Source organism: Frigoribacterium sp. CFBP9029, assembly GCF_034045305.1.
Taxonomy (GTDB): domain Bacteria; phylum Actinomycetota; class Actinomycetes; order Actinomycetales; family Microbacteriaceae; genus Frigoribacterium.
On sequence record NZ_JAXCWB010000005.1, the window covers coordinates 56,534 to 111,959 of the forward strand.

The 55,426-nt window shown below is 70.2% G+C and carries 58 protein-coding genes (1 of these 58 only partly in view); 38 read left to right on the plus strand and 20 right to left on the minus strand.

The annotated features are described in order from the left end of the window. The 8 genes from SOM11_RS08325 to SOM11_RS08360 form a co-directional block, all read left to right on the plus strand. A protein-coding gene (locus tag SOM11_RS08325) for an MFS transporter (RefSeq protein ID WP_320477747.1) crosses the window boundary here: on the plus strand, nucleotides 1-806 show its 3' portion. Its footprint begins 544 nt before the window's first position; the window shows 806 of its 1,350 coding nt (coding positions 545-1,350); its start codon lies beyond the left edge, outside the window; it ends in the stop codon at nucleotides 804-806. A gap of 106 nt (nucleotides 807-912) precedes the next feature. Next, a complete protein-coding gene (locus SOM11_RS08330) occupies nucleotides 913-2,295 on the plus strand; it encodes an NtaA/DmoA family FMN-dependent monooxygenase (protein WP_243213936.1) in 1,383 nt (460 codons plus the stop codon). 501 nt (nucleotides 2,296-2,796) lie between these two features. Beyond that, entirely contained in the window at nucleotides 2,797-2,961 is a 165-nt protein-coding gene (locus SOM11_RS08335) for a hypothetical protein (RefSeq protein WP_320477748.1), read from the plus strand. 7 nt (nucleotides 2,962-2,968) lie between these two features. Next, the gene (locus tag SOM11_RS08340; RefSeq protein ID WP_320477749.1) at nucleotides 2,969-3,166 is read left to right on the plus strand and encodes a hypothetical protein; all 198 of its coding nucleotides are present in this window, start codon (nucleotides 2,969-2,971) and stop codon (nucleotides 3,164-3,166) included. Nucleotides 3,167-3,245: 79 nt separating this feature from the next. Next, complete coding sequence (locus tag SOM11_RS08345; protein WP_320477750.1) at nucleotides 3,246-3,494, plus strand: hypothetical protein; 249 nt, start codon at nucleotides 3,246-3,248, stop codon at nucleotides 3,492-3,494. Nucleotides 3,495-3,595: 101 nt separating this feature from the next. Continuing rightward, the gene (locus tag SOM11_RS08350; RefSeq protein WP_192059043.1) at nucleotides 3,596-4,144 is read left to right on the plus strand and encodes a hypothetical protein; all 549 of its coding nucleotides are present in this window, start codon (nucleotides 3,596-3,598) and stop codon (nucleotides 4,142-4,144) included. 100 nt (nucleotides 4,145-4,244) lie between these two features. After that, nucleotides 4,245-4,751 carry a GNAT family N-acetyltransferase gene (locus SOM11_RS08355; protein ID WP_320477751.1) on the plus strand — a complete coding sequence of 169 codons (507 nt, stop codon included), beginning with the start codon at nucleotides 4,245-4,247 and terminating at the stop codon, nucleotides 4,749-4,751. Between the two features lie 1,883 nt (nucleotides 4,752-6,634). Next, nucleotides 6,635-6,907: a hypothetical protein gene (locus SOM11_RS08360; RefSeq protein WP_243213945.1), complete on the plus strand. Its 273-nt coding sequence runs from the start codon at nucleotides 6,635-6,637 to the stop codon at nucleotides 6,905-6,907. A 369-nt stretch (nucleotides 6,908-7,276) separates the two neighbouring features. Here SOM11_RS08360 and SOM11_RS08365 read toward each other — a convergent pair whose 3' ends face one another. Next, nucleotides 7,277-8,152, minus strand: coding sequence for a cyclase family protein (locus SOM11_RS08365; RefSeq protein ID WP_192059037.1), 876 nt, complete (start codon nucleotides 8,150-8,152; stop codon nucleotides 7,277-7,279). Between SOM11_RS08365 and SOM11_RS08370 the strand changes: the two genes are divergently transcribed. Beyond that, a complete protein-coding gene (locus SOM11_RS08370) occupies nucleotides 8,151-8,756 on the plus strand; it encodes a MarR family winged helix-turn-helix transcriptional regulator (protein ID WP_320477752.1) in 606 nt (201 codons plus the stop codon). The genes SOM11_RS08365 and SOM11_RS08370 overlap by 2 nt on opposite strands. On the opposite strand, the gene SOM11_RS08375 is transcribed toward SOM11_RS08370, so the two are convergent. Continuing rightward, nucleotides 8,750-9,454: a DUF2625 family protein gene (locus tag SOM11_RS08375; protein ID WP_320477753.1), complete on the minus strand. Its 705-nt coding sequence runs from the start codon at nucleotides 9,452-9,454 to the stop codon at nucleotides 8,750-8,752. The genes SOM11_RS08370 and SOM11_RS08375 overlap by 7 nt on opposite strands. Nucleotides 9,455-9,554: 100 nt before the next feature. Here SOM11_RS08375 and SOM11_RS08380 point away from each other — a divergent pair, with 100 nt between their 5' ends. Beyond that, on the plus strand, nucleotides 9,555-10,127 hold the full coding sequence (locus SOM11_RS08380; RefSeq protein WP_320477754.1) for a phosphoglycerate transporter: 573 nt from the start codon (nucleotides 9,555-9,557) through the stop codon (nucleotides 10,125-10,127). A 530-nt stretch (nucleotides 10,128-10,657) separates the two neighbouring features. Here the strand turns inward: SOM11_RS08380 and SOM11_RS08385 are convergent. Then, nucleotides 10,658-11,107, minus strand: a complete 450-nt coding sequence (locus SOM11_RS08385) for a hypothetical protein (protein ID WP_320477755.1) — start codon at nucleotides 11,105-11,107, stop codon at nucleotides 10,658-10,660. Between the two features lie 161 nt (nucleotides 11,108-11,268). Between SOM11_RS08385 and SOM11_RS08390 the strand changes: the two genes are divergently transcribed. Then, on the plus strand, nucleotides 11,269-11,676 hold the full coding sequence (locus SOM11_RS08390; protein ID WP_320477756.1) for an SRPBCC domain-containing protein: 408 nt from the start codon (nucleotides 11,269-11,271) through the stop codon (nucleotides 11,674-11,676). A gap of 330 nt (nucleotides 11,677-12,006) precedes the next feature. Next, nucleotides 12,007-12,240 carry a hypothetical protein gene (locus SOM11_RS08395; RefSeq protein WP_320477757.1) on the plus strand — a complete coding sequence of 78 codons (234 nt, stop codon included), beginning with the start codon at nucleotides 12,007-12,009 and terminating at the stop codon, nucleotides 12,238-12,240. A gap of 24 nt (nucleotides 12,241-12,264) precedes the next feature. Here SOM11_RS08395 and SOM11_RS08400 read toward each other — a convergent pair whose 3' ends face one another. Beyond that, on the minus strand, nucleotides 12,265-12,543 hold the full coding sequence (locus SOM11_RS08400; protein ID WP_320477758.1) for a DUF4190 domain-containing protein: 279 nt from the start codon (nucleotides 12,541-12,543) through the stop codon (nucleotides 12,265-12,267). 193 nt (nucleotides 12,544-12,736) lie between these two features. Between SOM11_RS08400 and SOM11_RS08405 the strand changes: the two genes are divergently transcribed. Then, nucleotides 12,737-13,405 carry a hypothetical protein gene (locus SOM11_RS08405; RefSeq protein WP_320477759.1) on the plus strand — a complete coding sequence of 223 codons (669 nt, stop codon included), beginning with the start codon at nucleotides 12,737-12,739 and terminating at the stop codon, nucleotides 13,403-13,405. A 140-nt stretch (nucleotides 13,406-13,545) separates the two neighbouring features. Here SOM11_RS08405 and SOM11_RS08410 read toward each other — a convergent pair whose 3' ends face one another. From SOM11_RS08410 to SOM11_RS08420, 3 genes are all read right to left on the minus strand, one after another. Further along, nucleotides 13,546-14,217: a DUF4166 domain-containing protein gene (locus SOM11_RS08410; protein ID WP_320477760.1), complete on the minus strand. Its 672-nt coding sequence runs from the start codon at nucleotides 14,215-14,217 to the stop codon at nucleotides 13,546-13,548. Next, a complete protein-coding gene (locus SOM11_RS08415) occupies nucleotides 14,214-14,915 on the minus strand; it encodes an SRPBCC family protein (RefSeq protein ID WP_244636785.1) in 702 nt (233 codons plus the stop codon). Before SOM11_RS08415 ends, SOM11_RS08410 begins: the two co-directional genes overlap by 4 nt. A gap of 76 nt (nucleotides 14,916-14,991) precedes the next feature. Beyond that, nucleotides 14,992-15,639, minus strand: a complete 648-nt coding sequence (locus SOM11_RS08420) for a LysE family translocator (protein WP_243213954.1) — start codon at nucleotides 15,637-15,639, stop codon at nucleotides 14,992-14,994. A 170-nt stretch (nucleotides 15,640-15,809) separates the two neighbouring features. Between SOM11_RS08420 and SOM11_RS08425 the strand changes: the two genes are divergently transcribed. The 3 genes from SOM11_RS08425 (at nucleotide 15,810) to SOM11_RS08435 (ending at nucleotide 17,641) form a co-directional block, all read left to right on the plus strand. Further along, nucleotides 15,810-16,469 carry a hypothetical protein gene (locus SOM11_RS08425; RefSeq protein ID WP_320477761.1) on the plus strand — a complete coding sequence of 220 codons (660 nt, stop codon included), beginning with the start codon at nucleotides 15,810-15,812 and terminating at the stop codon, nucleotides 16,467-16,469. After that, nucleotides 16,466-16,969, plus strand: coding sequence for an RNA polymerase sigma factor (locus SOM11_RS08430; RefSeq protein ID WP_192059012.1), 504 nt, complete (start codon nucleotides 16,466-16,468; stop codon nucleotides 16,967-16,969). Before SOM11_RS08425 ends, SOM11_RS08430 begins: the two co-directional genes overlap by 4 nt. A 378-nt stretch (nucleotides 16,970-17,347) precedes the next feature. Then, nucleotides 17,348-17,641: a hypothetical protein gene (locus SOM11_RS08435; RefSeq protein WP_320477762.1), complete on the plus strand. Its 294-nt coding sequence runs from the start codon at nucleotides 17,348-17,350 to the stop codon at nucleotides 17,639-17,641. Nucleotides 17,642-17,755: 114 nt separating this feature from the next. Here SOM11_RS08435 and SOM11_RS08440 read toward each other — a convergent pair whose 3' ends face one another. The 3 genes from SOM11_RS08440 to SOM11_RS08450 form a co-directional block, all read right to left on the minus strand. Further along, nucleotides 17,756-18,601, minus strand: coding sequence for a hypothetical protein (locus SOM11_RS08440; protein ID WP_320477763.1), 846 nt, complete (start codon nucleotides 18,599-18,601; stop codon nucleotides 17,756-17,758). Nucleotides 18,602-18,603: 2 nt separating this feature from the next. Further along, on the minus strand, nucleotides 18,604-19,161 hold the full coding sequence (locus SOM11_RS08445; RefSeq protein WP_243213963.1) for an RNA polymerase sigma factor: 558 nt from the start codon (nucleotides 19,159-19,161) through the stop codon (nucleotides 18,604-18,606). A gap of 125 nt (nucleotides 19,162-19,286) precedes the next feature. Continuing rightward, on the minus strand, nucleotides 19,287-19,916 hold the full coding sequence (locus SOM11_RS08450) for a helix-turn-helix domain-containing protein (protein WP_320477764.1): 630 nt from the start codon (nucleotides 19,914-19,916) through the stop codon (nucleotides 19,287-19,289). Nucleotides 19,917-19,970: 54 nt separating this feature from the next. Between SOM11_RS08450 and SOM11_RS08455 the strand changes: the two genes are divergently transcribed. Continuing rightward, nucleotides 19,971-20,636, plus strand: coding sequence for an SDR family NAD(P)-dependent oxidoreductase (locus SOM11_RS08455; protein WP_320477765.1), 666 nt, complete (start codon nucleotides 19,971-19,973; stop codon nucleotides 20,634-20,636). A gap of 63 nt (nucleotides 20,637-20,699) precedes the next feature. Here SOM11_RS08455 and SOM11_RS08460 read toward each other — a convergent pair whose 3' ends face one another. After that, the gene (locus SOM11_RS08460) at nucleotides 20,700-21,128 is read right to left on the minus strand and encodes a hypothetical protein (protein ID WP_320477766.1); all 429 of its coding nucleotides are present in this window, start codon (nucleotides 21,126-21,128) and stop codon (nucleotides 20,700-20,702) included. Between the two features lie 250 nt (nucleotides 21,129-21,378). On the opposite strand from SOM11_RS08460, the gene SOM11_RS08465 reads away from it, so the two are divergent. From SOM11_RS08465 to SOM11_RS08475, 3 genes are all read left to right on the plus strand, one after another. Beyond that, the gene (locus SOM11_RS08465) at nucleotides 21,379-22,635 is read left to right on the plus strand and encodes an FAD-binding protein (RefSeq protein WP_320477767.1); all 1,257 of its coding nucleotides are present in this window, start codon (nucleotides 21,379-21,381) and stop codon (nucleotides 22,633-22,635) included. After that, nucleotides 22,628-23,599, plus strand: a complete 972-nt coding sequence (locus SOM11_RS08470) for an aldose 1-epimerase family protein (RefSeq protein ID WP_320477768.1) — start codon at nucleotides 22,628-22,630, stop codon at nucleotides 23,597-23,599. Before SOM11_RS08465 ends, SOM11_RS08470 begins: the two co-directional genes overlap by 8 nt. A 63-nt stretch (nucleotides 23,600-23,662) precedes the next feature. Beyond that, nucleotides 23,663-25,210, plus strand: coding sequence for an LCP family protein (locus SOM11_RS08475; protein WP_320477769.1), 1,548 nt, complete (start codon nucleotides 23,663-23,665; stop codon nucleotides 25,208-25,210). Nucleotides 25,211-25,228: 18 nt separating this feature from the next. Here SOM11_RS08475 and SOM11_RS08480 read toward each other — a convergent pair whose 3' ends face one another. Continuing rightward, the gene (locus SOM11_RS08480) at nucleotides 25,229-25,540 is read right to left on the minus strand and encodes a hypothetical protein (RefSeq protein WP_192058996.1); all 312 of its coding nucleotides are present in this window, start codon (nucleotides 25,538-25,540) and stop codon (nucleotides 25,229-25,231) included. 483 nt (nucleotides 25,541-26,023) lie between these two features. Here SOM11_RS08480 and chvE point away from each other — a divergent pair, with 483 nt between their 5' ends. The 8 genes from chvE to SOM11_RS08520 all read left to right on the plus strand — a co-directional run bounded on the left by chvE (nucleotide 26,024) and on the right by SOM11_RS08520 (nucleotide 37,561). Next, nucleotides 26,024-27,151, plus strand: a complete 1,128-nt coding sequence (gene chvE, locus SOM11_RS08485) for a multiple monosaccharide ABC transporter substrate-binding protein (RefSeq protein ID WP_192058994.1) — start codon at nucleotides 26,024-26,026, stop codon at nucleotides 27,149-27,151. A gap of 115 nt (nucleotides 27,152-27,266) precedes the next feature. Then, a complete protein-coding gene (mmsA, locus tag SOM11_RS08490; protein ID WP_197981772.1) occupies nucleotides 27,267-28,796 on the plus strand; it encodes a multiple monosaccharide ABC transporter ATP-binding protein in 1,530 nt (509 codons plus the stop codon). Continuing rightward, the gene (gene mmsB, locus SOM11_RS08495; RefSeq protein ID WP_192058989.1) at nucleotides 28,783-30,051 is read left to right on the plus strand and encodes a multiple monosaccharide ABC transporter permease; all 1,269 of its coding nucleotides are present in this window, start codon (nucleotides 28,783-28,785) and stop codon (nucleotides 30,049-30,051) included. The genes mmsA and mmsB overlap by 14 nt, the downstream gene beginning before the upstream one ends. Nucleotides 30,052-30,156: 105 nt before the next feature. Continuing rightward, nucleotides 30,157-31,194 (plus strand): LacI family DNA-binding transcriptional regulator, encoded by a 1,038-nt coding sequence (locus tag SOM11_RS08500; protein WP_320477770.1) that lies wholly within the window; start codon nucleotides 30,157-30,159, stop codon nucleotides 31,192-31,194. After that, nucleotides 31,191-32,201 carry an LLM class flavin-dependent oxidoreductase gene (locus SOM11_RS08505; RefSeq protein WP_192058985.1) on the plus strand — a complete coding sequence of 337 codons (1,011 nt, stop codon included), beginning with the start codon at nucleotides 31,191-31,193 and terminating at the stop codon, nucleotides 32,199-32,201. Before SOM11_RS08500 ends, SOM11_RS08505 begins: the two co-directional genes overlap by 4 nt. Nucleotides 32,202-32,279: 78 nt before the next feature. After that, nucleotides 32,280-33,359 (plus strand): helix-turn-helix transcriptional regulator, encoded by a 1,080-nt coding sequence (locus SOM11_RS08510; RefSeq protein ID WP_192058983.1) that lies wholly within the window; start codon nucleotides 32,280-32,282, stop codon nucleotides 33,357-33,359. Between the two features lie 176 nt (nucleotides 33,360-33,535). Next, nucleotides 33,536-36,700 carry a S8 family serine peptidase gene (locus SOM11_RS08515; RefSeq protein ID WP_320477771.1) on the plus strand — a complete coding sequence of 1,055 codons (3,165 nt, stop codon included), beginning with the start codon at nucleotides 33,536-33,538 and terminating at the stop codon, nucleotides 36,698-36,700. A gap of 159 nt (nucleotides 36,701-36,859) precedes the next feature. Further along, entirely contained in the window at nucleotides 36,860-37,561 is a 702-nt protein-coding gene (locus SOM11_RS08520; protein ID WP_308196247.1) for an endonuclease/exonuclease/phosphatase family protein, read from the plus strand. 161 nt (nucleotides 37,562-37,722) lie between these two features. On the opposite strand, the gene SOM11_RS08525 is transcribed toward SOM11_RS08520, so the two are convergent. Continuing rightward, nucleotides 37,723-38,004, minus strand: coding sequence for a hypothetical protein (locus tag SOM11_RS08525; protein WP_192058979.1), 282 nt, complete (start codon nucleotides 38,002-38,004; stop codon nucleotides 37,723-37,725). 315 nt (nucleotides 38,005-38,319) lie between these two features. Here SOM11_RS08525 and SOM11_RS08530 point away from each other — a divergent pair, with 315 nt between their 5' ends. Both SOM11_RS08530 and SOM11_RS08535 read left to right on the plus strand, forming a co-directional pair. Continuing rightward, nucleotides 38,320-39,156 (plus strand): aldo/keto reductase, encoded by an 837-nt coding sequence (locus tag SOM11_RS08530; protein ID WP_192058977.1) that lies wholly within the window; start codon nucleotides 38,320-38,322, stop codon nucleotides 39,154-39,156. A gap of 85 nt (nucleotides 39,157-39,241) precedes the next feature. Further along, complete coding sequence (locus SOM11_RS08535) at nucleotides 39,242-40,081, plus strand: Pr6Pr family membrane protein (RefSeq protein ID WP_320477772.1); 840 nt, start codon at nucleotides 39,242-39,244, stop codon at nucleotides 40,079-40,081. Here SOM11_RS08535 and SOM11_RS08540 read toward each other — a convergent pair. Next, on the minus strand, nucleotides 39,970-41,601 hold the full coding sequence (locus SOM11_RS08540; protein ID WP_320477773.1) for a flavin monoamine oxidase family protein: 1,632 nt from the start codon (nucleotides 41,599-41,601) through the stop codon (nucleotides 39,970-39,972). The genes SOM11_RS08535 and SOM11_RS08540 overlap by 112 nt on opposite strands. 138 nt (nucleotides 41,602-41,739) lie before the next feature. Then, the gene (locus SOM11_RS08545; RefSeq protein WP_320477774.1) at nucleotides 41,740-42,537 is read right to left on the minus strand and encodes an alpha/beta hydrolase; all 798 of its coding nucleotides are present in this window, start codon (nucleotides 42,535-42,537) and stop codon (nucleotides 41,740-41,742) included. Nucleotides 42,538-42,623: 86 nt separating this feature from the next. Here SOM11_RS08545 and SOM11_RS08550 point away from each other — a divergent pair, with 86 nt between their 5' ends. Together SOM11_RS08550 and SOM11_RS08555 are read left to right on the plus strand one after the other, a co-directional pair. Further along, the gene (locus SOM11_RS08550) at nucleotides 42,624-43,385 is read left to right on the plus strand and encodes an NAD(P)H-hydrate epimerase (protein ID WP_320477775.1); all 762 of its coding nucleotides are present in this window, start codon (nucleotides 42,624-42,626) and stop codon (nucleotides 43,383-43,385) included. Between the two features lie 883 nt (nucleotides 43,386-44,268). Then, nucleotides 44,269-44,811, plus strand: coding sequence for a hypothetical protein (locus SOM11_RS08555; RefSeq protein WP_192058965.1), 543 nt, complete (start codon nucleotides 44,269-44,271; stop codon nucleotides 44,809-44,811). A gap of 271 nt (nucleotides 44,812-45,082) precedes the next feature. On the opposite strand, the gene SOM11_RS08560 is transcribed toward SOM11_RS08555, so the two are convergent. The 3 genes from SOM11_RS08560 to SOM11_RS08570 all read right to left on the minus strand — a co-directional run bounded on the left by SOM11_RS08560 (nucleotide 45,083) and on the right by SOM11_RS08570 (nucleotide 48,501). Beyond that, nucleotides 45,083-46,546, minus strand: a complete 1,464-nt coding sequence (locus tag SOM11_RS08560; RefSeq protein ID WP_192058963.1) for a DHA2 family efflux MFS transporter permease subunit — start codon at nucleotides 46,544-46,546, stop codon at nucleotides 45,083-45,085. 132 nt (nucleotides 46,547-46,678) lie between these two features. Further along, nucleotides 46,679-47,554 carry an ABC transporter permease subunit gene (locus tag SOM11_RS08565; RefSeq protein WP_243215812.1) on the minus strand — a complete coding sequence of 292 codons (876 nt, stop codon included), beginning with the start codon at nucleotides 47,552-47,554 and terminating at the stop codon, nucleotides 46,679-46,681. Further along, nucleotides 47,551-48,501, minus strand: a complete 951-nt coding sequence (locus tag SOM11_RS08570) for an ABC transporter ATP-binding protein (protein ID WP_192058959.1) — start codon at nucleotides 48,499-48,501, stop codon at nucleotides 47,551-47,553. Before SOM11_RS08570 ends, SOM11_RS08565 begins: the two co-directional genes overlap by 4 nt. Before the next feature lie 183 nt (nucleotides 48,502-48,684). On the opposite strand from SOM11_RS08570, the gene SOM11_RS08575 reads away from it, so the two are divergent. Continuing rightward, nucleotides 48,685-49,389 (plus strand): DedA family protein, encoded by a 705-nt coding sequence (locus SOM11_RS08575; RefSeq protein WP_320477776.1) that lies wholly within the window; start codon nucleotides 48,685-48,687, stop codon nucleotides 49,387-49,389. A 33-nt stretch (nucleotides 49,390-49,422) separates the two neighbouring features. Beyond that, nucleotides 49,423-50,076: a histidine phosphatase family protein gene (locus tag SOM11_RS08580; RefSeq protein ID WP_320477777.1), complete on the plus strand. Its 654-nt coding sequence runs from the start codon at nucleotides 49,423-49,425 to the stop codon at nucleotides 50,074-50,076. Here the strand turns inward: SOM11_RS08580 and SOM11_RS08585 are convergent. Then, nucleotides 50,073-51,317, minus strand: coding sequence for an FAD-binding protein (locus SOM11_RS08585; protein ID WP_320477778.1), 1,245 nt, complete (start codon nucleotides 51,315-51,317; stop codon nucleotides 50,073-50,075). The two genes, SOM11_RS08580 and SOM11_RS08585, sit on opposite strands and share 4 nt — an antisense overlap. 55 nt (nucleotides 51,318-51,372) lie before the next feature. Between SOM11_RS08585 and SOM11_RS08590 the strand changes: the two genes are divergently transcribed. From SOM11_RS08590 to SOM11_RS08605, 4 genes are all read left to right on the plus strand, one after another. Then, complete coding sequence (locus tag SOM11_RS08590) at nucleotides 51,373-51,831, plus strand: MarR family winged helix-turn-helix transcriptional regulator (RefSeq protein ID WP_192058953.1); 459 nt, start codon at nucleotides 51,373-51,375, stop codon at nucleotides 51,829-51,831. 258 nt (nucleotides 51,832-52,089) lie between these two features. Further along, nucleotides 52,090-53,496, plus strand: a complete 1,407-nt coding sequence (locus SOM11_RS08595) for a peptidoglycan DD-metalloendopeptidase family protein (protein WP_320477779.1) — start codon at nucleotides 52,090-52,092, stop codon at nucleotides 53,494-53,496. A gap of 95 nt (nucleotides 53,497-53,591) precedes the next feature. Continuing rightward, on the plus strand, nucleotides 53,592-54,110 hold the full coding sequence (locus SOM11_RS08600; RefSeq protein ID WP_243215817.1) for a GNAT family N-acetyltransferase: 519 nt from the start codon (nucleotides 53,592-53,594) through the stop codon (nucleotides 54,108-54,110). A gap of 57 nt (nucleotides 54,111-54,167) precedes the next feature. Further along, nucleotides 54,168-54,527, plus strand: coding sequence for a hypothetical protein (locus SOM11_RS08605; protein ID WP_192058949.1), 360 nt, complete (start codon nucleotides 54,168-54,170; stop codon nucleotides 54,525-54,527). A gap of 47 nt (nucleotides 54,528-54,574) precedes the next feature. Here the strand turns inward: SOM11_RS08605 and SOM11_RS08610 are convergent, their stop codons facing one another. Further along, nucleotides 54,575-55,411 (minus strand): hypothetical protein, encoded by an 837-nt coding sequence (locus SOM11_RS08610; protein WP_320477780.1) that lies wholly within the window; start codon nucleotides 55,409-55,411, stop codon nucleotides 54,575-54,577. Between the last annotated feature and the right edge of the window lie 15 nt (nucleotides 55,412-55,426).

Genomic DNA, 55,426 nt, shown 5'->3' on the forward strand with positions numbered 1-55,426 from the left:
TCGCCGTCACCGGCGTGGCGGTGGCCTCGGCGCTGCTGGCCGTCGTCGCCCTGATCTTCCTGCCGTCGGTGCGCGGCGAGTCGTACCCGCACATCGGTTCGGTCGCGTCGTGGGCGCGCAGCGGTCTGCTGGCCGTCGTCGTCGCCGACCTGCTGCTCTTCGCGGGTCACTACGTGGTCTACACGTACATCGGGCCCTACCTGGTCGACGCGGGGCTCGGCACGGGCTCGACGGGCACGGCGCTGCTCGTGCTCGGGGCGACCGGCGTCGTCGGCCTGCTCGTCGCCGGGGCGTTCGTCGACCGGGCGCCGCGGCAGACGCTGCTCGTCGCGGTCGGGGTCATGACGCTCGCCCTCGGCGCGTTGCCGTTCGTGCACGGCTCGCTGATCGGCACCTTCGTCGTCGCGGGCGTCTGGGTGGCGGCGAACGGCACGACGGGCACCCTGTTCATGGCCGCGGCGATCCGCACCGGCGGCGTGAGCCCCGACATCGCGGGGGCGCTGATCAACGCGGGGTCGAACGTCGGCATCGCGGCCGGAGCGGCGCTCGGGGCCCGGGCCTTCGAGATGACCGGGCTCGCGGCGCTGCCCTACACAGCGGCCGTCATCGTCGGCGGGAGCTTGGTCGTCGTGCTGCTGGCCCGGCGCGGGTTCCCGACGATCGGGCACGCGCAGGTGTCGCTGTCGACGTCGAACCTGCGCACGATCACGTCGTCGGTCGCGGTGGTCACGGGCTCGGTGCGGACCATCCCGTCGCGCACCGGCTCCGTCCCGACGCTCGGCGGTCACTCCCGCCCCGACGCCTGACCCGCGCGTCACCCGAGGAGGCGCGGCGCGGCCTCGACCCGGCCGCCGCGTGTCACCCGAGGTCATCGCGCAGCGCCGCCACCGTCCGATCGGGCAGGATCGACGCATGACCGAGTCCTCCGCGCCGAAGCAGCTCATCCTCAACCTGTTCGAGATGAACTGCGTCGGGCACATCACGCACGGTCTCTGGCGTCTGCCGCACAACCACCGCAGCGAGTACAAGGACATGGCCTACTGGCTCGAGCTGGCGCGGCTGGCCGAGAGCGGGGGCTTCGACGCGATCTTCATCGCCGACGTGCTGGGCGCCTACGACGTCTACGGCGACAGCCCCGCGCCTGCCCTGCTCGAGGGCATCCAGGCTCCGAACAACGATCCGATGCTCGTCGTCCCGGCGATGGCGGCGGTGACCGAGCATCTCGGCTTCGGCATCACGTTCTCGACCAGCTACGAGCCGCCGTTCGCGTTCGCGCGGCGCATGTCGACGCTCGACCACCTGACGAAGGGTCGGGTGGGGTGGAACGTCGTCACGTCGTATCTGCCGAACGCCGCCCGCAACTTCGGCCTCGACGCCGAGATCCCGAAGGCCGAGCGCTACGCCCGGGCGGCCGAGTACCTCGATGTGCTCTACAAGCTGTGGGAGGGGTCGTGGGAGGACGATGCGGTGGTCGCCGACCCCGGAGCCGACGGCCTCGAGCCCGGTTCGGGCGTCTACACCGACCCCGCCAAGGTGCATGCCATCGATCACGAGGGTGAGCACTTCCGGGTGGCCGGGCCGCATCTGAGCGAGCCGTCGCCGCAGCGGACCCCGGTGCTCTTCCTCGCCACAGCGTCGCCGAACGGCGTCGAGCAGGCGGCCCGCAACGCGGAGGTCGTCTTCACGGGCGGCCCCGCGGTCAAGGCGGTGGGTGCGGCCACGCGGGCGGCGGCCGTCGAGGCGGGCCGTGCGGCCGACGACGTGCGGTTCATCGTGCAGGCGGGTGTCATCACGGGGCGCACCGACGCCGAGGTCGCCGAGAAGCTCGCTCTCTACCGGTCGTCCGCCAGCGCGCAGGGGCGGCTCGTGCACCGCAGCGTCCCGTTCGACGCGCTGTCCCACCCGAGCGATCGGACGGTGCGCGAGGCCCTCGAGATCGAAGGTCGTCTCGATCACCCGGGTGCCGCCTCCCTGCCGCTCGACATCACCGTCGGTCAGCTGATCGACGGGGTCGACGAGGCGTGGGGCGGCACCTTCTTCGTGGCCGGCACGCCGACCGTCGTGGTCGACGAGATCGAGCGCTGGCTCGACGAGGAGGGCATCGACGGCATCAACCTCCGCCAGTACCACTCGTTCGACACGCTGCGCGACTTCGTCGAGCTGATCGTGCCCGAGCTCCGCCGCCGCGGGCGCGTCCGCGAGGCGTACGTGCCGGGGGAGACCCTGCGCGAGCGGCTCACGGGAGGCGGCCCGCGCCTCCCCGAGTCCCACCCCGCGGCCGCCTACCGGCGCTGAGGGGGCCCGGAGGAGATGGACATCCGCTGGTTTGAGGCCGCGCCGTTCCGTGATGCTCAGGGGGGCGGTCTCGAGTGAGACGGCTGCGTCGGCGAGTGAGGGTGTCGAGTGCGGCCAGGGCTACGAGAACCGAGGAGCATTCGCGAGTGAGGAAACCCACGTGGGCCGTCGTCGCTTTCTCCGGTGGGATCGACCTCTTGATCGGAGGTCCGATCTACGGCTTCATAGGGCAGCTCGTGGGCTACCCGCAGATGTGGCCGATCGGCCTGGGGGTCGCAGTGTTGGGGGCAGTGTTCATGGCCGTCGGCGGGTTCGGGCTGTGGGGGCGTCGAAAAGGCCCTGGCCGATCGCCTCAGCGGGGAATCGAGTCGGCCGAATAGGCGCGTCGCGCGCACGACGACGGAGAGGCCGAGCCTCTAGGTCCTGGGCGTCTTCGAGGAGACCCCGAAGGCAGATCGGCCGTTCCACATAGCGATGCCCACTACGAAAACCGTGAACACGATGGAGAAGATCAGACTCGGCTGCAAGACCAGCCACACAAAGGCGAGCATCCCAACGCTCACCAGGAGGCTGATGCCGTACATGATGCGGCCGAACCGAGAGTCGAGATTCACTCTTGATGTCTACCCCATGAAAGTGCTCGACGCGCTCGTGGTGACTGCTTAGGTTAGTTATGGATTCCCTCGCCATCGTCCTTGCCGCAATCGGCTTCGCATCGTTCGGCGCGGCCGTCATCTACGAGTTCATCAACCATCAGCGGTACGGAGGGCCGGTCTTTGAGGGCCGCAAGGCCGTTGTCTTCCCTTGGATACTCGCTTCGTTCGCACTGTTCATGGTTGGGTTCGTCATCCTCGCGTCGAGCCGCTGGTGACGCTTCTGCAGCCTGCCTGGTAGACGAGCCATCAGCGGTCGCCGCGCCTACAGTGAGTCGACCCGAACGAGGAGACATAATGAACGTGCTTGAGGACATTAAGGTCTGGGGAATGTTGCCCCGCGAGATGGCCTACGTCTGCTTCAGCTCGGTCGTCGCCCTCACTGGCCTGGTGACCGTCGCCGGTCTCGTCCTCGGCTTCTGGTGGATGTTCATCGGATCGGCTCTTGGAGCGGCTGCAGCAGCAACCTTGTTGAAGCTCTCACTTCATCTGAAGGAGGTCGCATACCTGCAGTTCGAAGAGAGCCGATCAGAAGTCTCGGGCTGAGTATTGGCCGAGCCGGACCAAGAATCTCGAAAGTGTCCCAATAGACGATCCTCGGGAGGAACGGGCCTGAGGGTCGTTCGGCGGGGAGGTATGTTCTCGGCATGACCGAGCGTTCACAGGACGGCCGTTTGATCGTGCGGGTCTTTCCCGACTACGCCGGGACCGTTCTCTGGTCCGGCGGGGCGGTCGACTACGCAGAGGCCCACCTGTCGCAGGAACTTGAGGACGATCTACACGCGTGGGAGTCGTTCCACCGATCGCGCCTCGATCCAGACCGCGCGACCCACGCGTCGCAAGACGAGTACGACTTCGCCGTCACCGGTCGCGCCCTCGCTGGGCGGCTGTCCGACGAGCTCGGGCGCGGCGTCGAAGTCCACCTCATCGTCGAGGGACGTCAGGTCTTCCGGTCAGCGGAGGCGCCCATCAACCCCCGGGCAGCCAAGGCCTTCCACGCCCGGGCTGAGCGGCAGGTTGCGCAGGCTCGCGCCCTCATCGAGAAGGTCGGTGGCGGCCGTTGGTATGCCTACAACCCCGCTTCGGGGAGCCGCTTCTACCCCGCTCCAACGTGTTCAGACGACAACGCCCTGGGCCCGCTGGCGGTGGACAGCCCTGCTACTCGCGAGGGTCCATTTCTCGGCGGTGACACATGACCCCACCAAGAGGCTCATAGTGCTCCTTGGCGTGTGTGAGCAGCCCATCGGTGAGCGAACAGTCAGAGCACTGAGGGGCACCCCCCACGACACTGGATAGGTGACACACATCGTTCAGGCCAAGATTGTCGACGCAGAAGCGATCGGCCTGTTTCAGACCCGATGCTGGGAGCAGACATACAGAGGCATCGCCCCTGACGAGTTCCTCGACGCGACGACCCATCAGACTCGTGCCACTCGCTGGGTAGAACGGATCGCTAACGGTTCTCGTCGGGTGTTAATGGCCCTGTCTGACGATGGCGTCCTGCTCGGCGTTGCCAGCACCACACGTTGGGACCGGGCCGTGGATGGCCTGCCGGCGCTGGAACTGTCGACTATCTATGTCGATGAGCGAGCTCACGGCACTGGTGTTGCTGCCCGATTGCTTCGGGCGGCGCTTGGAGATGAGGATGCGCACCTGCTCGTGTTCTCGTTCAATGAGCGAGCTCAGAGTTTCTACTCGAAGCACGGGTTTCACCCCGCCGGGGACAGTCAGACCGACCTCGGAACGGGACTCGAGGAACAACGATGGGTCCGCCAAGCGCTTCCGCGAACTTCGTCCCGATAGACGATGGGCCTCCGAGACGCTCTGCTACTCCCCTCGCGACTCCCGCACGCTGTGCACCCGATAGCTGGCGCCGTAGATGAGCGCCAGAGCGCCGATCAAGACGGGTGCCGCGATCAGGTCGACTTGACCCCACCACGTAACGTTCCCGCGCGCGAGCACGATCACAGCAAGCAAGAGTGTGAACACGGCCAGGACTCCCCAGAGAAGCGCCGCTCTGGCGCATCGGCTCGCGGGTCCGGGCTGCAGCCAGAGACTCTCAGTGTTCCGTATTGATTGATGGTTGCGCGCCAAGGCGCTCTCGTGCCCGATATCCGATCCTCAGGCGGGCGAGGTGCGGGGATTCGGCCCCAGTTGCGCAGTGACGAGGAGCGGCCCGCTATTGAAGGCCATGCCGGTAAGCGCTGTCCGAGCGGGCGGAGCTGCCGGCCCTTGGCTTGTGACGGACGTCCCAGCCCACCGCCTTTGGGAGGACATGCTTCGCACCGCTGCACAGCAACTGCGCCCATACAACGAAAGAGATGCACCGCGTCAGGCCGACAGCAGCCGCGACAAGAGCGACCCGTAGGATCTGGTGCATGGTGCGCAACGGCAGCCCAGGCTGGGTCGAATCGTTCTTTCGTGCACATCCATGGGTGGCAGCCGTTGTCAGTGCCGGGTTCCTCGTGCTCATCGTTTGGGGCGGGGGGTCCGTCGGGTGGGACCCGTGGGCTCCGTTGGGTCGGGGTCTGAAGCGTTGGCCGCTGTGGCTGTTGGTCTTGGTCGGGGTGCCCTTCTTTACATCGGGCGTCATCGTCGGGGTTGTTCTCCAGTGGCGTCTGCTGAGGCAAGAGTTTGAGGTCCCTTCCGAACCGAGTCTCCAGCTCAAGCAGCTTCGACGCGACGGCCCGGGTTGGCTCAGTCGCCCCTCGGACATCGACGATCCGTCATCAGTCGCGGCGCCGAGACAAGCGGGCGACGACGCACCATCGCCATGATGTTGACCTGTCGATGGTCCCGATAGCCGATCGGCTACTCAAACACTGCGTTCACCTCTCTGACCAGCTGATCGAAAGTGCGCTCGTAGATGAGGTGATGTTGATAGGTACGGACGAGGTACCGGCCCTCGTTGCTGCGCATGTGGAGAGAGACGTTGCTCTCACTTCCGCTTCCGCTCACACGCCAAGTCAGTCGCATCGGAAGCCTGGCCTGGCCCCGTCTGCTAGCGCCCCACATTCGATAAGCAAATCGCGAGCCCAGGTCCAGGGCGCCTTCTGCGCTTGCCTCTCGTGGTGCCCGGCTTTTCTCGGCAAGCCACCCAGCCAGAACTTGGCTCGCTTCGTCGACGGTTTTGGGTGTATCGAGTTCAAGCGAACGAGTTTCGGCTAGATCAATCACTTGACCGTTCTACAGCGTCGTTTGTTCTGGCGTTGCTTGCCAGACCGCGATTCGTGGCGGCCTCGAGCGCTAAATCTAGAACTTGGGGGGGGCGCTTTAGCGCCCGATAGGGGATCGGCTAGCGGACCGCCTCGTCGCCTGGAGAGCCCAAGGTCGTAGCGGTGTTCGCGGTCGCGTCATCTGTCCTCCCTCGACCTGCACGGGCCTGCCGACGCTCTCTCGCCTCAGCATCCTGGCGCTTCTGGGTAGGACTCGTTCTGGCAGTCCCGAGGATGGCCATCCCGAGCAGGGCCAGCACGATGATGAGGGCCACTGGGGCGATGACGATCGAGAGCACGACGCCTCCGAGAAGTAGTGATGTTTGAAGTTAGCGAACTTCGACCGCGTGGTCGAGGCCGAAGGGCGGGGTCCGATGGGGGATCGACCACCGGCCACATCCATCAGCCTGTTGGACGGCGGGCAACTCTCGGGGCATCCTGGTGCGCGAAATGGCGCGCTATGGTCCAGGCATGACGCGTCGTACCGGCCTGATCTCCCGCCTCGTTCTGGTTGCCGGTTTGGCCGCATTGGTTGTGGGCGTCGTCGTCCTTGCCATCGCCTCGGCGCAGCCAATGTCCTTCGGGTGGTTCGCCTATGCGCCCCTGTCAGACACGACGTTCACCGCCGAGGGCGTGCACTTGTTCTCGACCGCGAGCCTCGTGGGCGCGGTCATTGTCATCGTCAGCTTGCTCGTGCTGGCAGCGTGGCTCGGCTACCGACAGGGTGTGCGCCGCAAGCCTTGACGAGCCGTCCCGATAGGGGATCCGATCCCTGACGGGGAACCTGGGCGAACCCAGGAACCCCGCCATTCACAGCGGGGTCTGAGCTGCCCTCGCAACGTAGCCGTGTGTCGGCCCAGCGCCTAGTGCCCGGTGAAGGATCGGGCTACGGACGATCGTCTGCGTCTTTGATGCCTGCTGCCACGGCACGTCGAATCACCCAGTAGACCGCGTAAAGAATCGCGCTCGTGACTGCAACGAAGAGGGCGACGCTAGACAACGGGTCCGTGACCTAACCGTACGAGGCGTCGTGGGCCGTAGTTCGGGAGTTGATCTCACGAGCTGTTCCGATAGACGATCGGTCATTGCGGCGCGCACGGCCGTGGTGTTGGTCTAGAAGATGGCTTGGGGGTTCACCGGCACGCCGGTGAGGCCGTGGAGGCGGGGCGGGGCGATGCTGAGCAGGAAAGCGTGTCGGCCGAGCTCGGCGCAGGTCGCGGCGAGGTCGTCCGTGGCGACGCTGTCGACCAGGGGCATGCCCAGCCGGGCCAGCCCGACCATGTGCATCGGCATGGGCATCTCCGGGTCGCTCGGCGGGAACGAGTCGCTGACGTCGCCGGCGTAGAGCGAGACGCCACGGTGGTTCACCCACGCCACCGCGTCGACGGTCATGCCCGGTGCCTGGGTCTCGGCGTCCCAGCTGAAGCCCCAGCCGCTGCGGACCACCACGGCGTCACCGGGCAGCACCTTGACCCCCGCCCGTGCTTCGGCTGCATCGAGGTCCGCCGAGGTGATGGGGTGCGCGGACGGCAGCCGCCCCTCCGGTGCCAGGTCGAGCAGGACTCCCCGCGTCGTGATCCCGGCGGCGAAGGCGGTCGTGGAGCCGTGCACGACGCCTCCGGCCGTGACGGCTTCTTCGAGTGGCCGGCCCGGGTACACGGTGCCGTCGACGGGCATGTGGGCGAAAGCGTCGATGTGCGTCATCGCCGGGTGGTGCGGCGTCACGACGAGGACCTCGGACATCCCCATGGGCGGCGTGCCCGTGTAGAGCAGCGCCTGCTGCACGGGGTGCGACGGCGGTGCGGGGGTAGCGAACGGCCCGCCGAGCATCGAGGCGGGTTCGACCGGGTACGCGAGCGACACGCTCCGGCCGATCCGCACCTCCTCAGCGGCGCGGGCCCTGGCGGCGTCGTCGATCAAGTTCAGCGTGCCGAGCTCGTCATAGGCGCCCCAGCGGCCTCGGTCGTCGGGGAGTGCGGGTGTCGTCATGGTGCCTGTCCTGTCGTGTCGGTTCGGTGTGGCGCGGGTGGGTGGTGCACACTGCGAGGAGGTCCTGAGAAGCAGGTTCCTGCACCGTAGCGCAAAAGCAGGTTCCTGTTTTTCGGAGATCGTCGACGAGGAGGCACGCATGGGTGACGATGGAGGTCGCGGGCTCGAGTCCGTGCTGGGCTGGAACGCGGTAAAGGTCGCGCGCATCATCGGCTCCCAGATCACCGCGGGGATGGCGGAGCACGACGTGAGCCTCGTGCAGTTCGGCGTGCTGTCGTGCCTGGCGGACGGTGCTGAGCTCACGTCGGCGGAGATCGCTCGGGCCGTCTTCGTTCGCCCGCAGAGCATGTCGGACGTGCTCGACGGGATGGAACGTCGCGGTCTCGTCCGCCGGGTGGGCATCCGCGCCCGCGGCCGGAGGAACCCCGCCGCGAGCACGCCAGCCGGCCAGGCCGTGCTCGACGCGGTGCAGCAGGTGGCCCTGGCGACGAACGACCTCAGCATGTTCGGGCTGGACGCGTCGCGGAGCGCACAGCTCAACGCACTGCTGCTCGCTGTCATCGAGGGCGCGGAGAAATCACCGGGCATCGGCGACGCTTACTGATACACGCCCAATAGGGGATCGGTCTGCGACACAGCATCGAATGCCTGGGCCCAGGCGGCGGGCACTCCGCGGCTGAGTCCGAGTTGTTCGGCTACGTCGTTGTAGATGCCGAGCAGCTCCGTCATGGGCACAGCCTGCTTGCTGGCATCGCTCACGTCCTTGCCCTCGGCCGTGAAGGGGTAGGGGTAGAGGGATAGGCCCTGCTTCGGGCTCAGATCGGCGAGGTCGTCCTGCCACCCCGGCCAGCGGAGTGACTCGTAGAAGCTCTCGGTCGCTCCGGCGAGCATCCTGGTCACGAAGTCGGCGTGGCCCAGCTCGAGGTCCTCCCAGCTCAACGAGTCGACCGAGAAGTGATAGACGGAGCCGTCACCTCTGCCCAGGGCTCCACCGTCGAGGGCGAAGGCGCCACCAAGGACGTCGTGAGCGACGACGAGCAGCCCGGGGGTGCCGGCACTTGCCTCGTCGAGACCGGGAAGACCGTCCTTTCCCGAGCTGCCTCCGAGTAGACGTAACCATCCGTCGTCGACGAGGACGCCGGAAGTGTTGCGAGCGAGCGCACCAAGGTAGGAACTCGTTCCGAGTCCCAGCGCCGCCCCGGTCGCAGAGTCTTCGTGCGGCGGGCAGACGACGACGTTCACGGGCGAGGCTGCGATGAGTTCCGTCAACTCCAGCCAGGCATCATCTCGAGGGTTGACCATGCCTCGATCCTGGCCGACGTCATGGCTAGCTGTGAACCTTCGGCGCGAGTGTGCGTCCGATAGGGGATCGGCTACCGGGGTGAGCTCGTAGGGTCGTGGCATGGATCAGGGCGAAGTCGTCGAGCATGTCGCAATCAGAGCCGGGTCGGCGGGCCGCCCCATTGTGGTCGGTATCTCGGGCTTCTGCGGGTCAGGCAAGTCCACGCTCGCGCGCCGCATTGTCGAGGCCCTGCCTGGCGCCGTGAGGATGCGCGGTGACGACTTTCTCGATCCTGCACGCTCTCACCTCCGCTCTGCGGACTGGGACGGAGTGGAGCGGCAACGTCTTGTTTCGAGTGTCTTGGAGCCCTTCCGTGGTCAGCAGCAGGGCGAGTTCCGACGGTATGGCTGGGCGGTAGGGGCCCTCGGTGCTCCGGAGCCGGTTCCTCGCGCCGAGATTCTCGTCGTCGATCTCATCGGCCTTTTCCACCCTGAGGCCCTGCCTTCCCTAGACGTCACGGTCTGGTGCGATGTCGAGCTCGACGTCGCCGTCAGCCGCGGCATGGCCCGCGACAGGGAGCTAGGTCGACGTCACGAGGCGCTGTGGACCGACGTCTGGACTCCGAACGAGCGCGACTTCGCCCAGAGATTCATGCCGCGAGAGCACGCAGAGACGCTGTACGCATCGTCTTAGTAGGGGGTCGGTCAACGCTCAAGCGTGGTGGGACTCGTCGTCTGATGGCCCTTCTGGCTCGAACCCGCGGTCGAAAACCTTGTCTGCCCGGTACCAGACCATGATGCCCGCGATGGCAAGGGCGGCGGGAAGAGAGCGTGCGAGCCAAGCCAACCACGCAACGCCCGGCGCGATCGCGCCAGCAAGAACTGGGGCAAGGAGCATCACTAGGCCGGCGACGACAAGAACGATAGCTACGCGACGGCGTCTGCGGGCTGCGTGAGATTGCACGTGCGCATTGTGACACCGCTGCCGTGCGGGTGGTGCCCTTCCTGGGATCGGGCTACGGGCGATCCTCTGCGTCTCTCATTCCTGCTGCCACGGCACGTCGAATTACCCAGTAAAGCGCGTAGAGAATCGCGCTTGTGATTGCAACGAAGAGGGCGGCGCTAGACAACGGGTCCATGACCTAACCGTACGAGGTGTCGTGGGCCGTAGTTCGGGAGTCGATCTGACGAGCTGTCCCGATAGACGATCGGTCGGCGGGCGCGTTAATCGGTGAAGAAGGTGATTGAGCCGCCGTTGATCGAAGAGACGGTGAGAACAGCCTTCTCGTAGTTCTCGTCCATCAGGAACGCGGTCGTCGCGACAGCACCGGGGCTGAGTTCGATTGGCCACTCTTCCTCGAGTGCGTAACCGTCGATCTTGCCGCTCACGGGTCGGGGGCCGGAGGGGAGTGACCAGTCGGGTCCGCCGGCACCGTCGATCACCATGTCGTCGTCAGCTTCAAACAGCAGGGGCGTGTCGCTCGTGTTCTCGACCTTGAGTCCGGCGCTGAGGTACCCGTCGAATTGGTCCAAGATCTCGGCGGTTGCTGTCATGCCCTGAGGGGGCGCCCGCGTGTCGATGTCGCTTGTAGAGCATCCGGACACGGTTGCCGTGGCGACGATGACGAAGGCGGCGCAGAAGCCATGGGCACGCCGACTGGCTGAGGTGTTCACGCTGGCATGCTTCCAGAGGTCGCCAAGGGATCACGGCGCTGCGCGTCATCACTCATGAGGACTTGTCCGTAGAACACCCACCAGCGACGCGAGGTGTCCGTAAGGGGTTCGGCGGCCGGTACATCGGCGCCAGGCCTGGGCAGACGCACTAGCGTCTGAGCATGTGCGCTGACTCGCTGTCGATCACCGTCGCATCGGTGTCCTCCGTGGAGGGGCTGTGGTGCGCGCTTCCGGACGGGCGCGACTCCTGGTGGCCTGAGCTTGTGCTGACTCCCGAGGTCGGCTCGGTCGTGCGCGAGACCTGGACCGAGGGCGGCCGCGAGCACTTCGCTGACGGTCGCGTGACGGAAGCAGTACCGCCGAGTCGGCTGGCCTTCGTGTGGCAGCAGCCGGAATGGCCGTCGCCACTCACGGTCCGCTTCGACATCCGTAGTGACGGCGAGCTGAGCACGGTCACGCTGACGGAACGAGGTTTTGGGCAGCTCCCGGATGGCGACGGACTTCGAGCCGCACACGAGGAGGGGTGGAACTCCCATCTCGCAAACCTGCTCAGGGCGGCGTCCCGATAGACGATCGTCTGCCGGGCTCAGAGCGTTCGCTGCCCTCGACGTCCCTGCCGTGCTGGCGGCTATCATCAACAGCAACACTGCCGAGCAGATCTCACAGGCGTCTTCTGAGCGCGGCGTCGACGTGTCGCCAGTGGTCACGACCGAGCCGGTCGTCGACGTGCCTCGGGTCCCGACACGGGCTGTCGATCGCACCGCGATCGACAGCCCGCACATGCCCCCTGAGTGCAGAGAGCGCATGGCCGAGCGCTACGACTGCCTCCGGGCCCCCTCGAGGAGCGCGGCGCGACGATCGCGGCTGCGCAGCCCGAGTGGGCGAAGCAGCTGGGCGGGGTGCCGGCAGAACCCGCCCGTCGTGAGGAGTGGACCCAGCTCGCGGCCGAGATCGACGTCTTCCGCCAGCAGTACCACGTCGACCTGCAGGCGCAGCAGCGGGCCCGGGCCGCGAAGTTGCAGGAGCAGCTGCGCCGTTCCGGCGTCAAGGTCGCCCCGACCCGCGACGGCGACCGCACGGCGATCGACCGTCAGAACGAGCGGGTTCGAGACCAGGGTGGCCGCGAGCGTTAGGCCAACGCGGCCGACGGTTCTGGACTAACTGAGCCCGTTGATTGCCGACGAGATGAATCTGATGATGGACATCAGCGTGAGGCCGTAGCCCAAAATCAGGCCCACCCAGGCCAGCACGGCACCACGGGTCTTCGAGCGCTTGATGTCCTGCAGGGCCAGATGTCCGAGTCCGACACCAAAGGCTGTGACGAGCGTCGGCGCACCAAACGCCCAAAGCAAAACCAGCGCCAAAATGCCGACTGCTAGTGAGGCCAATGCTTGGCGGCTCACGCGCTCCGGGGTTTCCTGGGTCACATCACTCACCTCTCCTATTGGCAACACATGTTGTCGAAACTTGCAGTTTACTCATAGCTGATTCAGTCCTGACGCTGCTCCAGCACCGTCCCGGTAGCCGATCGTCATCCGGTCGCAGACTCTTTGAGATCGCGGATGGGCGTTACTATCGCGTCGAGGGGGAGCCGTGAGAGGGAGACGAACAGGTCTGCTCATGCTGGCGATGGGTCTGACCCTGACTGGCTGCGCGTCCGAGGCAGTCGATCCCTCGCTCGCCGAGCGCGTACGGCCCGAGGCGGCAGCCCTGGCGGACGATGCTCTGGCGTGGCCCGGTTCGGCATCCGCTCCTCGTGTCACTGTCGCCCGCGAGGACACCTGTACGGTCGCCGAGCCGTCGGACTGGTTCGTCGACGCGACTGGGACTCGGTGCGCACAGCAGGGCCGAGTCGTCTATGCGCTTCTCGGCGCTGCCACTCCTGAGCAGGCGCTCGAGCAAGCTGCTGCTGCCCTCGAAGACTCGAACATCTCGCCGGTGGACCCGTTCGCGGGCTCATCGGACCTTGACTCGCTTGCTGATCCCACCTTCAGCGTTCTGACCACGCATCCCGCCTCGAAAGCGTATGGAACGGACGAGACGACGATCGTCGTCGCGACCGTCGACGGTCTGTCGGAGCGTGGCTACCACCACCCGACGGATGTCGTCGTCTCGTCCACGGCTGGGTCGGAAGGGGATGAGCTGGCCACGGCGATCGGCGCCACGGGGGCTGCGTACGTGCTGGCGATCGAGTACAGCCGCGAGTACTTCGACAGCAGATCCGGAGGAGTGAACAGGGCGCCTCGCACCGATCAGTCGCCCTGCTTCGGTACGAGCGGCGACTGCCCCGGCGGGTGAGGCCCGGTAGCATCAGGTGAGCGACGGCCGTTCATCCCCTGCACCGGAACAAGCATGAGAACGCCCGACGCGGCCCGCCGCCGACAAAGATCAAGACGAGGTCGAGGAGAACGGTTCTTGCCGGCAGCCATCGGTCCAGGCTATGTCCGGGTCTCGGTCCGTCGCGGTTTGAGTCGGTCCGGTGCGTCCGTGGCGGGCGTCCACTCGCAGGTGAACGCACCGCGGTATCCGAAGAGGAATCCGAAGACGCGGTTCCGCACCTCCATGTCGACATGGAAAGCCTGGTCGTCGTCCGACCACCACTCGTGCAAAGTCGCCCGACCGCTGAGCAGCATCGGGAACTTGAACGCGACAGGCCCCTCATAGAAGCGCTGCGCATCGGATGTGAGAACGAGACCGCCTCTGTCGTCGACGGTGAGGTCGAGGTCGACCGCGAGGTGCTGGTGCGACCCCAGGTAGTCGAGCACCCGGCCCTCGACCAGCACCATCGTGGCGTCGAACCGCGCGGTCCGGCCCGGCTTGGTCGTGTAGGTGCGGACGAAGGTGACCGTCTCGCGTCCGTTGCGGTCGCGGTAGGGGTAGTTCTCGATGGTGAAAGGCACATCCCGGCCGACATCTGGCACCAGGATGTTCCGCAGCCGACCGATCTGCAAGAACGGTACCGTCCACCAGGGGCCGCGCCGGATGGAGGACATGACGCCGCGGCCGATGCAAGCTTCGGCAGAATCGAGACCCACAGCGAACCGCCGACGCATCATCGGGTGCAGTCGCTGGAAGTCCGCGCCAAGCGCCTTCTCGAACACCGACGTCATCGGTCGCCTCTCGGGTCAGGGAGCGCCATCAGAGTGGCAGGCGCATCCCTCAGGTGGTCGCTTCGACGGGACATTCCAGCAGGTGCCCGGAGCGTCCTGGAGGCGCGAGGCCGATCCTGACGCCAGATCTGCAGCACCGAGGCGAGTGGCCAGGCCTCCGGTTCTGCTCCTCCCTCGAGCCAGATCCGCAGACGATCGAAGCTCCATGCGGTCGCCCAGCCGAGGAGCGGCCGCACGATGAGGTCGATCAGGCCCCATCCGCCGTCGTAGTCATAACCGGTGATGAACCGCGTGCGCCCATCGCCGGTCGGGATGTACCGCCAGTATCCACGTCCCGTGCGGATCGGCGAGAGCCAGTCGGTCGTGCTGAAGCGCAGTGCCGAGGTTCGGGACCCGTCGGGTCGTCGGCTCTCCCCGATGCTCACCCCGGTCCCGTGCACGTCGTGCAGGGGAGAACGGCGGACGTAAGTGAACCGCACTGCGTCGTCGTCAACCCTGCGATCCGGGACGATCTCCGAGAATCGAACGTCCCACCGCACGTGCTGTGTCGGGTCCTGTGTTGCCGCCCACACCTCTTCGACGTCGGCGGCGATCACGGTCTCGACGTAGATGCCCCGGTTCCCCACTCTCAGAGAGTAGTGACACGCGCCGCCAATGGCGATGGCGTGCACGTTCCGTGGCTCGTGGACGTCAGCCATCTTCCCGCTGCAACCCTGTCCGCATGACACTTCGTCGGATCAATCGCCCTGTGTGCAGGTGCCCGATAGGGGGTCGCTATCCAGCCGTGGCCGGTGCAGGCGCGTCGAGGGCGAGCTTGACGCCGACGGCGCCGAGGAGGGTTCCGGTGGCCCATCGCTGCCATCGCATCCAGCTCGGTCGGCGGCGGAGGAAGACCGCGATGGACCCGGCGGCGACGATGATGCCGGCGTTGACGGCGAGGCTGACCGCGATCTGGACGGCCCCGAGCTGGAAGCCCTGGCCGACGACGCTGCCGGCGTTCTGGTCGACGAACTGGGGGATGAGGGCGAGGTACATGATCGCCGCCTTGGGGTTCAGCAGATTCGTCACGAGTCCCATTCGGAACAGCTTCGCGGCGGAGTCGCGGGGCAGGTCGCGGGTGTCGAAGACGGAGGCGCCACCGGGGCGGAGGGTCTTGTAGGCCAGCCAGAGCAGGTAGGCGGCACCGGCGATCTTCAGGGCCGTGTAAAGCCAGGGGACGACGACGAACACTGCGGCGAGGCCGACGTTGGCCATGGTCATGTAGACGACGAACCCGACCGCGGTGCCGGCGAGCGAGACCAGACCCGCGCGCCGCCCCTGGCTGATGCTGCGCGAGACGAGGTACATCATGTTCGGGCCCGGAGTGAGCACCATGCCCAGGGCGACGAGGGCCATGGCGGAGGCAGCGGTCAGCGAGATCATGCCGGTGTCTTTCTCGAGGGCGCGGAGGCGGCGTCATCGGCACCCGTCGTGCTCCTAGCTTGGTGCACGCTCGACAACATCTCATGACGTGCCGCAAGGAGGTGGGCCGCGGGTATGGACATTTCTCCCTGAACCGGACACGTACAGGGTGAACCCACCTTGGAGGAGCTATGACCCACACCCCCGATCACCTCGACGTGCTCCTCGCCGACAGTGCACCAGCGGAGACGAGCGTCTCCCCAGCACTGCGCCACGACCTAGCACTCATGGCCATCGAGGCCCGATCTGCCTCGCGGCTTCGGCGTCGGCCGCTCCGAGTCGTCGCGACCGCGGGCATCGCAGCTCTGCTCGTCAGCGGAGCGGGCACGGCTGTCGCAGCCTCGGTGTTCGACTGGGCGCCGTGGGCCCAGGACCCTGATCTCGCCTATCCCTTCGTCCTGCCGAGTGGTCGCGCCTGCGAGGCGCGGGTCGCGGTCTACGACATCGAGAGCGTCGACAGCGACGGTGCCGTCACACGGTTCGACCCGGCGAACGACAGCGATTTCGCCCGCCACCTCCGAGACTCCGACCTCATCGACCAGGCCGATGTCGATGCATCCATCACGGAAGTGCGCCAGCGCGACACGAGCATCTCCTACGTCGCCGTTCTCCCAGGCGGGTACCTCGAGGACGTCCACGCCACAGCGTCCGGCCCCACCGAGGACGACGTCTACGCCGCGGCCGTGTCGAACGCCGTCCGCGACGTGCTCAACGCCGAGGCAGCCATGTTCGAGGGCGGCCACGACTACACCGCAGACGAGTCGATCCTCTGCGAGACGGTCACCCCGTGATCGGCGACCGCAAGCGCGCCCTGCGGTCGGCTCTGGAGGCCAGCTCGGTCGACCTGCTGTCCTACCTGCGCCGGCGCACGGATTCTGACGACGCGCCGGACCTGCTGGGCGAGACATTCGTCGTCGCCTGGCGCCGCCTCGATGACCTGCCCGAGGAGCCCATGGGGGCTCGGATGTGGCTCTTCGGCATCGCCCGCGGCGTTCTGCTCAACCACGCGCGAGGCGTGCACCGGCGGTGGGCGCTCGCTGATCGCCTCCGCGGGCACGCCGCCCTCACGTCGACCACAGCACCACCAGCAGATGAGCACCTCGAAGTCAGGGACGCGATCTCACGTCTCGAACCGGACATGGCGGAGCTGATCCGTCTCGTGCACTGGGATGGTTTCAGGATCACCGACGCAGCCCAGGTCATGGGCATCCCGGCATCGACCGCACGGAGCCGATATCAGCGCGCCAAGGAACTGCTACGCCTCGCCCTCGATCCCGCGGTCGCTCCATGAGGTCGAGCCCTCGAGCCCTCGATGAGCTCGGCAACGGCCAGTCGGCACGTCGTGAGGGGACCGGTACCGTGAGCGCATGACGGTGAGTTCCCTGCGATGAGGCTGCCCCGATGGAGCCAGCGGTCTCGCCCGACCACTCCGACCGGTCCAGCCACGATCTCCTACCCGGAGCTGCCCACGCCTGCCGCGGCCGCCGCGTTCGCCCAGTGCGAGAGCCGCCTCATCTATGAGGCCTGGTTCGCAGAGGCGAGGGCCCGAGACCTGAACGGACTCGGCGCAGCCTCGCCGAGCTTCGTCGTCCCGTGGCTCGTCTCGCCCACGCGGGCCTCGAGCGGAGTCGCGGAGGACACGAAGGGGAGGGGGCCTTCGCGTGGCGACATGCAGGAGGTCATCGACTGGCTCGTCCTCGCTGGTGCGCTGCGTCCGTTGCCAGAGTCCCAGCGTGCCGAACTCGTCCGAGCGGGTGAGGCTCAGCGCGTGGCACGCGATCCCGAGGGCCGCTTCCGTTCCCTCGAGCCCGAACACGCGGCAGTGTTCGAGGCCTTCCACCGAGAGGAGGACCGTGATTCGTGGGAGGTCATCCCGGACGTGATGGTCGAGGTCTACCCGGAGCTGCGGACCACGAAGACCAAGACCGCCTGGGGGGATCTGCCAGGCCCCGAGCGCCCCTGAGGCGCCGGTGACCCGAGCGTGCGCCGCGTGAGCGTCACTCCCCGTCGCCCTGCATCTCCGACGCGTCGCCGTCGGCGCACTCGGACACGGCGGAGATGCTGTAGCTGCGACTCGCTACCGCGGCAGCGTCGGCTCGGCGTCGTCGATGACGGTGCCGTCACGCATCGTCAAGCTGTACGTCAGAGAGGGGGCTGGCCCGCCGTTGCCCTCAGTCTCGTCGCCGAACGCGCGACCTGGCCACCAGGCGACGAAGCGCCCGTCGTCGACGGTGGCCTGCACGGTCTGGCCGTCGGCATCGACGATCGTCACCGCGGCGACGTCGGACCCGACGTCGCCGACGTTGAACGACACCGTCGGCCGGGCCCAGAGGCCGAACAGCCCGCCGCCGCCGAATTGACTGATGGATCCGTCGGTGAACTGACCACCGATCGGTACGGCGCCCTGTCCGCCGCTGCTTCCCCACGTCAGCGACTCGGCGTGATCGCTTCCGGTCGGAAGGTGCATCAGGCAGCTCGTCGTCGCGGGGACTTCAGCGTTCATCTCGCCATCGATGACGACGCCGACCCATTCTCCGCGACGCTCCGCGAGGAGAGGCCGGGCCGACTTCAAGCCGCCGTCCGATTGGAGGCAGGCGGTGACCGCGATCGTGCGCTCGGCCTCGGTGAGGGTGCTCGGCACGGGGGTCCACGACGCGTAGGCGGGGTCGGGCCGGGTGACTGTCGGCACGATCACGAGAGCGCCGATCGCGATGACGGCCACGGCCGAAAGGGCCAGCCATCGGGTCTTCTGAGTCGGTCGGAGCGGGGAGACGCGCGGGGGAGCAGCGGGCGTGCCCGAGGGGTTCGCAGCGAGGATCTGCTCGAGTCGTGCCTCGGCCCGCCGGCGGGATGCCTCGTCGGGGGTCCGCCGCGGCGCGGCGTCCAGGGTTCGCAGGGTGCGGAAGAGGGTGTCGTCGTGCATGGTCAGGACTCCGTCGCAGTCGTGGTTCGGAAGATCGCCGAGGAGGCGGGGGTGTCGATCAGACGTCGGAGGGCGCCGCGGGCACGGTGCAGTCTGATCCGGTAGGCGGCCGCCGAGATGCCCAGCACCCGGCCGGCCTCCGCCGAGGAAAGGTCGTCCCAGATCGCGAGGGACAGCGCCTCCTGCTGGTCGGGGAGGAGTCGCGGCCATGCCGCCTGCAGATCGAGTCGGAGCGAGACTTCACGGTCGACTGCTTCGGTGTCGGTGTCGTCACGCTCGGCCGCCAGGCGGATCGGCAGCGCGTCGCGCCGGGCGGCCCAGCGTCGATCGCTCAGGAGGCAGTTGCGTGCGGTGGTGAACAGCCACGCACGAGCGGCTCCGTGCTCGACGGGGATGTCGTCGAGTCGACGCCACGCCACCAGGAAGGCCTCATGGGCGACGTCGTCGGCGACTTCCGGTCCGGCCCGTCGGCGGACGAAACGCACGACGTCAGCGTGGGTCGTCTCGTAGAGGTCGCGGAACCGACTCGCACGGAGCGTGTCGTCTGAAGGGGGTCTCATACCTATGACATGTCTGACAGGAGGCGGGTGTTACCGGCAGCTTGGCAGGAACGAGTGTCAGAGGGAGGCCTTCGTCGATGTGCGCTTCGAAGGCTCGATGAGGCGCCGGGCCTTGCTGACTCGAGCTAGTCGGTCCAGGCCGCAGCAAGACCACGATCGACGACACGCCTCCAACCGTCGGGCGCTGCAGGATCGCGGCTCGCCGTCCCGGCCATCCAGAGCACGGCCATGAGGTCGTCGGGGGTGAAGTCTTCCGACAGCGCGCCCGCGGTGTGGGCGTTCTCGACCAGTTCCTTCCCGAGCGCCGTCGATCGCTCGCAGGCGGTGATGAGTGCGGTGGCGTCCGGGTATCGCCGGAGCATGGCGTCGTTCATGACGGGGTCGCTGAGCTGCAGGTCGATCATCTCCGAGATGAACGTCTCCAGCTGTCCGCGCGGGGACTGCTGGCTCAGAGTCCTCTCGGTCAGGACCATCAGCTTCTCGCCCGCGACGGCAGGCACGACTGCATCGATCAGTGCCTCCCTCGAGCCCACCCGGTTGTAGAGCGTCCCGATGCTCACACCGGCCTCACGGGCGATGTCCTCCAGCGGCGCGGACAGCCCGCGGCTCGAGAACACCGCGAGGGCAGCCGTGTGCAGCTTCTCGAGGTTCGCCTGCGCGTCACGGCGAAGGCCCGGGGTCTTGTTCACGGCAACTCCACTGGATATTGAGGGTTGTCTCAACATAAGCTGGCGCTTGATTGAGGACGACCTCAACTTATCTCACCAGCACGACGCCCCGACGACCGACGGGCCACGGAAGGAAGCACCATGCCTCTCATCACCATCATCGGAGCGGGCCCCGGCCTGGGCCTCGAGATCGCTCGCGCCTTCGGGCGGAAGGGCTTCGACGTCGCCCTCGTCGCCCGCGACCAGGCCAAGCTCGACACCCTCGCGAAGACCCTCGAGGGTGAAGGCGTCCGTGCCCAGGGGTTCACCGCCGACGTCAGCCGCCCCGAGACGATCACGAGCGCCCTCACCGAGATCAAGGGCACCCTCGGCCCGATCGACGTCCTCGAGTTCTCGCCCGCCGACCCGAGCCTGGCACCCGTCGACGTCCTCGACGTCACGATGGAGAACCTGCAGCCGCAGATCGACTTCTACCTCGGCGGAGCCCTCGCCTCCGTCGGATGGGTGCTGCCCGACATGATCGAGGCCGGGAACGGAACGGTCCTGGTCACCACCGGGGGCGGGTCGATCAGTCCGATGCCCTTCCTCGGTAACGTCAACATCGCCGCCGCGGGTCTTCGGAACTGGACTCTGAACCTCCACGACCCACTCGCCGAGAAGGGCGTCTACGTCGCCCACGTCGGGATCACCGCCCTCATCGGAGCCGGCCACCCCGACGCCGAGCCCGACATCATCGCCCGGGCCTACGTGAAGCTGTACGACGAGCGTCAGGCTGCCGAGCTGCACCACGTCGCGTACGACGGTTGACGCGTCCGACAGCCCCGGGTGCCGCGCGCGTGCCGAATCCGACCGCCTGCGGACAGGGCGCGATCAGCCGGCGAGGCCCCGGTACCGGGCGGGGATCGGCGGAACGCGCAGCCAGGAGGCGCGGCGCACGCCGTCGGGCGACGTCCAGTCGACGAAGACCGTCCCGAGCGAGACCAGGGCGGCGAGCGACTCGGGCGACGCGACGCCCACCGACGACCCCCGGCGCAGGCGCGCGGTGCCCACGGTCGAGTCGTCGGGCAGGCGGACCTCCACGAGCCGGGGGTCGTCGCCGCCGATGGACCGCAGCACGAGGCAGCTGCCGGCGGGCACCGAGCGGTCATCCGAGGCCTGCGGTGCGTCGAGGTAGGTGAGGTAGAAGCGGGGGGCCCTCCGGAGGCGCGGGGCGCGTTCCGAACGGATCCTCCCGAGGGTCCGCGGGGCCCGGTGGACGACGTCGGACGGCTGATCCGTGCCGGATGCGGCGGTGTCCATCGTGATCGTCCCCTGGTCGTCTCGGTCGCCGGCGATCCCTCGCGTGGCGTCCCATTCCAGACAACCCGCTCCCGGTCGATCGGACCATGCCCGCCCCCTCCCCAGTGAGGGGGGTCGCGCCTCCCCAGTCCGGGGGGTCCGCCGCGTGTCGTCCCCGGGTCGCTTGGCTCGCGGGGAACGCATGTGAGCGCTCACTCCGAGGGAGCGTCGAGGTCTAGAGTGAACGGGCAACCGAGCCGAAGGAGTCCCGATGCACAACTGGGCCGCCAACGTCGAGTACTCGACGACAGACCTGCGCCGTCCCACCACCGTCGACGAGGTGAGCGACGTCGTCACCTCCTCCCGCAGGGTGAAGGCCCTCGGCTCGCGGCATTCGTTCAACCGGGTCGCCGACACCGATGGCACGCTCGTGTCGCTCGACCGGCTCGACGTGCCGATCGAGCTCGACGCCGAGGCGGGCACCGTCCGCGTCGGGGCGGGCACGACCCACGCCGTCCTGGCCGCCGAGCTGCAGCGGCACGGTCGCGCGCTGCCGAACCTCGCCTCGCTGCCGCACATCTCGGTCGCCGGTGCCGTGCAGACCGGCACGCACGGCTCGGGGGTCGGCAACCCGGCCCTGTCCGCCTCCGTCGCCGCCGTCGAGATCGTCCGGGCCGACGGCTCGCTCGAGGTCGTCCGACGTGGCGACGACGCCTTCGAGGCCTCCGTCGTCGGTCTCGGCGCTCTCGGTGTCGTCACGGCCCTCGTGCTCGACACGGTGCCGACCTTCGACGTCGTGCAGACCGTCCACTCCGCCCTGCCCTGGCGGACGGCGCTCGACCGCTTCGACGAGGTGGTCGGCAACGCGTACAGCGTCAGCCTCTTCACGCGCTACACGGGCGACTCCGTCGACCAGGTGTGGTCGAAGTCCCGCGTCGGCGACCCGGTCGGCCTCGATCTCGCCGACCTCGGCGCCGTGCCCGCCGAGGTCGCCGTGCACATGCTGCCCGACACCGCGGCCGACGCCGTCACTCCCCAGCTCGGGGTGCCGGGCCCCTGGCTCGACCGCCTGCCGCACTTCCGTGCCGACTTCACCCCGAGCGCGGGGGAGGAGATCCAGAGCGAGTACCTCGTGCCCGCCGAGCACGCCGTGGCCGCGATCGGGGCCCTGCGCGCCATCGGTCACCGCTTCGCCGACGTCCTGTTCGTCAGCGAGATCCGCACCATCGCGGCGGACGACGCCTGGCTGAGCCCGAGCGGCGGTCGCGCCAGCGTCGCGTTCCACTTCACCTGGCGGCGACTGGCCGACGAGGTCCTCGCTGTGCTGCCCTTCGTCGAGGAGGCGCTTGCCCCGTTCGACGCGCGCCCGCACTGGGGCAAGGTGGCTACGCTCGACCGCGCGACGCTGCGTGAGCGCTACCCGCGACTCGACGACTTCGCCGCGCACGCCCGTGCCGTCGACCCCGACGGCCGGTTCCGCAACGAGCACCTGTCTCGCACCGTCTTCGAAGAGGCCCCCCTTGACTGACCCGACCCGCACCTCCTCGTCCGCCTCGCTCGCGGGGTCGGCCTCGACCCTGCCCGTCAGCGGTTCGGCGAGCACCATCGAGCACGGGCCCTACCGGGCGGAGATCGCCGGGGTCGGGGCGACGCTGCGCGTGCTGACGCACGAGGGGCGCGACCTCGTGGTGCCCTTCGGCGTCGACGAGGTCAGGCCGCTCTACCGCGGCGCGCTGCTCGCACCGTGGCCCAACCGCGTGGTCGACGGCACGTACGACGACGAGGGCGTCGAGCGGCAGCTGCCGATCACCGAGGCCGAGCGCGGTCACGCCCTGCACGGGCTGATCCAGTGGGCCGAGTGGGCGGTCGAGCACCACACCCCCGACCGCGTCGTCCTGGCCACGCAGCTCGCGCCGAGCGACGGCTACCCGTACCGCCTCGACCTCCGGGTCGAGTACCTGCTCGACGACGACGGGCTGCGCACCACGGTGCTCGCTCTCAACGCCGGGACGGGTCGCGCCCCCTACGGCGTCGCCCCGCACCCCTACCTCGTGGCCGGCGAGGGGCGCGTCGACGACTGGACCCTCACCCTCGCCGCCGACAGCTACCTCGAGGTGACCGACGACCGCCTGGTGCCGCTCGGCGTCCACGGGGTCTCCGAGCGCGACGGGTTCGACTTCCGTGAGGGGCGTCAGATCGGCGACCTCTTCGTCGACCACGCCTTCACCGACGTCGCGGCCGCGCCCGGCGGACTGCAGGAGGCGCGGGTCACCGCCGCAGACGGCCGCGGCGTCCGCATGAGCTGGGGCCCCGAGCTGTCGTGGGTGCAGGTGCACACGGGCGACCGGCCCGAACCCGAGAACCACCGCCGCGGGCTCGCCGTCGAGCCGATGACCTGCCCGCCCGACGCGTTCACGAGCGGCATCGACCTCGTCCGTCTCGGCCCGGGCGAGTCGCACGAGGCGGGCTGGCGCATCGCGGCCGTCGTCTGACCCGTCGGGTCATCCGCACGGGATCGTCAGGAACCCTCGCCGGTCGTCTGGTTACCATCGAGTGTGAGCAGACGACCCGGACGATACGACGAGACGGCGCCCCACGAGGGCGGCGACGCCGCCGCGACGGACGGGCGCACGCCCCCCAGGCACGCGAGGGCCCGTCGCCGACGAGTGGTGGTGCTGCCCGCCGTCGCGGGCGTGATGGCGGCGCTGCTGCTCCTCACCGGCGGGTACGCCGCCTACAGCTACAACCGCTTCGTGGGCGGGGTCACGACCGTCGACGCCATCCCCTCTCCGGGCGGCGGCGGGAGCGACGACAGCGACGACGTCGACGGCGTGGCCCAGAACATCCTCCTGGTCGGCGACGACCACCGGCCCGACAACGCCACCCCCGAAGAGCTCGCCCTGCTCAGCACGGACTCCGACGGCGGGGCGACCAACACCGACACGATGATCGTGCTGCACATCCCGGCCGACGGTGCGAGCGCCACCATGATCTCGATGCCCCGCGACTCGTACGTCGACATCCCCGGCTACGGCAAGAACAAGCTGAACGCCGCGTTCTCCCTCGGCAAGCAGAGCGGCGGCAGCGATGCGGCCGGCGCCCAGCTGCTCATCCAGACCGTGCAGAACCTCACCGGCCTCACGATGGACCACTACGTGCGGGTGTCGCTGATCGGCTTCTACCGCGTGGTCGACGCCCTCGGGCCGGTCGACGTGTGCCTCAACCAGGCGGCGGTCGACAGCTTCTCGGGGGTGAACCTGCCCGCCGGCGTCTCCACGCTCGACGCCAAGCAGGCGCTCTCGTTCGTGCGGCAGCGGCACGGGCTGCCCGGCGGCGACCTCGACCGGCAGGTGCGCCAGCAGTACTTCCTCAGCGTCGAGGCCCGCAAGATCCTCTCGGCCGGCACCCTCCTTAACCCCGCCAAGCTCGGTTCCGTGCTCGACGCCGTCAGCTCGTCGATGGAGACCGACGCGGGGCTGAACTTCCTGCAGCTCGCCAACCAGGTCAGAGACCTCCGTCCCGAGAACGTCCGCTCGGCCACCATCCCGATCCTCGGCACGCCCACGGTCTACGTCGGCGGCAGCGCGCTGTCGGTCGTCGAGGTCGACGAGGGCGCCATGCCCGCCTTCATCCAGGGTCTCGTCGGTCCGCCGCAGGCGTACACCGACGCGACGGCGGCGGCTCCGGCCGACGTGTCGGTCAGCGTGGCCAACGCCAGCGGCGTGACCGGCGCGGCCACCGTGGCCACCGACGCGCTCGCCGCGGCGGGCTTCGTCACGGCGGCACCGGCCTCGGCCGAGTCGACGGCGGCCACGGTCGTCAACTACCCCGCCGGGCAGGAGGCCCAGGCGAAGGCCGTCGCGGCGTACCTGCCGGGTGCCGTCGCCGTGGCCTCCAGTCAGGTGACGAGCGTCACGGTCGTGCTGGGCGCCGACGGCGTCACCGTGCAGGCCCCCGCAGCCGCTCCCGCTCCCGAGACTCCCGCCGAGACCGCGGCCCCCGACGCCCCCGAGACCGAGACCCCCGAGACCACCGCCCCCGAGCCCGCCCCGAGCCCGTCCCCCGTGGGCACCAGCTACGCGGCCGGCGCCTGCATCAACTGACTCCGGGCGCCGCTCCGGCTAGGCGGGCATCTGCGCGACGGCGTCGATCTGCCACGTCGTCGCCGAGACCGAGCCGGCCGACAGCCGGTTCAACGCCCCCTCGAGCGCACGTCGCGTGCGGCGTGCCGAGAGCTCGTCTCGCACCACCATGTCGAACCGCAGCATCTCGGTCGACTCGGTGAGCAGCACGGTTCCCGCGTCGGCGAGCTGCACGAGGTACTGACCCTCGCCGACCCTGGCCGCGACATGCTCGGACAGCAGCCGCCGCGACAGCCAGAACAGGCCCGCGGGGTCGTGCGCGGTGTGGACGGTGACCGTCGCGGTGATCATGGGCACACTGTGCCGTGCCTTCCGCTCAGCGACGTGAACGGCATGTGGCGAGCGTGTTAACCGCGCCGGGGGACAGCCGACTTGACACGCGCCTGCGCAGCGCGCATCATTGGCGAGCGCTCGGATGTGAGCGCTCACATTGGAAGCAGTCCCTGACGAAGAGGTCACCTGTGTACACCTGCATCACCACCCGACACGAGAGTCGCCGACCGCTTTCGGCGACCGTCTCATCCCCGTCTCCCTCCCGCGGCACGTCCTCGCGCCTCCTCGGCTGACGTCGGCCGCCTCCCGCGCGGCCATCGCATCCTCCCCGCCCCGGATCCCGGGGCGGCAGCGACCCGAGGCGCCCGTCACCTCGTCTCGCCACCCGCACCCTCCTGCCCGTGTGACCGGTCACTCAGACCCGTCCGCAGAGTCACCCACCCCCTCCCACCGTCATCGACGACGTCGTCGAGATGACACGGACACCGAAGGAATCACACAGTGAAGAACAAGAAGCTCCTCTCCGGCATCGTCGCCGTCGGACTCGTCGCATCGCTGGCCGCCTGCTCGGGCGGCGGCCGCGGCGCCGACGCCGGCAGCGGCGACAGCGGCGGCGACAACTCGGGCGCCCTCGTCGGCGTCGCGATGCCCACCAAGGTCTCCGAGCGCTGGATCAAGGACGGCGACGCCGTCAAGAGCGCCCTGGAGGACAAGGGCTACAAGGTCGACCTCGAGTACGCCGACAACAAGATCCCCCAGCAGGTCCAGCAGGTCAGCAACATGATCACCAAGGGCGCCAAGGTGCTCATCGTCGCCTCGATCGACGGCGGCTCGCTGAGCGACCAGCTCGACTCGGCCGCCAAGGCCGGCATCAAGGTCATCTCGTACGACCGCCTCCTGACGGGCAACGAGAACGTCGACTACTACGTGTCGTTCGACAACTACAAGGTGGGCGTCGACCAGGCGACCAGCCTGCTGACCGGTCTCGGCCTCGCCGACGCCGACGGCGCCAAGATCGACGGCGCCGAGAAGAAGACCATCGAGGTCTTCGCCGGCAGCCCCGACGACAACAACGCGACCTTCTTCTTCAACGGCGCGATGGACACCCTGAAGCCCTACATCGAAGACGGCTCGCTGACCATCGGCTCCGGCCAGGACCAGTTCACGCAGGCCGCCACGCAGCAGTGGGACCCCGCGACCGCCAAGGCCCGCATGCAGAACCTGATCGCCTCGACCTACTCGGGCGGAACGAAGCTCGACGGCGTGCTGTCGCCCTACGACGGCATCTCGATCGGCATCATCTCGGCGCTGCAGGGTGCCGGCTACTCCGACGCCGACCTCCCCGTCGTCACCGGTCAGGACGCCGAGGCCGCCTCGGTCAAGTCGATCATCGCCGGTCAGCAGTACTCGACCATCTACAAGGACACCCGTCAGCTCGCCGACCAGTCCGTGATCATGGCCGACGACCTCCTCAAGGGCGACACCCCCGAGACGAACGACGACAAGACGTACGACAACGGCGAGAAGGTCGTCCCGACGTTCCTCTTCCAGCCGACCATCGTCACCGAGGACAACTACAAGGAGGTCCTCGTCGACAGCGGCTACTTCACCGAGGCCGACCTGAAGTAGGTCCCTCCCGAGAACGCAGGAGGCGCGGCGCACCCGCACCGCGCCTCCTGCGCTCCATCGCTCCACCTCACCCCAGGCACGAAAGAAGGAACACGTGGCGAACACGATCCTCGAGATGCGCGACATCACGAAGACGTTCCCCGGCGTCAAGGCACTGCAGAACGTCACGCTGGAGGTCGAGCGCGGCCAGGTCCACGCGATCTGCGGCGAGAACGGCGCCGGCAAGTCGACGCTGATGAAGGTGCTGTCGGGGGTCTACCCGTCAGGGTCCTTCGACGGTCAGATCATGCTCGACGGCCAGCCCGTCGACTTCAAGAACATCAACGACTCCGAGGCCGCGGGCGTCGTCATCATCCACCAGGAGCTGGCGCTCAGCCCCTTCCTGTCGATCGCCGAGAACATCTTCCTCGGCAACGAGCAGTCCAAGGGCGGCTTCATCGACTGGAACAAGACCAACCTCGACGCGGCCGGTCTGCTGGCCCGCGTGGGTCTCCGCGACAACCCGGTCACCAAGGTGACGGACATCGGCGTCGGCAAGCAGCAGCTGGTCGAGATCGCCAAGGCGCTGTCGAAGAAGGTCAAGCTGCTCATCCTCGACGAGCCGACCGCGGCGCTGAACGACGACGACTCGGCCCACCTGCTCGACCTCATCAAGAGCCTGCAGGGCCAGGGCATCACCTCGATCATCATCAGTCACAAGCTGAACGAGATCAAGGAGATCGCCGACAAGGTCACGATCATCCGCGACGGCAAGACCATCGAGACCCTCGACATGCACGCCGGCGAGGTCTCCGAAGACCGCATCATCAAGGGCATGGTCGGCCGCGACCTCGAGAGCCGCTACCCGTCGCACGAGTCGACCATCGGCGACGAGCTGCTGCGCATCGAGGACTGGACCGTCCACCACCCGCTCGACTCGAGCCGCGAGATCATCCACCAGGCCAACCTGAACGTGCGCGCCGGCGAGATCGTCGGCATCGCGGGCCTGATGGGCGCCGGTCGCACCGAGCTCGCGATGAGCGTCTTCGGCCACAGCTACGGCACCGGCATCTCGGGCACCGTCTACAAGCGCGGCGAGCCGATCAAGATCAACACGGTGAGCAAGGCCATCGCGGCCGGTCTCGCCTACGCCACCGAAGACCGCAAGAAGTACGGTCTCAACCTGATCGACGACATCACGCGCAACGTCTCGGGCTCGGCCCTCGGCAAACTCGCGAACTGGGGTTTCGTCAACCGGTCCGAAGAGAGCACGGTCGCCGAGCGCTACCGCAAGAGCATGAACATCAAGGCGCCGAACGTGGCGGCCGTGACGGGCAAGCTCTCGGGCGGCAACCAGCAGAAGGTCGTGCTGTCGAAGTGGATGTACGCCGACCCCGACGTGCTCATCCTCGACGAACCCACGCGCGGCATCGACGTCGGCGCCAAGTACGAGATCTACACGATCATCAACCAGCTCGCGGACGCCGGCAAGGGAGTGATCGTCATCTCGAGCGAGCTGCCCGAGCTGCTCGGCATCTGCGACCGCATCTACACCCTCTCGGAGGGGCGCATCACGGCCGACGTGCCGATCGCCGAGGCGACCCCCGAGTTCCTCCTGAAGTACATGACCCTCGAACGAGAGAGCCCCGTCAATGAGCGCGCCTAGCCCCACCCAGGCCACCGACCCGAAGCCCACCGGCGGGTCGCCGTCGTCCCGTCAGCCGCAGTCCGGCTCCGGTGGCAACCCGATCGTCGGTGCGTTCTCGTACCTCGGCGGCCAGCTGCGCCAGATCGGCCTCTTCATCGCGCTGATCGTCATCGTGCTGTTCTTCCAGATCACGACCAACGGCATCACCCTGGCGCCGATCAACGTCTCGAACCTGATCGTCCAGAACAGCTACATCCTGATCCTCGCCATCGGCATGGTCATGGTCATCATCGCCGGTCACATCGACCTCTCGGTGGGCTCGATCGTGGCCTTCACCGGCGCCATGGCCGGCGTCATGATCACGCAGTGGGGTCTGCCCTGGCCCGTCGCCGTGGTGCTCTGCCTCGTGCTCGGCGGCCTGGTCGGCGCCTGGCAGGGGTTCTGGATCGCCTACTTCGGCATACCGGCGTTCATCGTCACCCTGGCGGGCATGCTCGCCTTCCGCGGTGCCGCCCAGATCGCCCTGCAGACGCAGCAGATCTCGCCGTTCCCCCAGGGGTTCCGCGACATCGGCTCCGGGTTCCTGCCGACGTTCGGCACGACCGGCTACGAGCCGCTCACCCTGGTGCTCGGCGCCATCGCGGCGGTCGCGCTGATCGGCACGGGCCTCCGCGGTCGTGCCACGCGTCGCAAGTACCAGCTCGAGGACGAGCCGTTCCTGTGGTTCGTCACGAAGCTCGTCTTCACGGTCGCGCTCGTCATGTACATCGGGTTCCTGCTCGCCAGCTACTCGGGCACCCCGATCGTCCTCGTGGTCCTCGCCGTCCTCGTCGTCGTCTACTCGACGGTCATGAAGAACTCGGTCTTCGGCCGCCACGTCTACGCCATCGGCGGCAACCTGCACGCGGCCGAGCTGTCGGGCATCAAGACCAAGCGCGTCACGTTCCTGCTGTTCGTCAACATGGGCGTCATCTCGGCTCTGGCCGGCCTGGTCTTCACCGGTCAGCTGAACCTGGCCAGCGGCAACGCCGGCAACGGCTTCGAGCTCGACGCGATCGCCGCCGTCTTCATCGGCGGTGCGGCGGTCACCGGCGGCATCGGCACCGTCACCGGCGCCATCGTCGGTGGTCTGATCATCGGCATCCTGAACAACGGCATGTCGATCCTCGGTGTCGGCACGGAGTACCAGTCGCTCATCAAGGGCCTGGTGCTGCTCGCCGCCGTCGCGTTCGACGTCTTCAACAAGCGTCGCGCCGCCTCGGCCACCAAGTAGCGAGAGCGACCCCATCAGGAGGCGCGGTTCCCGATCACGGGAGCCGCGCCTCCTCGTCGTCCGGGCCCGTCCGACCCGCGAAACGAACAGACCTAGGATCATCACGTGGCAACCCTCTTCGACGTCGCGGCAGCAGCCGGCGTCTCGCACCAGACCGTCTCGAGGGTCGTCAACGGCGACCCGTCGGTGCGACCGGCCACGAAGGCGAAGGTCGACGCCGCCGTCGACGAGCTGAACTACCGGCCGAGTCTGGCCGCGCGGGCCCTCGCCAGCCGTAGGACGACCTCGATCGGCCTGATCAGCACCGGGTTCCCGTACTACGGCCCGTCGAGCACCATGCACGGCTTCAACGGCGCGGCACGCCGCGCGGGCTACCAGGTGTCGATGGCGACCCTCGACGTCGCCGACCGGAAGGGCATGCAGCAGGCCCTCGACGCGCTGCTCGGTCAGAACGTCGCCGCCCTCGTGCTGATCGCCCCCGACCCCGAGGTGCTGCGGGTGCTCCGCCGGGCCGAGGTGTCGGTGCCGCTCGTCACCGCCGACAGCGAGGCCGAGGCCGGCCACCACACGGTGTCGCTCGACCAGGTGGCGGGCGCGGAGTCGGCGGTCGAGCACCTCGCCGCGCTCGGCCACACCCGCATCGCGCACGTCGCCGGCCCCGAGGGCTGGATGGACGGCCGCGACCGCGAACGCGGCTGGCGAGGCGCCTGCACCCGGCTCGGACTCGACCCGTCGGTGCTGCTGCGCGGCGACTGGACCCCCGCCTCGGGGCACCGCGTCGGCCGCGAGCTCGTCGACCGCGTCGCCGCCGGCGAGGTGACGGCCGTGTTCTGCGGCAACGACCAGATGGCGCTCGGCCTCGTGCACGCCTTCGCCGAGGCCGGGGTGTCGGTACCCGGAGACGTGAGCATCGTCGGCTTCGACGACATCCCCGAGGCCGCGCACTTCCTGCCGTCGCTGACGACCGTGCGGCAGGACTTCGAGGCCCTCGGGCGTCTCATCATGACGACGGTCGAGGCGGTGCTGGCCGGCGACTCCACCCCGGTGGCGTCCCTCCCGACCGAGCTCGTGGTGCGGGGCTCGACGGCCGCGCCCCCGACCGCGGGCATACGCCGCGCCTCCTCGGTGTTGCCCCCCTCATGAGCATTCCCCTCTCGATCCTCGACCTCGCCCCCGTCGCCCCCGGAGAGACGGTGCGCGACAGCTTCGCGGCCTCCGTCGCGCTCGCACAGCAGGCAGAGGCGAGCGGCTACCGGCGGGTCTGGTACGCCGAGCACCACAACATGGCGTCGATCGCGTCGAGCGCCACGTCGGTGCTGATCGCGCACATCGCCAGCCAGACGAAGACCATCCGGCTCGGGTCGGGCGGTGTCATGCTGCCGAACCACTCGCCCCTCACCATCGCCGAGCAGTTCGGCACGCTCGAGACCCTGCACCCGGGCCGCATCGACCTCGGGCTCGGGCGGGCGCCGGGCAGCGACCAGGCGACGTTCCGGGCGCTGCGCCGCGACCCGGCGTCGTCCGAGCGGTTCCCGCAGGACATCCTCGAGCTCCAGGCGTTCCTCGCCGGCGAGTCGCGCATCGCCGGCGTGCAGGCGGTGCCCGGCGGCGGCACCAACGTGCCGCTGTACATCCTCGGCTCGTCGCTGTTCGGGGCGAAGCTCGCCGCCGCGCTCGGTCTGCCCTACGCGTTCGCCTCGCACTTCGCGCCGAACGACCTGATCGACGCCGTGACCGCCTACCGTCGCGAGTTCCAGCCGTCCGAGCAGCTGGCCGAGCCCTATGTGATCGCGGCCGTGAACGCCGTGGTCGCCGACGACTCCGACGACGCCGACGCGCAGTTCGCCGTGGTCAAGCGTCAGCGCCTGCTGATGCTGCTGCGTCAGAGCGGTCAGATCGACGTCGCCCGCGAGTTCGACGACGCCGAGCTCGATCACCTGCTGCGCACCCCGGTGGGGCAGCACGTGCTGTCGATGACGACCTACACCGCGGTCGGCACCCCCTCCGAGGCGCGCGAGTACATGGAGCAGTTCGCCCGCACCGCGCAGGCCGACGAGCTGATCGTGGCCCACGCCGGGTCGTCGAAGGAGGCGCGGCTCCGGTCGGTCGCGCTGCTCGCCGACGCGATGCGGCTCACTCCCGCCGCGTAGGCCGCGCGCCTCGCGGCGCTGCACCGGGCTCCGTCGGCGGGTGCAGAGGCGGGCGCGGGCGCGGCTAGGGTCGAGCGCATGAGTCTGCCCGAGCTCTCGGCGCTCGGCGTCGACGCGGTCGCCGCCGAGGTGTACGAGGTCGTCCTCGCCGAGTCCGACGGCGTCGGCGTCGACGCCCTCGGCGCCGGGCTGCCGCACCTCGAGCAGGCGGCGGTCGAGGCCGGTCTCCAGCGGCTCCGGGCGCTGGGGCTCGTGCACGAGAGCGCGCCGGGCGTCACCGCGTCGGCGCGCTGGGCGGCGGTCGACCCCCGGGTCTCGGTGCCGGCCCTCGTCGCGAGGCGGGCCGATGCGCTCGCCTCGGCCCGCGCCTCCACGGGGGTCCTGGCCGAGCTGTTCGACGAGACGCGTCGCCGGGCCGACCCGTCGGCGGTCACCCGCACGCTGGTCGGCGCGGCCGCCATCGGCGACCGGTACACGCGACTCGAGCTGACCGCGACCCGGTCGTTCGTCGCGTTCGACCGGCCGCCCTACGTCGTCGTCGGCAACGAGGGCACCGAGCGCACCGCGCTCGCACGGGGCGTCCGCTGGCGGGCCGTCTACACGATGGACAGCTTCGCGGCCGACGGACGCTGGCAGGGCGTCCACCGCCTGGGCGGTCACGGCGAGGAGGCGCGGCTGACCGACTCGCTCCCCGTCAAGCTCGCCGTCGCCGACGAGCGCATCGCCCTCGTCTCGCTCGGTCACGACCCCGCCGCCCCGGAGGCGCTGGTCACCGAGTCGCCGGCTCTCGTCGCGGCCCTCGTCGAGCTGTTCGAGCAGCGCTGGCGTGCCGCGGTGCCCGTGCCCGTCGACCGGTCCGCCACCGCGGGCGCCGGGGGAGGGGGCTCGGGGTCGCCCGACTGGTCGCTGATCGCCGCCCGGGTCGCCGACGAGAGCCGCCCGACGGATGCCGCCGCGTCGCCGCGCCGCGGGCCGAGTCTCGAAGAGCGCGACCTGATCGCCCTGATGGCCGCCGGCGCCACCGACGAGGTCGTCGCCCAGCGGCTCGGTCTCTCGGTGCGCACCGTGCGGCGCCGCGTGCACGACCTGTTCGGCGAACTCGGGGTGACCAACAGGTTCCATGCGGGGGTCGAGGCCGCACGTCGAGGCTGGCTCTGACGTCGGCCACGTGGCGGACACGGTGTCCCCCGAACGGGTCACGGCAGGTTAACAATGCGGCCTCGCGCGGCCAGTGGCAGCTTTCGGCCACCACCCTCGCTTGAGGGTCAGATGAATTCTCAGGTAACTCTTACTCGACGACTTCGCCATGGGGGCGACAGCGTCGGAAGGCACCCGTGATCACTCCATCCGGCCCTCGTCGGCCGAAAGCCCCTCTCGCCGCGCTGCTCGCCTCCGGGCTCTTCGCGACCGCACTCGTCGCCGGGGGAGTCGTCTCGCTCCCCGCGACGTCGGCCCTCGCCGCCGAGGGTCCGGCCGTCGTCGGCGACACGTCGTTCTCGGCGGGCAAGTACATCGTGACCCTCCGCGAGCCCGCGGCGGCCACCTACGAGGGAGGCACGGCGGGGCTCCCCGCGACGGCCACCCCCGAGGGCACCCGGCTCGACGCGCGCGCCGCTCCGGTGCAGAAGTACAGCGACCACCTCGAGGAGACCCAGGCGGACGTCGCCGCGGCGGTCGGAGCCTCGGTCGACGCCCACTACTCGGTCACGACGAACGCGTTCGCCGCCGACCTCACGGCCGACCAGGCCCGGTCGCTCGCGAGCGACCCGTCGGTCGCCGCCGTCTCGAAGAACGAGCTGCTCAAGCTGCAGGCCACGCCCTCGACCGAGTTCCTCGGTCTCGGCGACGCCCAGGGCGCGGGCGGCGTCTGGGACTCCCTCGGCGGCCGGGACGCCGCCGGCGACGGGGTCGTCGTCGGCATCATCGACTCCGGCATCGCCGCGGGCAACGCCTCGTTCGCGGGCGACCCGCTCGGCGCGGCCAGCGCCACCGAGCCGCACCTCGAGGGCTCGTCGACGGTCTTCCCGCGCGGCGACGGCGGGACCTTCCGGGGCGTCTGCCAGACCGGCGTGCAGTTCACCGCGGCCGACTGCAACACGAAGCTGATCGGCGCGCGCTACTTCGTCGACGGCTTCGGCGTCGGCAACATCGGCACCGAGGAGCAGGGCGAGTACCTCTCGCCCCGCGACGGCAACGGCCACGGCTCGCACACGGCGAGCACCGCGGCCGGCAACGCCGACGTCGAGGCCCAGGTCGCCGGTCGCGACTTCGGCACGATCTCGGGTGTCGCCCCCGCAGCGAAGATCGCCGCCTACAAGGTCTGCTGGGACGGCCCCGACCGCGTCTCGACCGAAGACGACGGCTGCGCCACCCTCGACCTGATCGCCGCCATCGAGGCGGCGGTCACCGACGGCGTCGACGTCATCAACTACTCGATCGGCGGGGGCGGCGCGACCAGCACCTACTCGGCGACCGATCAGGCGTTCCTCGGCGCGGCCTCCGCCGGCGTCTTCGTCGCCGCCTCGGCCGGCAACGACGGCCCGTCCGAGACGACGGCCGACAACGCCGCGCCGTGGATCACCACGGTGGCCGCGAGCACCATCCCGAGCTACTCCGCCACCGCCCGCACGGGCGACGGCACCTCGTACCTGGGCGGATCGATCACCGTGCCCGTCGGCGACGAGGGCCTGACCGGCACGCTCGTCGACTCGCAGGCGGTGAAGCTGGCCTCGGCGTCGACCGCCGACGCCCTGCTCTGCACGCCGGGCACGCTCGACGCCGCGCTCGTGCCCGACGACGCCGTGGTCCTCTGCGACCGCGGAGTGGTCGGCCGCACCGACAAGAGCGCCGAGGTCGACCGGGTCGGCGGCATCGGGATGCTGCTGGTCAACAAGACCCCGAGCTCCGTCGACCTCGACGAGCACGTCATCCCGACGGTCCACGTCGACGCCGAGGGCTACACCGCGCTGCACGCCTACGCGGCCACCGCGGGCGCCACGGTGACGCTGCTCGACGGCAACCCCGAGGGTCTGCCCGAGCCCGCGACGCCCCAGATCGCCGGCTTCTCGTCGCGCGGTCCGGTGACGGCCGACGGCGGCAACCTGCTCAAGCCCGACATCTCGGCGCCCGGCGTCGCGATCCTCGCCGACGGGGCTAACGCCGCGGGCGAGGCGGGCTCGTACGAGTTCCTGTCGGGCACGTCGATGTCGTCGCCGCACATCGCCGGTCTCGCCGCGCTCTACCTCTCGGCGACCGCGCACCCCGACTGGTCGCCCGACGAGGTCAAGTCGGCCATGATGACCACCGCGTACGACCTCGTCGGACCCGACGGTCAGCCGAGTCGCGACGTCTTCGCCCAGGGTGCGGGTCACGTCGACCCGACGAGGTTCCTCGAGCCGGGTCTGCTCTACGAGAACGGCCCCGAGCAGTGGCAGGCCTACGTCGACTCGATCGACACGGTCGAGGGCACCGACTCGTCGATGAACCTCCCCTCGATCAGCGTCGGCTCGCTGGCGGGCACCGCGACGGTCACCCGCACGGTGACGGCGACCGAGGCGGGCAGCTACAGCGTCGCCCCGGTCGAGATGCCCGGCGTCTCGGTCGAGGTGTCGCCCGCGACGCTGGACTTCGCCGCGGCCGGCGAGAAGAAGGAGTACACGGTCGAGTTCACCCGCACGACGGCGCCGCTCGACGAGTTCGCCACCGGCTACCTGACCTGGAGCGACGGCACGCACGACGTGCGGAGCCCCCTGGCCGTCCGCCCCGTGCAGCTCGACGTCGCGTCCGAGCTGGCCGGCGAGGGCGCGACGGGCGAGGCCTCGCTCGACGTCACGGCCGGCGACGCGCTGTCGCTGCCGCTGGCTGCGGAGGGGCTCGCCAAGGGCGCCGTCGCGACCGGCTCGGGCACCGCGGGCGGCGATCCCGCCCTCGTGCCGCTGACGATCGCCGAGGGCACGACGCACGGCCGGTTCGTGCTCGACTCCGCAGACGACACCGCCGACCTCGACCTGCTGCTCTACTCGGCCGATGCGGCGGGCGAGCCCGACACGCTGGTCGACTACGCGGCGACGGGATCGGCCGACGAGCAGCTCGACGTCGAGGCGCCCGAGGCGGGCTCCTACGTGCTGATGATCGACTTCTACTCGGGGGCCGGCGATCTCGGCTACTCGCTGACGTCGTATCTGCTCGATCCGGCCCAGGCCGTCGGCGACTTCTCCGTCGACCCCGCGTCGATCGAGGCGGCGCTCGGCGAGACCACCACGGTCACGACCTCGTGGTCCGGTCTCGACTACGACGCCAGCTACCTGGGTCGGGTCTCGTACGGCGACACGGGCACCGTCACCTACGTGACCGTCGCCTCGGGCGCCGAGCCCGAGCCCGAGGAGCCGCCCACCGAGCCCGGCACGCCCGGCGGCGGATGGAACCTCGGGGCGATCATCGACTGGATCTGGAACGCCATCGGCGATCTGATCCACCACTGGTGGCCGCGCTGGCGCTGAGTCTGAGGCAGCCCGCGCCGAGAACCGGTCGCGGACGGTGACCAGGAGGCGGTCCGCACCTTCCGAGAGGAGGTGCGGCCCCCCTCCTGCCGTCCCCGGAGCGAATATCGTGCCGAATCTGCACGTCGTCGAAACATCGGTGGGCTAGGTTCGGTCCCCGTGAAAGAAGAAGACGGCAACTCGATGCGCGTGATCAGCTACAACCTCCGCGAGCACACGGCGAAGGGCGAGATCGAAAGCCTGGCGCGCGACCACCGAGCCGACGTGCTCTGCCTGCAGGAGGCCGACACGAACGACATCCCCGACCGGCTGGGCGACCTCGTGCTGGCGACGTCGACGCGCAACAACCGGCTCGGACTCGCGGCGTACTACCGCCCCGACCGCTTCGAGCTGCTCGGCTCGCAGGTGTACGCCCTGAAGAAGTCGATGCACGACCGGGTCATGTCGCCCGCCCACGAGCGGCTGCTGGCGATGCACCTCGCCGACCGCGTGTCGAAGACCGACGTGCTGGTCGGGTCGTTCCACGCCGCTCCGCTGACCGCCACGAACGGGCTGCGCCGCAAGCAGGTCTCGTCGGCGCACGAACTCATGCGGGCGCTGGCGCCGCGGGCGCCCATGCTGATGGTGGGCGACTTCAACTACCCGTGGTTCCACCAGGGGCTGCGCAAGCGGATCGAGCGCGACGGCTTCATCCTGACCCGCAGCGACACGCCGACCTACCTCGGCTACCGGTACGTCAAGGGCCACTTCGACTTCGCGACGAGCATCGGCCTCACCATCGACGACATCGTCACGCTGCCGGCCGGCATCTCCGACCACCGGCCGATCCTGGTGCGGGCGCAGGGTCTCGCGACCGCCTGAGTCGCGGACGACCCTCCGAGTCGCAGGCGGCCGTCCGAGTCGCGGGCGGCCGTCCGAGTCGCGGACGACGTAGAACCGCCCGATCGGCTGAGCCGGTCGGGCGGTGCGTGCGTGTCGGCCGCCGCGGGGCGGGCCGGGTGCCGGGGTCGCCGGCTGCGGGATCAGGCGGCGAGCAGCAGTGCCGCCGTGTCGACCGAGTAGGCCTGCACGATGGTGCGGCTCGGCTCGCGGCGCCAGCTGCGACCGGGGATGACCCAGCCCTCGGTGCCGGAGACCGTGACGGTGGCGCCGACGCGGACGGCGTCGGTCACGACGTCGCTCCAGGCGCGGACGGCGAACTCGGCGCCGCGGGCGTCGACGACGACGAACTCGACGAGGCGGGCGGTGGTCAGGGTCGGGACGGTCGTGACCGTGCCCGTGATGGTGGTGATGGTGCTCTTCATGTTCGGTTCTTTCGATGTGCTCTACGGCACGCAGCGTCTCGGCTTGCGTGGGCCGTCGTGATGCGACGGCGGTGCGGACGGTGTCCGGTCGGGCCCGTGTCACGACGATCGGAGGAGTGAGCACCCGTGAGGGGTGGCTCCGATGGTGTCGTCGGGCTGTTCGGATCAGGAGGACGGTGTGGACTCGGCCAGAGCTGTTCCGGGAACGATCAGAGAGGATCTGTTCCAAGCGACTCATGACAGTAACACACCCGGGGTACAGGCACCAGGGGCTTTCTTGGAAGCATCGAGCCGCCCCGGTGGTTGGCTTATGACATGACCACGATCCCCACCATCACCCTGAACAACGGAATCCAGATCCCCCAGCTCGGGTTCGGCGTCTACCAGGTCGACCCGGCCGAGACGAAGGACGCGACGCTCACCGCCTTCGAGGTCGGCTACCGCCACATCGACACCGCCGAGATGTACGGCAACGAGGCCGGCGTCGGCGAGGCCATCGCCGAGAGCGGTCTCGACCGCAGCGACATCTTCGTCACCTCGAAGCTCAACAACGGCTTCCACAAGCGCGACGACGCGCTGAAGGCGTTCGACGGCACCCTCGACGCCCTCAAGCAGGATTACGTCGACCTGTTCCTCATCCACTGGCCCCTGCCCGGCATCGACGTCGACTACATCGAGACCTGGAAGGCCCTGGAGGAGATCTACGCCAGCGGCCGCGCCAAGTCGATCGGCGTCTCGAACTTCCAGCAGCCGCACCTCGAGCGCGTCCTCGCCGAGGGTTCGGTCGTGCCGGTCGTCAACCAGATCGAGGTGCACCCCTACCTCACACAGGACGCGCTCCGCGAGTTCGGCGTCTCGAAGGGCATCCACACCGAGGCATGGTCGCCCATCGCCCAGGGCGGCGTCCTGAAGGACGAGACCATCACCGAGATCGCCGAGCGCGTCGGCAAGTCCACCGCGCAGGTCACGCTGCGCTGGCACATCCAGCGCGGCGACATCGTGTTCCCGAAGTCGGTCACCCGCTCGCGCGTCGAAGAGAACTTCGACCTGTTCGACTTCGAGCTGACCGACGCCGACGTCACGGCCATCACGGCCCTGAACAAGGACGAGCGCACGGGCCCGAACCCCGACGAGTTCAACTACATCCCGTAAGCAGCCCCTGCTGGGCCCGGCCTCTGTCATGGGGCGCTAGTACGCTCGGTCCTTTCGAGACGACGGCCTGGGAGTGTGTGACGACGTGCGACGACTCGTGGGCGTGCTCCGGCTGGCCGCCGCCGCCGCGGGGCTCTCGGCCCTCGTCTCGTACTTCGTCTACGTGCTCGGGTTCAGCACCTTCAGCACCATCAACTACTTCAGCTACTTCACGCAGCAGAGCAACATCGCCAACGTCGTGGTGCTGACCGTCTCGGGTGTGCTGATGCTCAGAGGGGTGCCCGAGCCGCGGTGGTTCGCCTCGCTGCACGCGCTCGTGACGACGTACGTGATCGTGTCGGGCCTGGTCTACGGCGTGATCGTCATCGAGTCGGCCAGTCACAACTACACGATCGGCGTGCCCTGGTCGAGTCAGGTGCTGCACTTCTACCTGTCCACCTTCGTGCTGATCGACTGGGTCTTCGCTCCCGGGCGGACGCGCGTGCGCTGGCGCCTCGTGCTCGCCGCGCTGCCGTTCCCGATCGTCTGGGGGCTCTTCACGATCTGGCGCGGTGCGCGGGTCGGCTGGTACCCGTACTTCTTCCTCGACCCCGCGCAGGTGCGCTGGCCCGACGAGTTCGTGCTCTACAACGGCATCGCCATCGGCACCATCATCGGTGTGACGGTGGGGCTCGTCGCACTCAGCCGACTTCGTCCGCGGAACCGGCCCGCGGTGCCGGGCGCGCCTCCTCGGATCCCGTCGATCAGGGTCGGGGCCGGTCTCTCGCCGGAGGCGCGGCGCAGGCCGGTCGGTGGCCGCCGGTCGGTCGCGACTCAGCTGCCGGGGGTCGCCTCGCCGGATGCAGGGGTCTCGTCGGGTGCCGGGGTCTCGTCGGGCGCGCCGGTCTCGCCGGGTGCGGGCGAGGCCGACACGAGGTCGAGGTAGGGCGCCAGCGATGCGAGGGCGGCGGTGACCGCCTCGTCGTCGTCGAGCGCGGCCGTGGCCCGCCCGGCGTCGCCGCCGGTCAGCGAGACGAGGACGGGCTCGCCGGTCGCCGGCAGCAGGTTGACGAACAGGCGGTCGCTCGCCGTGTCGTCGAGCACGGCCCAGACGGTCGCCTCGGTCGACCAGAAGGCCTGGTCGAAGCGCAGCCAGAGAACCTCCTGGTCGCCCATGCCGAGCGACTCGATCGCCGACGCGTAGGCCGCGGGCAGGGCGGGCTCGAACTCGACGGCGCCCTGCTTGAGCACACCCAGCGGCAGGGTCGAGACGACCCGGTCGGCCGACAGCGATTCTCCGGTGGCGAGCCGGAGCCCCACCCCCTGGTCGCCGTACTGGATGCGGGCGACGGTGCTGCCGCGCAGCACGTCGAGGCCGTCGAGCAGACCCGTGACGAACGTCTCGAGGCCACCGGTGACCAGGGTCGCGTCGAGAGGCAGCAGATCGTCGCCGACCTGCGTCATCGCGAGCTCGCCGGCCTCGGCGCCGTACCGGGCCGGCACGATGCGGTCGAGGAGGAACGCGACACGATCGGCGTCGGAGACCCCGGTCGCATCGGGCGTGGTCGAGACCCGGTCGGCACCGGACTCGGCGAAGACCTGACGCGCGGAGCGGCCTGCACCCGTGCTGCTGCCGCCGCCTGTTCCACCGCCGGTCGCGCCGCTGTCGGGGCCGTCGGTGCTCTCGGCCCAGGACACGGCGGTGCTCAGGGCCGCCGCGACGGCCTGCGTCAGATCGGTGGGCGTTCCGTCGGCGGTGCGGGCCTCGAGCTGGGCGGTGCCCGTGCCTGTGCCTGTGCCTGGGTTCGTGCCGGCGCCGGTGGCGGTCTCGCGGAGGCGGACGGTGTCGACCCCCGCGAGGGCGAGCGCGCCGACGAGCGCCGGAGCCGCCTCGCCGAACAGGGTCGACACGCCGAGCTCGACGGCGAAGGGCCAGTCGTCGTCGGTGACCGTGTGGATGCGGCCGCCGATCCGGTCGCGGGCCTCGACGACCACGACGTCGAAGCCCCGGTCGGCCAGGGCGCGGGCGGCGGTGGCCCCGGCGATGCCGGCGCCGATCACGATGACGCGCTCGCCCTCGCCCTCGGAGGCGACGGTCGCGATCTCGTCGGCGACGTCGAAGCCCGAGGCCCTCGCGCCGTAGACGGTGCCGGCGTGACGGGAGGCGACGGCCTCGCCGGCGAAGAACAGGCGGTCGTCGAGCGACCCGGCGAGCGTCAGACGGTCGGTGATCGTCGACCCGGTGGCGAGGTAGCTCGACGACCCGCCGGACAGCGCGTCGTCGGCCCACGAGCTCCGGAGGAACCCGGCCGCGGCCAGACCGGCGGGCACCGTCGGATCGACGGTCGGCGTCGGGGCGCCGCTCGTGGGCGCGGGGGAGGGCGCGTCGGGGGTGCAGGCGGCGAGCACGAGCACCGCGGCGCCCGAGAGCGAGCCCGTCAGGAACGCGCGACGACTGATGCCCATGGTCCCGTCATTCTCGCAGCCCGGCACGCTGTCCGCGCACCCCGTGCCGCGTGCCGGCACCGCAACTCCTCGGCGGGCGTTCCTGTCTGCCGGCGCCGCGCCTCCTCGGCTGCTCTCGCCGCGCCTCCTCGGCCCCGGTCAGGCGTCGACGGCCTCGAGATAGGTGCGGAGCAGGTCGGTGACCTGATCGACGGGGAGAAGCGACGACGCGTGATCCTGGCCGACGAGCGAGTAGAAGGCGGCGGCCGGCATGCGGCGTGCGGCCTCCTGCGACTCGCGGTGCCGGTCGACGTCGCGGGTGCCGGCGAGCAGGAGGGTGGGCACGGTCACCGAGTCGAGCTGGTCGACGGTCAGGCCGCCGCCGGTCTCGGCCGCGGTGAAGAAGGCGGCCAGCGCCTCGGGGTCGTCCTGCATGAACGCGAGACGGGTCTCGGGGTCGATCGGACGGCCGATGGTCTGGCCCCACCGGTCGACGAAGCGGGCCATGCCGCCGGTGGTGAGCGCCTCATGCCAGTCGGGGGCGAACGTGGCGCCGATGTTGCCGTTCATGGGGGCCCAGCTGCCGCCGATCGTCGTCAGCGTGCGCAGCAGCCGCGGAGTGTGGGCCGCGATCGAGAGGCCGATCCGGGCGCCGAACGAGTAGCCGACGTAGTGCGCCGGCTCGAGCCCGGTCGCGGTGAGCACGGCCTCGACGTCGCCGCGGTGGAGGTCCATCGTGTACGACGCGGGATCGTGCGGCTTGCCGCTCTTGCCGTGACCCCGCATGTCGAGGGCGACCACCGTGAAGTCGCGCTGCAGATCGCGCAGGTAGCCGAGCCCGCGCCAGGTGCCGCGCGAGAGGCCGGAGCCGTGCACCAGCACCAGGGGAGGGCCGTCGCCGTCCACCTCGTAGGCGATCTCGGTTCCGTCGACGGGGTTGTTCGCCTGAGCACGCATCCGTCCAGTCTGGCAGCAGGGCGGGCGTCGGCGCCTCGCGTGCGGCGAGTCGGCGCCTCGCGTGCGGCGAGGGGCAGAGTGGAGGCATGACCGATGCCTGGACCGCCGCCCAGATCCGTGCCGCCGAGAAGCCGCTGCTCGAGGCCGGGGAGCCGCTCATGCAGCGGGCCGCCGACGGACTCGCGGGGGTCGTGTCCGGGCTGCTGCGCGCCTCCTCGGCCCCGCGGATCCTGCTGCTCGTCGGCAGCGGCGACAACGGCGGGGACGCCCTCTACGCCGGCGCATCGCTGGCGCAGGAGTTCGTGCCCGGGGGCGTGGTGACCGTGGTGCCCACGGGATCGCACCTGCACGAGGCGGGGCTCGCGGCCGCCCTGGGCGCCGGCGCGACGATCGACGCGCTGGACCCCTGGACGGACCCCGCGGCGGCGCCCGGACTGCTGCGCGGGTACGACGTGGTGCTCGACGGGATGGTGGGCACGGGTGCCAGCGGCGGGTTGCGAGGGGACGCGCGGCGCGTGGTGGCGGCGCTGGGCGGGGGTGCGGGGTCCGTTGGGGAGGGGGCTGGTGCGGGGTCTGCGGGGCCGGGGGCTGGTGGGCCGGGGCCCTCGGGGCCCTCGGGGCCGTCGGGGCCGGTGCTGGGGCGTCCGCTGGTGGTCGCGGTCGACCTCCCCAGCGGCCTCCATCCCGACGACGGATCGGCCGAGCTGGTGCTGCCGGCGGACGTGACCGTCACCTTCGGCGGACGCAAGGCGGGGCTCCTTCGCGGCAGCGGGCCGATGCTCGCTGGCCGCGTCGTCCTGATCGACATCGGTCTCCGCCTCGGAGCCCCCGAGCTCTCCACCCCCTAGCCCCCCCGCTCCCGCTCCCGCCCCGCCCCGCGCCCCTGCCCGCGCCGCGCCCCCGCCCCCGGCGCCGCGCCCCCGCTGGCAACTCCTGCCTCCCGTCGCCTGCACGGGCCGGAACAGGCGATGCCCCGTGACGTGCTGCAGCGAGCAGGAGTTTCCGACGCCGGCCTCTGGGTCTCGACCCGGGCGGCGGTACCGATGCGCACCTGAACGGTGCGTCCGACACCCGCACTCCGCTCCGGCGGCTGGTCGGCAACTCCTGGCTGCGGTCGTCTCGGCCGGTGCGTTCGCCGGGCGGCTGCCCTCGTGTGCGCAGGAGGCAGGAGTTGTCAGCGCCGGGTCTCGTCATCCCCAGGTGAAGGCCGAACGTGGTCGATCCCTCGTCCCCAGACGGGCCGATTCCCCGTCTCTCCACAGTGCAGAGGTCTTCGGCACGGAGCCGGGCGGGTCTTGGGCACGCTGTGTCGGCATGACCACGATCGCCGAACTCGTCATCTCCGCCGGGGGCCTCCTGCACAAGCGCGACCTGGTGGCTCACGGAGCCACCGACCGGCACCTCACGGCCGCCGTCCGCTCTCGAGGAGTGACACGGCCCCGAAGGGGCTGGTACTCCACCTGGGACCGAACCGATCCGCGATACGTGGCCGTCAGCATCGGCGGGCGACTGACCGGGGCCGCGGCTCTCCACGCGCTGGGTGCCTGGGCGTGGACGCGCCCGCCGATCACCGTGTCCGTGCCCGAGACGGCTTCGCGCCTCCGGCGGCGTCGCGGCATCCGGGTCGTCTGGGACCCGCTCGATCTCAGCGAGAGGGGCACCGCCTGGTCGGTCGACCCCCGTGACGCTCTCGCCAGGGCCGTCGTCGAGGCACGATCACTCGAAGACGCCGTGATCCTCGTGGACTGGGCCCGGCAGGCCGGTGTGGTTCTCGATGACGACGATGCCGCGGAGGTCTTGTCTCGGAAACACGCCGACGCAGCGGGCCTCGTCGCGTGGAGCGAGGGAGGCGCGGAGAGCATTCTCGAGAGCGCCGCCGGCACTCGCCTCAGGTGCGCCGGGCACCATGTGCGCCGTCAGGTGCCCGTCGGACGTTCGCGGAGGATCATCGACATGGTCGTCGACGGGATCATCGGGTTCGAGACGGACGGGCGGCAGCACCACGAGGAGAGGTTCCACGAGGACCGCCTCAAGGACGCCGCGATCGCGCGCGAGGGCCGCATCCCGTTCCGGGCGGGCACGCTGATGGTGCGCGACACGTGGGAGGAGACGGCAGCGGCGATCGATGCTCTGATCTCCACCGCGGGAGGGCCGAGACCCGTCGCACACGTCGGCAACTCCTGCCTGCCGCGAGTCCTCGGGCCGCGGGGGCGCAGACACTGGCGGCTCGCCGTTCCGCGGCGCCGCAGGGAGCAGGAGTTGCCGACGGGGTGAGCGGCGCCGGCAGAGGCGGAGGCGCCGACGGACGAGCGGCGCGGGGGAGGCGGAGGCGCCGACGGGGTGAGCGGGGCTGGGGGAGGCGGAGGCGGAGGCGGCGACGGGGTGAGCGGGGCTGGGGGGAGGCGGAGGCGGCGACGGGGTGAGCGGCGCTGAGGGAGGCGGGGCGTCGCAGACAGGGCGCGCGCCACGCCCGGGGGCCCCGGGCGGGCGCTCCGCCGGGGGCCCGGCGCCCCGTAAGCGAGGCCACGGGGCGCCAGGGGCGGGGCTAGTGCGCGACGGGCGGGGCGTCCTGTGCGGGGCGGCGGACGAAGAACGCTCCGACGACGGCGAACACCGAGATGATCGCTCCGACGAGGAACGCCGCCCGCACGCCAGCGCCGGTCGCGGCGACGTCGACCACGCCACCGCGCGCGGCGGCCGTCGTCGCGAGGGTCATGACCGTGATGAACACCGCCGTCCCGGCTGCGCCGGCCAGCTGCTGCACCGTGCCGACGATGGCACTGCCGTGCGAGTACAGGTTCGACGGCAACGAGCCGAGCCCCGACGTGAACAGCGGGGTGAACATCAACGCGAGTCCGATGCTGAGGGCGACGTGCGCGCCGAGGATCATCGGGATCGGGGTCGCCTCCGAGACGGTCGACATGAACCACAGCACGGCGCTGACCAGGATGGTGCCGGGCACCAGCAGGACGGTGGGGCCGTGCTTGTCGAAGAGGCGACCGACCACCGGCGACAGCAGCCCCTGCACGAGCCCGCCGGGCAGCAGCAGCAGACCGGTCGACAGCGGGTCGAGGCCGTGCACGTTCTGGAGGTAGATCGGCAGCACGATCAACGTGCCGAACAGGGCGATCATGCCGATGCCGAGCACGGTCGCCGAGATGGTGAAGGTGCGCGACGAGAAGGTGCGCAGGTCGAGCAGGGCGCGGTCGTGGCGCTGCAGCGAACGCTGACGCAGCACGAAGACGACGAGCGCGGCGGCGCCCACGGCGAGCGGCACCCACGCCGGCACGGCCGCCTCGGCGCCCTCGCCGATCGAGCTGAGCCCGAACACGATGCCGCCGAAGGCGAAGGCCGACAGGATCACCGACAGCACGTCGAGCGGCACCTTCTTCGGTGTGGTCACGTTCTTCACGCGGGCCGCTCCGAGCGCCAGCGCGGCGAGCGCGATGGGCAGCACGAGGATGAACATGAAGCGCCACTCGAGCACGCTGAGGATGACGCCCGAGATGGTCGGTCCGATCGCCGGAGCGACCGAGATGACGATCGAGATGTTGCCCATCGTGCGCCCGCGGGTCGCCGGCGGCACGAGGGTGAGCACCGTCGTCATGAGCAGCGGCATCATGATGGCCGTGCCCGAGGCCTGGACGACGCGGCCGAGCAGCAGCACGCCGAACCCGGGTGCGACGGCCGAGATGGCGGTGCCGAGGCTGAACAGGCTCATGGCCGTGATGAACACGGGTCGGGTGTTGAACCGCTGCAGGAGGAACCCGGTGATCGGGATGACGACCGCCATCGTCAGCATGAAGCCGGTGGTCAGCCACTGGCCGGCCGTGACCGTGATGTCGAGGTCGCGGGTGAGGCTCGGCAGGGCCACGCCCATGATCGTCTCGTTCAGGATGACGACGAACGCCGAGACGAGCAGGAGGCCGATGACGAGCTTGTTGCGCGCCGCCGTCCCGTCGTCGTCGAGGGGCTCGGTGGTCGTCGCCGGGGATGTCGCGCTGGTCAAATGGGGCTCCTCGAGGGTGACGGCGGGTGTGCCTGTGCGTCCGAACGCACGAGACGGTCCGGTTCTTCCCGATCCGTGAGGATGGGTCGAACCGGACCGTCCAGAGCGCCGAGGAGGCGCGGTGCGGGTGGGTCAGACGTCGCGGCGCTTGACGAGGGCGAGCCCGGCGGCGAACAGCGCCACGACCCAGCCGACGAGCACGAGCAGCGCCTGCCAGGGCTCGAGGCGGATCGCTCCGTCGACGGCGGGAGCGGTCAGCATAGAGCTGCCGTCGACCACGTACTCGTAGATCCGCGAGGCGGCGGTCGGCGGGATGAACTCGTTGAGCGAGTACACCCAGGTGCCCGAGACGAGGCCCATGGCGATCGAGAACAGGATCGGCACCACGAAGACGACTCCGATGGCCGCAGCGATGGCGCCCGTGCTGTTGCGGATGATCATGCCGAGACCGAACGCGATCATGGCCATGAACGCGACCGAGGCGGCCGCGCCGAGCATCGAGAGCCAGTACTTCCCGTCGGCGAGGTCGAGCTCGATGTCGACGCCGCGCAGCAGGGGCACGGCGAGCAGCGACGTGATGGCGAGGCTGATGGCCGAGACCACGAAGGTGCCGATGGCCACGATGATGAGCTTCGCGATGAGCGCCGGGGTGCGGCGGGGCACGGCGGCGAAGGTCGAGCGGATCATGCCGGTGCCGAACTCGCCTGTGATGATCAGCGCGCCGAGCACGGCGGCGACCAGCTGCGCGAAGGCGACGCCGATGGTGGTGACCGACGCCGCGAGCGACTGCTGCTGCTCGGGCGTGGACTCCATGCCCTCGAAGCCGGAGGCGACGGCGCTGAACAGCGCCCCGAATCCGATGATCAGCACGGCGATGATGGCGAAGCACCACACGGTGGAGCGGAGGCTCCGGAGCTTGATCCACTCGGAGCGCAGGACGCCGCCGAAGGTGACCCCGCCCCCGGCGGAGCGCGGACGGGACTGTCTGGTGGGAGCGCTGGTGCTCATCGCTGGGCCCCTTCGGTGGTGGGGGACGCGGCCGTGGTGGGCGCGCCTCCGGCGTGGTAGTCGACGGAGTCCTGCGTCAGGGTCATGTAGGCGTCTTCGAGCGAGCGGACCAACGGGGTCAGCTCGTGGAGGACGATGCCGGACGAGGCGGCGAGTTCGCCGACGCGCTCGGCGGTGATGCCGCGCAGCTCGACGAGGCCGGGCTCGACGGGGGTGACGGCGACGTCGTGCGTCTGCGCGAGTCGGACGAGGTCGTCGGCCCGCGGGCTGCGGACGCGCACGGCTTCGCCCGAGGCCTGGGCGATGACGTCGCTGACGGGGGAGTCGGCGAGCACGCGGCCCCGGCCGAGGACGATGAGGTGGTCGGCGGTCTGCGCCATCTCGCTCATCAGGTGCGACGAGAGGAACACGGTTCGCCCTTCGCCCGCGAGGTGCCGCGCCAGGGTGCGCACCCAGACGACGCCCTCGGGGTCGAGGCCGTTGACGGGCTCGTCGAGGATGACCGTGGCCGGGTCGCCGAGCAGGGCCGCCGCGATGCCGAGGCGCTGCCCCATGCCGAGCGAGAAGCCGCCGACGCGCTTCTTCGCCACCGATTCGAGACCGGTCAGGGCGATGACCTCCTTGACACGGGATCTGCCGATGCCGTGGGTCGCCGCCATGGCGAGCAGGTGGTCCGCCGCCGAGCGGCCGCTGTGCACGGCCTTGGCGTCGAGCAGCACGCCGACCTCGTGCAGGGGCGCGGTGTGGTCGGCGTAGCGACGGCCGTTGACCGTCACCGAGCCGGCCGTCGGCCGGTCGAGCCCGACGATCATGCGCATCGTGGTCGATTTGCCGGCGCCGTTCGGTCCGAGGAACCCGGTCACGAGACCGGGCCTGACGGTGAACGACACGTCGTCGAGGGCGAGCTTGGCGCCGTACCTCTTGGTCAAGCCATGGGCTTCGATCATCGGTGGGATGTCTCCTCTTGTCGCAGGTCGCGGGGCCGTCAGCGACGGCCTCGTCCAGACGTCAGCCTAGGAGCCGGCCCTCACGGGCGATATCCCTCGGGCGGACGAGATCGGGCGGGGCGGGAGTCCTCCGAAGGGACGAGGAGGCGCGGTGTCCGGAGGCGCGGACGCTACAGTCCTCCGGTGACCACCGCCTCCCTCCTCGCCTCCGCCCTGCCCGCCGCCTCGGGCGGATTCCTGCTCTTCGACCCCGAGTCGCTGCTGCCCGCACTCGGGCCGTGGGCCCTCGCCGGGATCTCGATCATGATCTTCATCGAGTCGGGGGTGCTGTTCCCGTTCCTGCCCGGCGACTCGCTGCTGTTCACGGCCGGGCTGCTGCACGAGGCCCTGGGCCTGCAGGTCTGGACGATCGCGCTCTGCGCCTTCGTCGCGGCGTTCCTCGGCGACCAGGTCGGGTACCTCCTCGGCAACCGCTTCGGCCGGCGCTGGTTCACGCCCGACGCGCGGATCCTCAAGACGGCGCACCTCGAGAAGGCCGAGGCGTTCTTCGCCAAGTACGGCGGCGTCTCGTTGATCCTCGGCCGGTTCGTCCCGATCGTCCGCACCTACGTGCCCCTCGCGGCGGGCACGGCGGGCTACCGCTACCCGAAGTTCCTCCTCTTCAACGTCGTCGGCGCCTTCGTGTGGGCCGTCGGCATGGTGGTGCTCGGCTCGCTGCTCGGCGGCATCCCGCTGATCCGCGACCACGTGGACGTGTGGGCGATCGTGCTCGTACTGCTCTCGGTGACACCCGTCCTGATCGCCGGGCTGCGGAGCGTGCTGCGGGGCCGCCGCGAGCGCGCCGCGGCCGACGCGGTGGCCGGCGCCACCTCCACCGACCGCCGCTGAGGAGTGTCGGAGGCCCCCTCTAGGGTGGTCGGCATGCGCCTCCTCCTCATCCGCCACGGTCAGACCCCCGACAACGTCGTCGGCCGACTCGGCACCGCCGCACCCGGCCCGGGTCTCACCGACCTCGGTCGACGGCAGGCCGCAGCGGTGCCCGCGGCGCTCGCCGACGAGTCCATCGGCGCCCTCTACGTGAGCACGCTGCGACGCACGCACGAGACGGCGGCACCCCTCGCCGCAGCGCTCGGCCTCGAGCCGATCGAGGTCGCCGGCTTCCGTGAGGTGATCGCCGGCGAGCTCGAGGCGCGCAGCGATCACGACGCGGTGTCGACCTACCTGGGCGCCGTCGTGTCGTGGGTGTCCGGCGATCTCGACCGTCGGCTGCCCGGCTCCGAAGACGGCCACGAGTTCTTCGCCCGCTTCGACGCCGCCGTGGCGGGCGCCGTCGCCTCGGGTCACGAGACGGTCGCGGTGGTCAGCCACGGTGCCGCGATCCGCGGCTGGTGCGGCTCCCGATCGCACGGGTCCGCCGAGTTCGTGGCGCAGCATCCGCTCGAGAACACCGGTGTCGTCGTGCTCGAGGGCGATCCGGCGTCGGGCTGGCGGCTCGTCGCCTGGCAGGGCGCCCCGGTCGGCGGCCCCGAGCTCGACGACAATACCGACGCCGACCCGACCGGCGAGGGCTTCTAGCCGAGCAGTCGGTCCACGTAGGGGCTGCGGAACGTGCCACCCGGGTCGACGTCGTGCATCAGCTCGACGAACGAGCCGAACCGCGGATACCGCGAGACGATCGACGCGGGCGGGAGAGACGTCAGCTTGCCCCAGTGCGGGCGCGGTGCGAAGGGACGCAGCGCCTCCTCGACCCGCTCGACGAGGGCCGCCACCTCGACGGGGTGCTTCCGCCAGGTGAACGCGATTGCGAGGCTGTCGACCGGGGTGGGGCTCAACCACAGGTCGTCGCCGGCGACCGTGCGGGTCTCGCAGGTGTGCAGGTGCGGGCGGAGGTCGTCTCCGAGCAGCTGGACGGCCCGCAGCGCCGCCGCACCGTCGCCGAGTGCGACGAAGTGCTCGCTCTGCAGCTCGGACCCGTTCGACGGCGTGGCATCGAGGCGGAAGTGGGGCAGCCGGTCGAGCCATGCGCCGACGCTGCCGTCCATCGGCGTCTGCGAGCCGCCCGTCACCTCGGCGTGCTCGTCGACCGGAGCCCGGGAGGCGCCGAAGAGTCGCCGGGGCACCGTCACGTCGTGCGCATCGGCCGGCACCCGGGACTTCACGAGCACCTCGCGGATGCGGTCGTCGAACTCATGGAAGAACGAGACGCTCGCCCCGGCCGACATGACCTCGACGAGGTGGTCGTCGACGCTCGACCAGGGCAGCCCCACGAAGGTGTCCTGCCGCATGCGGTACGACGGCTCGACGTCGAGGGTGATGCGGACCACGACCCCCAGCACCCCCAGGGCGACGACGTTGCCGGCGAACTCCGCATCGCCCCGCCGAACCGAGCGGATCGCACCGTCGGGGCCCACGATCTCGAGGGCGGCGACCGAGCCGGCGAGGCTCTGCAGCCGACGACCCGAGCCGTGCGTGCCGGTCGAGACGGCGCCGCCGACCGAGATGTGCGGCAACGACCCCATGTTCGCGAGGGCGAGACCCTCGGCCTCGAGCGCCTGCGCCACGGCGCCGTACGTGGCGCCCGCGCCCACGGTCGCCGACCGGCGGTCGGCGGACACGACGAGGTCGAGGGGGAGGGCCGTGGTCGACACGAGCACCCCGGTGCCGTCGGCGACGTCGCTGAACGAGTGGCGGGTGCCGAGGGCGCGGATCCGCGTCGAGCCGGCCACCGCCTCCTGCAGCTCGGCGACCGACTCGGGCCTGACGATGCGCGAGGCGGAGTACGTGAGGGTGCCTGACCAGTTCCGCGTCGTCGCCATGGCCGCAGTCTGCCCGCCCGATCCGAGTCGCGCCCGTGCGGCCTAGGCTCGGACCGTGACCGACCCCGCACCGACCGGCATCGACGACGTCTACGCCGAGCTCGAGCTGGTCTCGCGCCGGGCCGTGGCCCGGGCGCGTCGTCGCAGCTCGCCGCTGACCTTCGTCGAGCACTCGCTGCTCGACGTCATCGCGGCCGAGCCGGGTCGTCGGGCCATCGACCTCGCGGCCGAGTTCTCGCTCAACCGGTCGACGGTGTCGCGGCAGCTCGCGAACCTCGCCGAGCTCGGGCTCATCCAGGGCGACGACGACCGCGAGCCGCGACGAGGGCGCGCGCTGTCGGTCACGCAGGCCGGGCTCTCGCTCCTCGCCCGATCGATCGAGGCCAATCGCGAGGCTCTCGCCGCCCGCCTCGAGGGGTGGGAGGCCGCGGACGTCGCGGCCCTCGCCGAGTCGCTCGGACGCCTCAACTCGGCCTACCGCGACGACGAGCCGAGCGGCCGCCCGACGGTCTGACCCGGCCCGCGCCTCCTGCCCTCCCAGGTGACGCTGCGGGGACACCGCGGGGTACATCTCGGTGAACGGGTGTGACTCGTGTGACTCGTGTGAACGCATGAGACACCCCGATTGGGGACAGGCCGCCCTGCGTCAACATTCATCCCAGGCTTTACCCTTCGGTGGTCTGGCACTTAGGCTGAGCGGGTTCCCCGGACTTCGTGCGGTCGCTTCCTGCCTCCCCGTACCGGTGTCGACTTCGAGATTGGTTCCACCTCCGTGACTTCCCCCGCGTCCGCCTCCCACCTCCGGAGCCTGCCCGCCGCCGTCCTGACGGTGCTGCTCGCCCTGGCGTTCGTGGTCAGCGGGACGGTGATGGGCGCCTCGCCGGCGAAGGCCGCGACGTACCCGAGCTGGGACGACGTCCGAGCCGCGGTCGCGAACGAGAACACCAAGGCCGCTCAGATCCAGGAGCTCCAGTCGCTGCTCGGCCAGCTGCAGAGCGACGCCGCGAACGCCCAGGCCGAGGCCGAGGCGAAGGGCGCCGAGTTCGAAGCGGCCCAGAGCGACGCCGACGAGGCCGCATCGAAGCTCGCCGAGCTTCAGAAGCAGGTCGACGAGCAGAACAGGGTCGCCGACGAGAGCGAGCAGCGGGCCGGTCAGGTCTCGGCCCAGCTCGCCCGCACCGGCGGCGGCGACGTCTCGACCCAGCTGGTCGGCGACTCGGCCGGGGCCGGCGATCTGCTCTACCGCCTCGGCGCGATGAGCAAGATCACCGAGCAGGCCGACGGCATCCGCGAGCAGGCGGTCACCGACCGCAACGTGGCCGCGTCGCTGAGCGATCAGGCCGCCGTCGCCGAGAAGGCGCTGGTCGGTCTGCGGAACGACGCCGAGAGCTCCATGCAGGAGGCGCAGGCCGCGTCGGACGCCGCCCTCGCCGCCGTCACCGCGCAGCAGGAGAACGAGGCGACCCTGCAGGCCCAGCTCGCCGTGCTGCAAGACACCACCGCCAAGACCCAGCAGGACTACGAGGCCGGCGTCGAGGCCGAGCGCCAGCGTCTGGCCGCCGAGAAGAAGGCCCGCGAAGAGGAGGCCGCCCGGGTCGCCGCCGAGCTGCAGCGTCAGCAGCAGCAGGCTGCCGCCGCAGCGGCCGAGGCCGCTCGAGCCGCTCAGGCCGCAGCAGCCGCCCGCCCGAGCGCCCCGACCCCGTCGGCCCCGGCGCCGAGCCGACCCTCGACCCCGGCCCCCTCGACCGGTGGCGGTGGCGGTGGCGGTGGCGGCTGGGTCCGCCCGAGCGGCGGCTACATGTCGAGCCCCTACGGCTATCGCATCAACCCGGTCACCGGCGTCTACAAGCTGCACGACGGCGTCGACCTGGCACCGGGCTGCTCGACCCCGATCTACGCCGCGTCGTCAGGCACCGTGAGCTACGCCGGCTACTACGGCGGGTACGGCAACTACGTCCGCATCAGCCACGGCGGCGGCGTCAGCACCGCCTACGGACACATCGTCAACGGCGGCATCCGAGTCGCGAACGGCCAGTCGGTCGCCGCCGGTCAGCTGATCGCCCTGGTCGGCTCCACCGGCAACTCGACCGGCTGCCACCTGCACTTCGAGACGCGCATCAACGGCGGCTCGACCGACCCGGTGCCGTTCATGTCGGCTCGCGGCGTCAGCCTCCGCTAGTCGCCGCTCGCGGGCTCCACCCGCGCCTCCTCGCGGACTCGACCCGCGCCTCCTCGGCGGCACGGACGAGGTGCGAGAAGGAGGAGAATCGTCGGGTGACGAACGCACCCCGTACCGAGCTCCCTCCCCTCCACCTCGAACGCGTCGACTACGACGACCCCCGCGCCCGCGAGCTCCGCGCCCGCATGGACGCCGAGATGACGGCCGTCTACTCGGTCGGCCGCGACCCCCACGAGCCCGCCGAGAAGGCCGCGGCCCGTGACGCCGCACTGACGGTCCACCCCGAGAACGTCCGAGCGACCGTGCTGGTCGTGGCCGACGACGGAGAGGCCGTCGGGCACGCCGTTCTCTACGACCGCGACGGCGAATGGGAGGTCAAGAGGGTCATCGTCGACGGCGCCCGTCGTGGCCGGGGCATCGGTCGGCTCATCATGGCCGAGCTCGACTCGATCGGCCGCGCCGCCGGGGCTCGACGCCTCATCCTGCAGACGGGCGACCGTCAGCCCGACGCCGTCGCGCTCTACGAGAAGGTCGGCTGGACTCCGATCCCGACCTACGAGCCCTACATCACGACCATCCCGACGTCGATCTGCTTCGAGCGGGTGCTCGCCTGAGCGCCGACCGCCTCACGGGTGCTGCGTCGCGGTCGTCGGTCGCTTAAGGTGGGTGCCGTGATCACGCGACGAGACGCCGCCCTGCAACTCGACATCCCGCTCGAGATGGCCAAGCGGCACGGCATCCCCGCCCGGTTGACCGTCGACGAGCTGGTCGAGCTCGAGAAGTCGCCGCCAGCCTGGCTCGTGCAGTCGCGTGCCAACCGCACCGGCAAGCCGGTCTGGGTCGACCTCGCCTGCGTCGTCTGCGGGTTCCACGAGGCCGCCCGGCCCAAGAAGTGGTGGCCCGACTACACCTGGCTCAGCTGCGACGACCACGGCGTCGACGAGCTCCCCGACCCTCAGCCCGGGCTCGCCCGTCGCGAGGTCGCCGGCGTCGGCAGCCGGTTCGTCGCGATCGTCGACGAGCGCCCGTAGCGACGGGTCGGCGGGGTCGGGTCCGTCGCCGGGCCGCCGGGCCGCTGTCAGCCCGAGTACGTCACCGATGCGGGCGCGTCGAGACCCGCCAGCAGGTGCACGTAGGCCTGCCGCACGTCGTCGGCGAGCAGCTGCCGGTGGATGTGCTGATCGTGCCAGTGCCGGAGGTCGTCGGGTGAGACGTCGTCGACATGGTCGGCGACGAGATAGCTGAACGCGTAGGGCTCGCCGTCGTCGTCGAGGGTGCGGCGATAGCCGAGTCGCTCGCCGTCGACGGCGTCGACGAAGACCTCCCACCCCGGGTCGGCCCCGTCGGGCAGCGCGACGTCGACTCGCGGGTGCGCCGAACGGGCGTCGGGCACGGCGACCCGCGTGCCGAGGACGGCTCCGACCACCGGCCCGTCGGGGACCCCTGCAGGAGGCGCGCTCCGGTCGCTGCCGGACGCCACGTCGGTCACGGCCCGCTCCACGGCCGCCTCGAGCGCGCCGTCGAGCAGCTGCAGGCGCGCTGCCGCGCCGCGCAGCCAGCTCTCGAGAGCCGCCCGCTCGTCGGCGGAGAACGGCGAGTCGTCGAATGAGTGCACCGAGAAGTCCGCCGCGGCGACGGTCCACTCCCAACTCAGCAGCACGCGGGTCAACGCGGCGGGGTGCGGCAGCACGGCGAGGGTGCCCCGTCGCAGCCCCGGCGCCCAGTGCAGCTCGGGTTCGGGCAGCAGCCGCCGGACCTCCCCTGCCGCGGCCGCCGACGATTCGGGGACGACGAAGTCGATGCGGACCTCACGCCACGGGCTGGCGAGACTCGGCGCGACGTCGTCGTCTCTCCGCACGGTGACCGCCTGCGACATGTCGTCGGGCAGGGGCGGGCGCGGGGTCGAGTCGGTCACGGCGCGAGATTCTGG

Coding starts and splice junctions, on each gene's coding strand:
- SOM11_RS08585 (WP_320477778.1), bottom strand. CDS start 51,317: ATGGCGACGACGCGGAACTGGTCAGGCACCCTCACGTACTCCGCCTCG.
- SOM11_RS08445 (WP_243213963.1), bottom strand. CDS start 19,161: ATGAGACCCCCTTCAGACGACACGCTCCGTGCGAGTCGGTTCCGCGAC.
- SOM11_RS08405 (WP_320477759.1), top strand. CDS start 12,737: ATGGGTCTGACCCTGACTGGCTGCGCGTCCGAGGCAGTCGATCCCTCG.
- SOM11_RS08415 (WP_244636785.1), bottom strand. CDS start 14,915: ATGGCTGACGTCCACGAGCCACGGAACGTGCACGCCATCGCCATTGGC.
- SOM11_RS08525 (WP_192058979.1), bottom strand. CDS start 38,004: ATGAAGAGCACCATCACCACCATCACGGGCACGGTCACGACCGTCCCG.
- SOM11_RS08505 (WP_192058985.1), top strand. CDS start 31,191: ATGAGCATTCCCCTCTCGATCCTCGACCTCGCCCCCGTCGCCCCCGGA.
- SOM11_RS08375 (WP_320477753.1), bottom strand. CDS start 9,454: ATGGTCAACCCTCGAGATGATGCCTGGCTGGAGTTGACGGAACTCATC.
- SOM11_RS08380 (WP_320477754.1), top strand. CDS start 9,555: ATGGATCAGGGCGAAGTCGTCGAGCATGTCGCAATCAGAGCCGGGTCG.
- SOM11_RS08350 (WP_192059043.1), top strand. CDS start 3,596: ATGACCGAGCGTTCACAGGACGGCCGTTTGATCGTGCGGGTCTTTCCC.
- SOM11_RS08550 (WP_320477775.1), top strand. CDS start 42,624: ATGACCGATGCCTGGACCGCCGCCCAGATCCGTGCCGCCGAGAAGCCG.
- SOM11_RS08455 (WP_320477765.1), top strand. CDS start 19,971: ATGCCTCTCATCACCATCATCGGAGCGGGCCCCGGCCTGGGCCTCGAG.
- mmsB (WP_192058989.1), top strand. CDS start 28,783: ATGAGCGCGCCTAGCCCCACCCAGGCCACCGACCCGAAGCCCACCGGC.
- SOM11_RS08345 (WP_320477750.1), top strand. CDS start 3,246: ATGAACGTGCTTGAGGACATTAAGGTCTGGGGAATGTTGCCCCGCGAG.
- SOM11_RS08540 (WP_320477773.1), bottom strand. CDS start 41,601: ATGGGCATCAGTCGTCGCGCGTTCCTGACGGGCTCGCTCTCGGGCGCC.
- SOM11_RS08460 (WP_320477766.1), bottom strand. CDS start 21,128: ATGGACACCGCCGCATCCGGCACGGATCAGCCGTCCGACGTCGTCCAC.
- SOM11_RS08435 (WP_320477762.1), top strand. CDS start 17,348: ATGCAGGAGGTCATCGACTGGCTCGTCCTCGCTGGTGCGCTGCGTCCG.
- SOM11_RS08330 (WP_243213936.1), top strand. CDS start 913: ATGACCGAGTCCTCCGCGCCGAAGCAGCTCATCCTCAACCTGTTCGAG.
- SOM11_RS08545 (WP_320477774.1), bottom strand. CDS start 42,537: ATGCGTGCTCAGGCGAACAACCCCGTCGACGGAACCGAGATCGCCTAC.
- SOM11_RS08530 (WP_192058977.1), top strand. CDS start 38,320: ATGACCACGATCCCCACCATCACCCTGAACAACGGAATCCAGATCCCC.
- mmsA (WP_197981772.1), top strand. CDS start 27,267: ATGCGCGACATCACGAAGACGTTCCCCGGCGTCAAGGCACTGCAGAAC.
- SOM11_RS08420 (WP_243213954.1), bottom strand. CDS start 15,639: ATGATCTCGCTGACCGCTGCCTCCGCCATGGCCCTCGTCGCCCTGGGC.
- SOM11_RS08340 (WP_320477749.1), top strand. CDS start 2,969: ATGGATTCCCTCGCCATCGTCCTTGCCGCAATCGGCTTCGCATCGTTC.
- SOM11_RS08465 (WP_320477767.1), top strand. CDS start 21,379: ATGCACAACTGGGCCGCCAACGTCGAGTACTCGACGACAGACCTGCGC.
- SOM11_RS08440 (WP_320477763.1), bottom strand. CDS start 18,601: ATGCACGACGACACCCTCTTCCGCACCCTGCGAACCCTGGACGCCGCG.
- SOM11_RS08580 (WP_320477777.1), top strand. CDS start 49,423: ATGCGCCTCCTCCTCATCCGCCACGGTCAGACCCCCGACAACGTCGTC.
- SOM11_RS08480 (WP_192058996.1), bottom strand. CDS start 25,540: ATGATCACCGCGACGGTCACCGTCCACACCGCGCACGACCCCGCGGGC.
- SOM11_RS08510 (WP_192058983.1), top strand. CDS start 32,280: ATGAGTCTGCCCGAGCTCTCGGCGCTCGGCGTCGACGCGGTCGCCGCC.
- SOM11_RS08570 (WP_192058959.1), bottom strand. CDS start 48,501: ATGATCGAAGCCCATGGCTTGACCAAGAGGTACGGCGCCAAGCTCGCC.
- SOM11_RS08335 (WP_320477748.1), top strand. CDS start 2,797: ATGGAGAAGATCAGACTCGGCTGCAAGACCAGCCACACAAAGGCGAGC.
- SOM11_RS08565 (WP_243215812.1), bottom strand. CDS start 47,554: ATGAGCACCAGCGCTCCCACCAGACAGTCCCGTCCGCGCTCCGCCGGG.
- SOM11_RS08410 (WP_320477760.1), bottom strand. CDS start 14,217: ATGACGTCGGTGTTCGAGAAGGCGCTTGGCGCGGACTTCCAGCGACTG.
- SOM11_RS08425 (WP_320477761.1), top strand. CDS start 15,810: ATGACCCACACCCCCGATCACCTCGACGTGCTCCTCGCCGACAGTGCA.
- SOM11_RS08370 (WP_320477752.1), top strand. CDS start 8,151: ATGGTGCCTGTCCTGTCGTGTCGGTTCGGTGTGGCGCGGGTGGGTGGT.
- SOM11_RS08360 (WP_243213945.1), top strand. CDS start 6,635: ATGACGCGTCGTACCGGCCTGATCTCCCGCCTCGTTCTGGTTGCCGGT.
- SOM11_RS08390 (WP_320477756.1), top strand. CDS start 11,269: ATGTGCGCTGACTCGCTGTCGATCACCGTCGCATCGGTGTCCTCCGTG.
- SOM11_RS08365 (WP_192059037.1), bottom strand. CDS start 8,152: ATGACGACACCCGCACTCCCCGACGACCGAGGCCGCTGGGGCGCCTAT.